This window comes from Mesorhizobium sp. RCAM 05104 (assembly GCF_059683645.1).
The window spans coordinates 1,738,981-1,795,328 of sequence record NZ_CM185033.1; the positions used below are offsets into that span (position 1 = coordinate 1,738,981).

General features: G+C 62.6%; 52 protein-coding genes and 2 pseudogenes (2 of these 54 only partly in view). 29 read left to right on the forward strand and 25 right to left on the reverse strand.

Going from position 1 to position 56,348, the window contains the following annotated elements:
* The 3 genes in view from AC56QP_RS08775 to AC56QP_RS08785 are tightly spaced (at most 32 nt apart) and all read left to right on the forward strand, a layout consistent with a single transcriptional unit that may run on beyond the window.
* On the forward strand, positions 1–629 hold the 3' portion of the coding sequence (locus AC56QP_RS08775) for a D-2-hydroxyacid dehydrogenase (RefSeq protein ID WP_489860063.1). 340 nt of this gene lie to the left of the window's left edge; only the last 629 of its 969 coding nucleotides appear in the window; its start codon lies off the left edge, out of view; its stop codon occupies positions 627–629.
* A 21-nt stretch (positions 630–650) separates the two neighbouring features.
* The gene (locus tag AC56QP_RS08780; protein ID WP_489860062.1) at positions 651–2,192 is read left to right on the forward strand and encodes a trimethylamine methyltransferase family protein; all 1,542 of its coding nucleotides are present in this window, start codon (positions 651–653) and stop codon (positions 2,190–2,192) included.
* A 32-nt stretch (positions 2,193–2,224) separates the two neighbouring features.
* Positions 2,225–3,715 carry an N-acyl-D-amino-acid deacylase family protein gene (locus tag AC56QP_RS08785; protein ID WP_489860061.1) on the forward strand — a complete coding sequence of 497 codons (1,491 nt, stop codon included), beginning with the start codon at positions 2,225–2,227 and terminating at the stop codon, positions 3,713–3,715.
* Here AC56QP_RS08785 and AC56QP_RS08790 read toward each other — a convergent pair.
* The 7 genes and pseudogenes from AC56QP_RS08790 to AC56QP_RS08820 all read right to left on the reverse strand — a co-directional run bounded on the left by AC56QP_RS08790 (position 3,700) and on the right by AC56QP_RS08820 (position 10,852).
* Positions 3,700–4,365 (reverse strand): cysteine hydrolase family protein, encoded by a 666-nt coding sequence (locus tag AC56QP_RS08790; RefSeq protein ID WP_489860060.1) that lies wholly within the window; start codon positions 4,363–4,365, stop codon positions 3,700–3,702. The two genes, AC56QP_RS08785 and AC56QP_RS08790, sit on opposite strands and share 16 nt — an antisense overlap.
* Positions 4,362–5,639: a Zn-dependent hydrolase gene (locus tag AC56QP_RS08795; protein WP_489860059.1), complete on the reverse strand. Its 1,278-nt coding sequence runs from the start codon at positions 5,637–5,639 to the stop codon at positions 4,362–4,364. Before AC56QP_RS08795 ends, AC56QP_RS08790 begins: the two co-directional genes overlap by 4 nt.
* Positions 5,636–6,799, reverse strand: a complete 1,164-nt coding sequence (locus tag AC56QP_RS08800; RefSeq protein ID WP_489860058.1) for an NAD(P)/FAD-dependent oxidoreductase — start codon at positions 6,797–6,799, stop codon at positions 5,636–5,638. The genes AC56QP_RS08795 and AC56QP_RS08800 overlap by 4 nt, the downstream gene beginning before the upstream one ends.
* The gene (locus AC56QP_RS08805) at positions 6,796–8,094 is read right to left on the reverse strand and encodes a Coenzyme F420 hydrogenase/dehydrogenase, beta subunit C-terminal domain (protein WP_489860057.1); all 1,299 of its coding nucleotides are present in this window, start codon (positions 8,092–8,094) and stop codon (positions 6,796–6,798) included. Before AC56QP_RS08805 ends, AC56QP_RS08800 begins: the two co-directional genes overlap by 4 nt.
* 46 nt (positions 8,095–8,140) lie before the next feature.
* Positions 8,141–9,054, reverse strand: a pseudogene (locus AC56QP_RS08810) (nitrilase-related carbon-nitrogen hydrolase).
* Positions 9,039–10,469 carry a dihydropyrimidinase gene (gene hydA / locus AC56QP_RS08815; RefSeq protein ID WP_489860056.1) on the reverse strand — a complete coding sequence of 477 codons (1,431 nt, stop codon included), beginning with the start codon at positions 10,467–10,469 and terminating at the stop codon, positions 9,039–9,041. Before hydA ends, AC56QP_RS08810 begins: the two are co-directional and overlap by 16 nt.
* Positions 10,470–10,501: 32 nt before the next feature.
* Positions 10,502–10,852, reverse strand: a complete 351-nt coding sequence (locus tag AC56QP_RS08820; protein ID WP_489860055.1) for a RidA family protein — start codon at positions 10,850–10,852, stop codon at positions 10,502–10,504.
* Positions 10,853–11,167: 315 nt separating this feature from the next.
* On the opposite strand from AC56QP_RS08820, the gene AC56QP_RS08825 reads away from it, so the two are divergent.
* From AC56QP_RS08825 to AC56QP_RS08935, 23 genes are all read left to right on the forward strand, one after another.
* Positions 11,168–12,418, forward strand: coding sequence for an MFS transporter (locus tag AC56QP_RS08825; RefSeq protein ID WP_489860054.1), 1,251 nt, complete (start codon positions 11,168–11,170; stop codon positions 12,416–12,418).
* Positions 12,418–13,185 carry an SDR family NAD(P)-dependent oxidoreductase gene (locus tag AC56QP_RS08830; protein WP_489860053.1) on the forward strand — a complete coding sequence of 256 codons (768 nt, stop codon included), beginning with the start codon at positions 12,418–12,420 and terminating at the stop codon, positions 13,183–13,185. Before AC56QP_RS08825 ends, AC56QP_RS08830 begins: the two co-directional genes overlap by 1 nt.
* A gap of 30 nt (positions 13,186–13,215) precedes the next feature.
* Positions 13,216–14,229, forward strand: a complete 1,014-nt coding sequence (locus AC56QP_RS08835) for an NAD-dependent epimerase/dehydratase family protein (protein ID WP_489860052.1) — start codon at positions 13,216–13,218, stop codon at positions 14,227–14,229.
* A gap of 11 nt (positions 14,230–14,240) precedes the next feature.
* Positions 14,241–15,173 (forward strand): allantoinase PuuE, encoded by a 933-nt coding sequence (locus AC56QP_RS08840; protein ID WP_489860051.1) that lies wholly within the window; start codon positions 14,241–14,243, stop codon positions 15,171–15,173.
* On the forward strand, positions 15,166–16,530 hold the full coding sequence (locus AC56QP_RS08845; protein ID WP_489860050.1) for a dihydroorotase: 1,365 nt from the start codon (positions 15,166–15,168) through the stop codon (positions 16,528–16,530). Before AC56QP_RS08840 ends, AC56QP_RS08845 begins: the two co-directional genes overlap by 8 nt.
* Before the next feature lie 8 nt (positions 16,531–16,538).
* Positions 16,539–17,312 (forward strand): SDR family NAD(P)-dependent oxidoreductase, encoded by a 774-nt coding sequence (locus tag AC56QP_RS08850; protein WP_489860049.1) that lies wholly within the window; start codon positions 16,539–16,541, stop codon positions 17,310–17,312.
* Between the two features lie 369 nt (positions 17,313–17,681).
* Entirely contained in the window at positions 17,682–18,719 is a 1,038-nt protein-coding gene (locus AC56QP_RS08855; protein WP_489860048.1) for an Acg family FMN-binding oxidoreductase, read from the forward strand.
* A 106-nt stretch (positions 18,720–18,825) separates the two neighbouring features.
* Positions 18,826–19,743 carry a DnaJ C-terminal domain-containing protein gene (locus AC56QP_RS08860; RefSeq protein ID WP_489860047.1) on the forward strand — a complete coding sequence of 306 codons (918 nt, stop codon included), beginning with the start codon at positions 18,826–18,828 and terminating at the stop codon, positions 19,741–19,743.
* Positions 19,743–20,093, forward strand: coding sequence for a chaperone modulator CbpM (locus AC56QP_RS08865; protein WP_489860046.1), 351 nt, complete (start codon positions 19,743–19,745; stop codon positions 20,091–20,093). The genes AC56QP_RS08860 and AC56QP_RS08865 overlap by 1 nt, the downstream gene beginning before the upstream one ends.
* Complete coding sequence (locus AC56QP_RS08870) at positions 20,090–21,382, forward strand: ATP-grasp domain-containing protein (RefSeq protein ID WP_489860045.1); 1,293 nt, start codon at positions 20,090–20,092, stop codon at positions 21,380–21,382. Before AC56QP_RS08865 ends, AC56QP_RS08870 begins: the two co-directional genes overlap by 4 nt.
* Before the next feature lie 572 nt (positions 21,383–21,954).
* Positions 21,955–23,352 (forward strand): TolC family outer membrane protein, encoded by a 1,398-nt coding sequence (locus AC56QP_RS08875; protein ID WP_497100606.1) that lies wholly within the window; start codon positions 21,955–21,957, stop codon positions 23,350–23,352.
* Positions 23,353–23,915: 563 nt separating this feature from the next.
* Entirely contained in the window at positions 23,916–24,380 is a 465-nt protein-coding gene (locus AC56QP_RS08880; protein WP_489860043.1) for a group III truncated hemoglobin, read from the forward strand.
* A 61-nt stretch (positions 24,381–24,441) separates the two neighbouring features.
* Entirely contained in the window at positions 24,442–24,903 is a 462-nt protein-coding gene (locus AC56QP_RS08885; protein ID WP_489860042.1) for an RrF2 family transcriptional regulator, read from the forward strand.
* A gap of 156 nt (positions 24,904–25,059) precedes the next feature.
* A complete protein-coding gene (locus AC56QP_RS08890) occupies positions 25,060–25,203 on the forward strand; it encodes a hypothetical protein (RefSeq protein WP_489860041.1) in 144 nt (47 codons plus the stop codon).
* A 164-nt stretch (positions 25,204–25,367) separates the two neighbouring features.
* Positions 25,368–27,014 (forward strand): ABC transporter ATP-binding protein, encoded by a 1,647-nt coding sequence (locus AC56QP_RS08895; RefSeq protein WP_489860040.1) that lies wholly within the window; start codon positions 25,368–25,370, stop codon positions 27,012–27,014.
* A gap of 264 nt (positions 27,015–27,278) precedes the next feature.
* Positions 27,279–27,767, forward strand: coding sequence for a MarR family winged helix-turn-helix transcriptional regulator (locus AC56QP_RS08900; protein WP_091581864.1), 489 nt, complete (start codon positions 27,279–27,281; stop codon positions 27,765–27,767).
* Positions 27,764–28,483, forward strand: a complete 720-nt coding sequence (locus AC56QP_RS08905) for an SDR family NAD(P)-dependent oxidoreductase (RefSeq protein ID WP_489860039.1) — start codon at positions 27,764–27,766, stop codon at positions 28,481–28,483. The genes AC56QP_RS08900 and AC56QP_RS08905 overlap by 4 nt, the downstream gene beginning before the upstream one ends.
* A 2-nt stretch (positions 28,484–28,485) precedes the next feature.
* On the forward strand, positions 28,486–29,817 hold the full coding sequence (locus AC56QP_RS08910) for an NAD(P)/FAD-dependent oxidoreductase (protein ID WP_497100605.1): 1,332 nt from the start codon (positions 28,486–28,488) through the stop codon (positions 29,815–29,817).
* A gap of 59 nt (positions 29,818–29,876) precedes the next feature.
* Positions 29,877–31,547 (forward strand): peptide ABC transporter substrate-binding protein, encoded by a 1,671-nt coding sequence (locus AC56QP_RS08915; RefSeq protein ID WP_489860038.1) that lies wholly within the window; start codon positions 29,877–29,879, stop codon positions 31,545–31,547.
* Between the two features lie 107 nt (positions 31,548–31,654).
* Entirely contained in the window at positions 31,655–32,605 is a 951-nt protein-coding gene (locus AC56QP_RS08920; protein ID WP_489860037.1) for an ABC transporter permease, read from the forward strand.
* Positions 32,606–32,616: 11 nt separating this feature from the next.
* Positions 32,617–33,504, forward strand: a complete 888-nt coding sequence (locus AC56QP_RS08925; RefSeq protein ID WP_489860036.1) for an ABC transporter permease — start codon at positions 32,617–32,619, stop codon at positions 33,502–33,504.
* An 11-nt stretch (positions 33,505–33,515) separates the two neighbouring features.
* Positions 33,516–34,838: an NAD(P)/FAD-dependent oxidoreductase gene (locus AC56QP_RS08930; RefSeq protein ID WP_489860035.1), complete on the forward strand. Its 1,323-nt coding sequence runs from the start codon at positions 33,516–33,518 to the stop codon at positions 34,836–34,838.
* Positions 34,839–35,677: 839 nt separating this feature from the next.
* Positions 35,678–36,268: a flavodoxin family protein gene (locus AC56QP_RS08935; RefSeq protein WP_489860034.1), complete on the forward strand. Its 591-nt coding sequence runs from the start codon at positions 35,678–35,680 to the stop codon at positions 36,266–36,268.
* A gap of 444 nt (positions 36,269–36,712) precedes the next feature.
* Here AC56QP_RS08935 and AC56QP_RS08940 read toward each other — a convergent pair whose 3' ends face one another.
* Positions 36,713–38,113 (reverse strand): phospholipase D family protein, encoded by a 1,401-nt coding sequence (locus tag AC56QP_RS08940; RefSeq protein ID WP_489860033.1) that lies wholly within the window; start codon positions 38,111–38,113, stop codon positions 36,713–36,715.
* A 283-nt stretch (positions 38,114–38,396) separates the two neighbouring features.
* On the opposite strand from AC56QP_RS08940, the gene AC56QP_RS08945 reads away from it, so the two are divergent.
* Positions 38,397–38,600, forward strand: a complete 204-nt coding sequence (locus tag AC56QP_RS08945) for a CsbD family protein (protein ID WP_489860032.1) — start codon at positions 38,397–38,399, stop codon at positions 38,598–38,600.
* 433 nt (positions 38,601–39,033) lie between these two features.
* On the opposite strand, the gene AC56QP_RS08950 is transcribed toward AC56QP_RS08945, so the two are convergent.
* The 10 genes from AC56QP_RS08950 to AC56QP_RS08995 all read right to left on the reverse strand — a co-directional run bounded on the left by AC56QP_RS08950 (position 39,034) and on the right by AC56QP_RS08995 (position 49,721).
* Positions 39,034–39,273: a hypothetical protein gene (locus tag AC56QP_RS08950; RefSeq protein ID WP_489860031.1), complete on the reverse strand. Its 240-nt coding sequence runs from the start codon at positions 39,271–39,273 to the stop codon at positions 39,034–39,036.
* Between the two features lie 673 nt (positions 39,274–39,946).
* The gene (locus tag AC56QP_RS08955; protein WP_489860030.1) at positions 39,947–40,144 is read right to left on the reverse strand and encodes a hypothetical protein; all 198 of its coding nucleotides are present in this window, start codon (positions 40,142–40,144) and stop codon (positions 39,947–39,949) included.
* A 213-nt stretch (positions 40,145–40,357) separates the two neighbouring features.
* Complete coding sequence (locus AC56QP_RS08960) at positions 40,358–40,738, reverse strand: low affinity iron permease family protein (RefSeq protein WP_489860029.1); 381 nt, start codon at positions 40,736–40,738, stop codon at positions 40,358–40,360.
* Between the two features lie 524 nt (positions 40,739–41,262).
* The gene (locus AC56QP_RS08965) at positions 41,263–42,348 is read right to left on the reverse strand and encodes a sensor histidine kinase (RefSeq protein ID WP_497100604.1); all 1,086 of its coding nucleotides are present in this window, start codon (positions 42,346–42,348) and stop codon (positions 41,263–41,265) included.
* A 177-nt stretch (positions 42,349–42,525) separates the two neighbouring features.
* Complete coding sequence (gene kce / locus AC56QP_RS08970; RefSeq protein ID WP_489860028.1) at positions 42,526–43,470, reverse strand: 3,5-dioxohexanoate:acetyl-CoA acetone transferase; 945 nt, start codon at positions 43,468–43,470, stop codon at positions 42,526–42,528.
* A complete protein-coding gene (locus AC56QP_RS08975) occupies positions 43,467–44,414 on the reverse strand; it encodes a 3-hydroxyacyl-CoA dehydrogenase NAD-binding domain-containing protein (RefSeq protein ID WP_489860027.1) in 948 nt (315 codons plus the stop codon). Before AC56QP_RS08975 ends, kce begins: the two co-directional genes overlap by 4 nt.
* A 15-nt stretch (positions 44,415–44,429) precedes the next feature.
* Positions 44,430–44,960, reverse strand: a complete 531-nt coding sequence (locus AC56QP_RS08980) for a cupin domain-containing protein (protein ID WP_489860026.1) — start codon at positions 44,958–44,960, stop codon at positions 44,430–44,432.
* A gap of 24 nt (positions 44,961–44,984) precedes the next feature.
* Positions 44,985–47,015, reverse strand: a complete 2,031-nt coding sequence (locus AC56QP_RS08985; protein ID WP_489860025.1) for an ABC transporter permease — start codon at positions 47,013–47,015, stop codon at positions 44,985–44,987.
* Positions 47,012–48,529, reverse strand: coding sequence for a sugar ABC transporter ATP-binding protein (locus tag AC56QP_RS08990; RefSeq protein WP_489860024.1), 1,518 nt, complete (start codon positions 48,527–48,529; stop codon positions 47,012–47,014). The genes AC56QP_RS08985 and AC56QP_RS08990 overlap by 4 nt, the downstream gene beginning before the upstream one ends.
* 70 nt (positions 48,530–48,599) lie before the next feature.
* Positions 48,600–49,721, reverse strand: a complete 1,122-nt coding sequence (locus AC56QP_RS08995) for a sugar ABC transporter substrate-binding protein (protein ID WP_489860023.1) — start codon at positions 49,719–49,721, stop codon at positions 48,600–48,602.
* A 260-nt stretch (positions 49,722–49,981) separates the two neighbouring features.
* Between AC56QP_RS08995 and AC56QP_RS09000 the strand changes: the two genes are divergently transcribed.
* Positions 49,982–50,935: an AraC family transcriptional regulator gene (locus tag AC56QP_RS09000; protein WP_489863648.1), complete on the forward strand. Its 954-nt coding sequence runs from the start codon at positions 49,982–49,984 to the stop codon at positions 50,933–50,935.
* Here AC56QP_RS09000 and AC56QP_RS09005 read toward each other — a convergent pair.
* The 3 genes and pseudogenes from AC56QP_RS09005 to AC56QP_RS09015 all read right to left on the reverse strand — a co-directional run.
* Positions 50,925–51,113: pseudogene (locus AC56QP_RS09005) on the reverse strand (tyrosine-type recombinase/integrase); the annotation flags it as partial. The gene AC56QP_RS09000 and the pseudogene AC56QP_RS09005 sit on opposite strands and share 11 nt — an antisense overlap.
* A 3-nt stretch (positions 51,114–51,116) precedes the next feature.
* Complete coding sequence (gene guaA, locus AC56QP_RS09010) at positions 51,117–52,679, reverse strand: glutamine-hydrolyzing GMP synthase (protein WP_489860022.1); 1,563 nt, start codon at positions 52,677–52,679, stop codon at positions 51,117–51,119.
* Positions 52,680–52,734: 55 nt separating this feature from the next.
* The gene (locus AC56QP_RS09015; RefSeq protein WP_489860021.1) at positions 52,735–53,238 is read right to left on the reverse strand and encodes a MarR family winged helix-turn-helix transcriptional regulator; all 504 of its coding nucleotides are present in this window, start codon (positions 53,236–53,238) and stop codon (positions 52,735–52,737) included.
* A gap of 84 nt (positions 53,239–53,322) precedes the next feature.
* Here AC56QP_RS09015 and AC56QP_RS09020 point away from each other — a divergent pair, with 84 nt between their 5' ends.
* Complete coding sequence (locus tag AC56QP_RS09020; protein WP_489860020.1) at positions 53,323–53,640, forward strand: hypothetical protein; 318 nt, start codon at positions 53,323–53,325, stop codon at positions 53,638–53,640.
* A gap of 12 nt (positions 53,641–53,652) precedes the next feature.
* Here the strand turns inward: AC56QP_RS09020 and AC56QP_RS09025 are convergent, their stop codons facing one another.
* The 4 genes from AC56QP_RS09025 to AC56QP_RS09040 form a co-directional block, all read right to left on the reverse strand.
* Positions 53,653–54,243, reverse strand: coding sequence for a 5'-methylthioadenosine/S-adenosylhomocysteine nucleosidase (locus tag AC56QP_RS09025; RefSeq protein ID WP_489863647.1), 591 nt, complete (start codon positions 54,241–54,243; stop codon positions 53,653–53,655).
* A 188-nt stretch (positions 54,244–54,431) separates the two neighbouring features.
* Positions 54,432–54,890: a PaaI family thioesterase gene (locus tag AC56QP_RS09030; RefSeq protein WP_091583902.1), complete on the reverse strand. Its 459-nt coding sequence runs from the start codon at positions 54,888–54,890 to the stop codon at positions 54,432–54,434.
* Between the two features lie 98 nt (positions 54,891–54,988).
* Positions 54,989–55,441, reverse strand: coding sequence for a TspO/MBR family protein (locus tag AC56QP_RS09035; RefSeq protein WP_489860019.1), 453 nt, complete (start codon positions 55,439–55,441; stop codon positions 54,989–54,991).
* Positions 55,442–55,515: 74 nt separating this feature from the next.
* Positions 55,516–56,348, reverse strand: the 3' portion of a protein-coding gene (locus AC56QP_RS09040; protein ID WP_489860018.1) for an RsmB/NOP family class I SAM-dependent RNA methyltransferase. 457 nt of this gene lie beyond the right edge of the window; 833 of the gene's 1,290 nt are visible here — the last part of the coding sequence; the start codon falls outside the window, past its right edge — the gene reads right to left on this strand; it ends in the stop codon at positions 55,516–55,518.

Consider the following 56,348-nt stretch of genomic DNA (forward strand, 5'->3'; position numbering starts at 1 on the left):
CCATGCTGTCCTTCTCGCTCGACCTGCGCGGTTTCGAACGCCGCCAGCAGGCACGCCTCTGGGGCGGCGGCCGCGTCGAGCCGATCGAAGGCAAGACGGTTCTGATCATTGGCCTTGGCAAGACGGGGACAGCCGTCGCCAGCCGCGCACAGGCGATGGGCATGCACACGCTCGGTATCCGCGCGCGGCCGAAACCCATGCCGTGCCTCCACGAGGTGCATGGGCCGGATGCTCTGCTGCCCTTGCTTGGGCGCGCCGATTTCATCGTCTGCTGCGTCCCGCTGCTGCCCAGCACGCGCGGTCTGCTCGGCACGGCCGCCTTCGCCGCGATGAAGCGCTCCGCCGTGCTCATCGACATCTCGCGCGGCGGCGTCGTCGACGAGGCGGCGCTGCTCGCGGCCCTTGACGGCAAGCAGATCAAGGGCGCGGCGCTGGATGTCTTTGCGACCGAGCCGCTGCCGGCGGACCATCGTCTATGGGCCTACGACAACGTCGCCATCACGCCGCATTGCGCGGCGGTCTACGACGGCTGGGACATCAAGTCGGTGCGCATGTTCGCCGACAATCTGAAGCGTTACCGCGGCGGCGAGCCGCTTGAGAATGTCGTCAGTCCGGAACGCGGTTACTGAAGCCGAGAGGAAAGCAATCTCATGACACAGGACAGGCGCGGCGGTGGCCGCAGGGCGAAGGTCGGACGCGGCGGCGGCGGCATCGCGCAACTGCCCTGGCAGCACGTGGAGAACCCCTATCCGCCCATGCAGCTCCTCGACGAGGAGCGGATGGAGCGGCTGCACGACACGTCGATGCGCATCCTGTCGGAACTCGGCATCCGCGTCATGAGCGAGCGGGTGATGGACCTGTTCGCCGCCGCGGGCGCCATTGTGGACCGCGAGAGCAAGACCATCCGGATCGACGAAAGCCTGGTGACCGAGGCGCTGCGGAAGGTTCCATCTTCCTTCACACTGACCAGCCGCAATCCCGACAAGCAGGTGCATCTTGGCGGCAACTCGCTGGTCTTCGGGCTGGTCGCCGGCCCGCCCAATGTCCATGACCGCATCAATGGCCGCCGCCAGGGTAATCTTGCCGACTACCAGAACTTCATCAGGCTGGCGCACCACTTCAACGCCATCCACATCATCGGCAACCAGGTGGTGGCGCCTATGGAGCTGCCGGCCAATTCGCGCCATCTCGACACCTATTACGCGAACCTGACGCTCAGCGATCTCAGCTTCCATTGCACCGCAATCGGCCGGCAAAGAGCCATGGACGGCATCAACATGATGGCGATCGCACGCGGCATCAGCGTCGAGGAAATGCGTGCCTCGCCTGGCGTGACGACCATCATATCCATCAACTCGCCGCGGCTGTTCGACGACGCGATGGCCGAGGGCCTGATCGCGATGGCCGAGCATGGCCAGCCGGTGACCGTCACCCCCTTCACGCTGATGGGCGCGATGACGCCGGTCACGCTGGCGGCGGCACTTTGCCAGCAGAATGCCGAAGCGCTGTTCGGCGTGGTGCTGACGCAACTCGTCAACCCCGGCACGCCGGTGATGTACGGCGCCTTCACCTCCAACGTCGACATGAAATCGGGCGCGCCGGCCTTCGGCACGCCGGAGAACGCCAAGGCCAACATCATCGCCGGCCAGCTGGCGCGGCGCTATCATCTGCCCTACCGCACTTCCAACGCCAATGCGTCGAACGTGGTCGACCTGCAGGCCGCCTACGAAACAGAGATGGCGACCTGGGGGGCGGTGCTCGGCGGCGCCAATCTGATCTACCATGCGGCGGGCTGGCTGGAGGGCGGCCTGACCGCTTCCTATGAGAAGCTCGTCCTCGATGTCGAGATCCTGCAAAACATGATGGAGTTCCTGCGGCCGCTGCCGTTCCAGGAGGACGATCTCGGTTTCGAGGCGATCAAGTCGGTGCCGGCCGGCGGCCATTTCTTCGGCGCCGAGCACACGATGTCGCGCTACACCACCGCTTTCTACCAGCCGATGCTGTCCAACTGGCAGAACCATGGTGCCTGGCAGGAAGCGGGCGGCAAGGATGCGCTCGAACGTGCCACCGAGCTTTGGCAGCAGGCGCTGCATGACTACGAGGAGCCGGTCATGGACGCCTCGGTCCGCGAGGAGCTCGACGCCTATGTCGCCCGCCGCCGCGAGGAGATCGCCGCCAATCCGGAAGGCTGACGGCCCGGACTTGCCGCAAAGAGGTTTGACTAATGCACTACGACCTCGTCATCCGCCATGCGACGTTGATTTCAGGCGACGGTTCGGCGCGTTTCGAGGCTGATCTTGCGGTTGCCGGCGACAGGATCGCCGCCATCGGCGGGCTGGATGATGTGTGCGGCGCGCAAGAAATCGACGCCTCGGGCAAGATCGTGGCGCCGGGCTTTATCGACGTGCACACGCACGACGACGGCGCGCTCCTGGCACCGCGCGGCATGGACCCGAAGATCAGTCAGGGCGTGACCACGGTGATCGCCGGCAATTGCGGCGTCAGCCTCGCCCCCTTGCTGCTCGACAGGACGCCACCGCCGCCCTTCACGCTGGTTGGCGGCCAGGAGAATTTCCGCTTCGACCGCTTTGCCGACTATGTCGCCGAACTCAGGCAGCGTGGCATCGCCACCAACGCGGCGCTGCTCGTCGGCCACACCACCTTGCGCCAGCGCGTCATGCCGGTCACCGACCGCCCTGCCAATGACGCGGAGACGGTCCTGATGCAGGAAGCGGTGGCGCAGGCGATGGCGGAGGGCGCGTTCGGGCTCAGCACCGGCCTCGACTATCCGCCGGCGGTCAACTCATCGACCGAGGAGGTCAAGGCGCTCGCGGCAACGGCGGCACGTCTTGGCGGGCCTTATGTCACCCATACGCGGAACTATTTCGAGACGATGGACGAGGCGATCGAGGAGGCCATTGACATTGCCGGCCATGCCGGCGGCAAGCTGGTCATCTCGCACCACCAATGCACGGGCCGCGCGAACTTCGGCAAGAGCCGGCCCTCGCTGCAGCGTATCGACCGCGCACGCGAGACGATGGACATAGGCATGGACGTCTATCCCTATGCCGCGAGTTCGACCGTGCTGCGGCTGGAGCGCTGCGATACGGGCTTGAAGATCCTCATCACCTGGTCCGACCCGCATCCGGAAATGGCAAGGCGCGAGCTGAGCGACATCGCGCGCGAGTGGAATTGCAGCGAGCGCGAGGCAGGCCAGCGATTGCTGCCGGCGGGTGCCGTCTATTTCCAGCTCGACGAGACGGATGTGCGGAACATCATCGCACATCCGCGCACCATGATCGGCTCCGATGGCCTGCCGCATGACATTCATCCACACCCGCGCCTGTGGGGCACTTTTCCGCGCGTGCTCGGCCACTATGCCCGCGACGTCGGGCTGTTCAGCCTGGAAGAGGCCGTGCATCGCATGACAGGCCTGCCGGCGCGGGAGTTCGGCATCGACCAGCGCGGCGTATTGGCCGAAGGCAATTTCGCCGATCTCGTCATCTTCGATCCCGCGACGATCATCGACACCGCTACCTTCGCGGAGCCGCGTCAGCCCGCCGCCGGTATCGAGCATGTTTTCGTCAACGGCATATCCGTCTGGCGCGATGGCAGGGCGACCGGCGCACTGCCGGGCACGGTTCTCAAGCCGTCCGCGTCACCCAAAATCATCAAGGGCGCGTGCAGCTGCGGTGGTGATCACAGCGCTTCGTAGAGCCGGTCGACGGTTTCCAGCGTGTAGGTGAACTCCACCGGCCTTGTGCAGCGCCAGCCGTCGAAGGGCTGTCCGGCCAGCGCCTTCAGCGCTTCGGGCACGCGCAGGATGCCGCCGCCGTAGAGGCGGTTCGCCATGTCGAGCATGCCGGTGCGGTGCATCGCCTCGGTCATGCTGCCGCAGGCATCCTTGACCAGCCAGACCCTGAACCCCTGATAGACCGCGTCGAAAACGCTCTCGGTGACGCAGCTGTCGGTCAGCACGCCGGTGACCATCAGGTTTTCGACCTTCAGTGAGGCAAGACGTTGCGCAAGATCGGTCCTGCGGAAGACGCTTGGCCAGTGCTTGTGGATGACGATATCGCCAGCCAGCGGCGCGACCTCGGCGCAGATATCGGCGCCGGTGCTGCCCGCCACGGCCGAGCGGAATTCCTCGGTCAGGATCTCCTCCTGCCTTGCATAGCCCTTGCGTTCCTCAGGCTTGACCCAGGCCTGGGCGTGGATAACGGGCATGCCTGCCGCGCGTGCCGCGGCAATCAAGCGAGCGGCGTTGGCGAGCACCGCGTCATAGCCGACAACCGGCCAGGCAGCGCCGGGGCGGTATTCGCTCTGCAGATCGATGGCGAGCAGAGCCGATTTGGCTGGGTTCATGGATGTCCCCGGTCGAAGTCTGTGACGAAACGGAAAAGCAGACGGATCGCCTGGTCGAGATCGGCGATGTCCATGCTTTCGTGCGGATTGTGGCTGCCGTTCTCATTGCGCACGAAGAGCATGGCGCTCGGGATATTCGCTGCAGCGAAGGTGGCTGCGTCGTGCCCGGCCCCGCTCGGCACATGGAGCACGCGCATCTGCATGTCCTGGGCGGCGCGGTCGAGCCCGGCGATCAGTGCCAGCGACATGGTTGCCGGTTCCCAGGTGAAGCGTGGCCCGGCAGCGAAAGTGACGCCACGCCTGGCGCCGACTTCGGCGAAGAGCGCGTGAAGCCGCGTTTCGATCCGGTCCAGCACGGCGGCATCGGCGCTGCGTACATCGAGCGTGAAGCGAAGTTCGCCGAGCACGCGGCTGCCGCCATGCTGGCTCGGATCGGATTCCACCCGCCCAAAGGTGATGGTGGCCTCGTGGCCCTCGCCCTCGATCGCGTCCCACTCCGCTTCGAGGCCGGCGACCAGATCGGCGAAGCCCAGCACGCTGTCGTGCCTGGCAAAGCGCGGCTCGGCGCCGGAATGGCCGTAGGCGCCGAGGCAGGCGGCATCGACATAGCGAAAGCCGCCGGCAATCCCGGTGACGATGCCGACCGGCACGTCCGCGGCCACCAGGCGCGGGCCTTGCTCGATATGGACTTCGACGAAGGCCGCGATGCGGCTGGCTTCGATGCCGGCAACGCCGCGCCCGACCGCGTCGGGATCGAACCCCTCCTCGCGCATATGCTCGGCCAGGGTCCGGCCGCTGTCGGATCGCCTGGCTTCGAGCGCCTGCGGTTCGAGCATGCCGAGAGCGGCCTGGCTGCCGGGATAGGACAGCGGAAACCACACCGCCTCCTCGGCGCGCGTCGCCAGCAAGATGAGATCGCGTGACGGGCGCGCCCCCTGATCGACAAACTCGGCGATCACCGCAAGCCCAGCCACGACACCGGCGGCGCCGTCGAAATTGCCGCCATGCGGTACGCTGTCGAGATGCGAGCCGATGATGATTGCTGGCAGATCGGGGTTGTGGCCGGCGAGCGTCAGATAGAGATTGCCGGCGGCATCGACACGCGCTGTGGCGCCGAGCTTTTCCGCTTCCTCGCGGATCAGTTGATGGGCAAAACGCTCGCCCGGACCGTAAGCGACGCGGGTTATGCCCGGTGCGTCGGTGGTGGCTTTCGCTAGTGTTTCCAGCACGCTACCGGCAAGCCTGCCGCCTGCCGTCAGGCTGGCAGTTGTCATGATGCGGAAGCCTTCTGGAAGCCAGCATCCCGCAGCCGTTGCGGGGTGAGATCCGACAGCTCAACGCTTTGCCTGGCGACATCGTCGGGAAGACCGCCGCCGGCGATCAGGCTGGCGCAGACGCGCGACAAAGCGGGCGAGGTTTTGATACCGTAGCCACCTTGCCCGACCAGCCAGACGAAATCCGGAACCGCGTCATCGGGCCCGACGACCGGCGATCCGTCGGCGACGAAGGTCCTGAGGCCCGCCCATGAACGCGACACGCGCTGCACCTCGATCGTCGTCGCCTTTTCGAGACGCTCGGCGCCGAGGGCGACATCCATATCCTCGGCATAGGCATCCATCGGCGCCGACGGCGTCGCATCCGCCGGCGAGACGAACAATTGGCCCGCATCCGGCTTGAAATAGAATTCAGCACCGACATCGTTGACCAGCGGCCAGTCGCTGATGTCGACACCAGCGGGTGCTGGAACGTTGAAGGCGGTGCGACGCTTGGGCTGCAGGCCGATCGGGCGCACGCCGGCCATGACAGCGATCTCATCGCCCCAGGCGCCGGCGGCATTGACGAGCTTTGGTGCAAGGAACGTTCCCGCCTGCGTCTCGACACGCCATTGGCCGGCTTGCCGGCCGATACCCTTGACGCCGGCATTGGTGAGGATGCGGGCGCCGCGCTTACGGGCACCGCGCAGATAGCCCTGGTGCAGCCCGTTCACGTCGATATCCATCGAATGCGGTTCGATGTATGCGCCGGCGAGATAGTCAGCGCGCAACACCGGCACGCGGGCGATCGCCTCGGCGGGCGTCATGGCGACGATCGAGGGAACCAGGGCCCGGGCAGCCTCCAGATCCTGTGCCAAGAGCTCGAGCTGATCGGCGCGCGCCACCGTGATCATGCCGCGCTTGCTGAGCAGCGGGTAGTCCGAGAAGCCGGTGGGCGGTTCCATCATGAACGCCCGGCTTGCCAGCACGATCCGGCGGATGACGCCGTTGCCGTAATTTTCGGTGAAACTCGCCGCCGAGCGACCGGTGGTGTGGTAGCCGCAATGGCTTTCGCGCTCGAGCAGGACCACCTTGGCCGAACGGGAGATCTCAAAGGCGGCACCGGCGCCGGCAATGCCGCCGCCAATGATGATTACGTCGGTTTCCTCGGCGGCACTCATAAAAACTTATCCTTCAACATGGCTGCACCGGCTTCGCTACGCGGCACCGGACGCGGTTCCCCCAGGCGTCCGCGTCGGGCGCGGTCGCGAGCGCCGCGACCCTCGGCGAGATTATCGGCCAGCGAATTCTGCAGCGCACAGTCCTTCAAGGCCAGATCGATCACCGCCGGGACCGGTTTGCCGGCCATCTCGATGCCCTTCAGCCGCGCCCACACGGCACGGCGCTTGCGCACCTGATGCGACTGCAGTTCGCCGAGCTCGGCAAAGCTGGTCTCGCGCTTGATCGCCAGTGCGCCGGCGGCAACGGCGGCATCGAGCAGCTCCAGCCCACGCCTTGTGCGCACGATGATGCCGTTGAGCGCTTCGTCGTCGACGGCCGGCCCGCCATTCAGCCAGGCATCCGAGGCGACGATGTCGGCCACCTGGCCGATCGCGTCGGGACAGATCTTGCAGCGCGGCTGGATCATCCACTTGTCCTCGTCTTCCCACAGCTGCCGGTAGGTGAGTTCGAAGGCGCGGCCGTCCCTGGTCTCGATCCGGTTGAGCCCAGGATTGCCGTGGCCACGATAGCGGAACAGTGAAAGCTCTTCCTCGCCGAGACCAAAGCGCTGCAGCACCTGCTGCGATTTCGACAGGTCCGAGGCGCCGCCGCAGACGAAGGCCAGGGCATAGCGCATCAAATCATCGACACGGGCATCAAGGCGCGCCAGGTTGCGCACGGCGGTAATGTCGCAAGGCTTGGCGATCAGCGCAAAGGGCTCGCCGCGGTCGAGGATCTCGCCGAAATCCGCCAGCGGCGACACCGGGCCATAGCGCGACCCGGCACCTTCGAGGACCGAAGCCGCGTCGAAGCTCAGGCGCTGCTCGCTGCGCATCGGCGCCGATCGCGATGCGGCGACGTGCAAGATGAACTTGACGCGACCGGAGCTCAGCAGGAACTGGCCAAGCGCCGTCAGCACGCCACCGCTCGACGCCTGAAACCGCACCGTGGGGTCCACCGCATGGCCGAGGACCAGCCGTTCGGCGGGTCCCCAGATGGTGTCCTGCACAGCCGCTTTGCCTGTCTGCGCCTGATCCGGACCGGCGATCCGCGTTCCCGGGCAGACGGCATTGATGCGCGTCAGGGTCGGCCGGTCGAGTGCCTGCCGGGCAAGCGGGCGCAGGCGACCTTCAGGAGTCATGACCATCTCGACCGCGCCGGGCCCGGCAAGCGACGGGCACAGCCCACAGCCGATGCACAGGCCGTTCTCGACGATCTCGCCCAGCGACAAAGGAGTGGCCGGATGCACCGTCATGCCTTGCATTCGACTGGCTGGGTCGCCGCCCATGTGAACCTCGACATCAGACCTGCTCGGCGATCAGGCGATACTGGTCCGGGCGACGATAGAGGCCGAAGTCGAAGTTCACCTTCCGGCAAGTCGCGATCAAGTCCAGATCGGCGCGATGGACGATGACCTCGTCACCGAGCGAAAGCGCCTGCGCGGCGATCTCGCCGGTCGGTGCGATGATGCAGGAGCCACCGATCAGCGCCTGGCCGTCCTCGAACCCAGCCTTGGCGGCGGCCGCCACCCACAGCGTGTTCTGATAGGCGCCGGCCTGCATCGGCAGATGGTTGTGGAACATGCGCAGATGCGCCAGCGCCGGCGCCTCGTCGAGCAGCAGCGGCGTGTTGTAGCCGATGAGCACGACTTCGGCCCTATTCAGGCACAGCATCCGGTAGGTTTCCGGCCAGCGGCGATCGTTGCAGATGGCTAGACCCACACGGACACCGCGATAGTCGAAGACCGGAAAGCCGAGATTGCCAGGTTCGAAATAGCGCCGCTCCAGATGCGTGGTCGTGCCCTCTTCCGGTTCGCTCGACCCCGGCACATGCATCTTTCGGTAGCGGCCGATGAAATCGCCATCCGGCCCGACGAGGTCCATGGTGTTGAAGCGGCGTGTGCGGCCGTCTTCGCGCACGAGTTCGCAGTAGCCAAGCGCGAAGCCGATCTTCAGGCGGGCGGCGGCGTCGTAGAGCCGCTGCGTTTCCGGCCCCGGCATGGCGCGTTCGAAGAAGGCCTCGATCTCGGCGATATCGTCGATGCGCCAGCGCGGAAAAAAGTGGTCAGCGCCATCTCGGGGAACACCGCGACCTCAGCCCCGGCGGCAGCCGCCTTCTCCAGCAGATGGACAAGACGCCCGACCGTCTCGGCGCGCGAGGCGCTACGCTGGATAGGCCCGGTCTGGCAGACCGCGATGGTCAGGCATCTAGCCATGGGGTCGTCTCCTCGACAGGTTTTCCCGATCGGGCCGGATCGGCGGCGGTGCGTGGCAGGAACTGTCCGAAACCCGGCTGCACCCGCAGCACGCCGTCGGCAATCACCGGCACGCCGCGCACCAGGACGGTGGCCGGCTTGCCGGTCACGCTCCGGCCCTCATAGGGCGTGAAGTCGACACGCGAATGCAGGGCGGCATGGCCGAGCGTCCAACGTGCCGTGGGATCCCACAGCGCCAGGTCGGCGTCGAGGCCAACGGCGATCCTGCCCTTGGCGTGCGCGAGCCCATAGACCGATGCGGCATTGCGCGAGGTGAGATCGAGATAGCGGCCAAGCGTCAGCCGGCCGGTCAGCAGCCCCTCCGAGAACAGCAGCGGCAGCCGCGTTTCGACGCCGGGGATGCCGCTCAGCGTGGTGTTGAAGCCAGGCGTTTCCGCCCTGCCGATCTTGTCGGCGAAAAAATAGGGAGAATGATCGGAGGACCACAGATCGATGCCGCCATCGATCAGCGCGTCCCACAGATGCTCTTGGCTGCGCGGTGAGCGCGGCGGCGGCGAAAACACGAAACGCGCGGCGTCCACAGCCGGGCGGTCGAGATCGGCCGCACTGAGAAACAGATATTGCGGACAGGTCTCGGCGACCACATCGACGCCACGGGTGCGTGCCCGTGCGATCTCCTCGGCCGATTGCCAGGAGGAAACATGGACGATGGTCATGCGCGCGCCGGTCATTTCCGCGAAGGCCAGAGCGCGATGCGTCGCCTCGCGCTCCATCGTCTCGCTGTGGGCGACGACATGGTAGCGGATGTCGGTGCGGCCCAGATCGATCAGGCGCTGGCGCGTACGGCGGATGGCGGCGTCGTTCTCGGCATGAACCATGACGATCCAGCCAAGGCCGCGCGCGGCGTCCAGTATGTCGAAGAAGAGATCGTCGTCGACCGCGAAACCCTGATAGGTCATGAACAGCTTGACCGAGGCGATGCCGCGCGTTGCCAGCAAGGAAAGCTGCGCCCTGACATCGGCGCCCGTGCCCATGGTCACCACGGCGTGCAGTCCATAGTCGATCACCGCGCGGCCCGCGGCGCGATCGAGCGCACGATCCACCGCATCGACGGTCGACATATCAGGGCCGGGCATGCCGAACGGAAAGATGCAGGTCGTGCCCCCGAACGCGGCCGAGATGGTGCCGGACTCGAAATCGTCGGCATTGCCCGCGCCACCCCAGACCGGCTGGTCGAGATGGCAATGGGCGTCGATACCGCCGGGCATGACCCAACGGCCGCCTGCGTCGAGCAGCGTCGCGCCCGTCAGCCCGCTGCCGATGGCTGCGATACGGCCTTCATCGATGCCGATGTCGCATTCGGTCCAGTCGTCGTCGAGGGCAACGCGTCCACCTCTGATCACCAGCTCATGCATTGGTTTTGCCGCCCCCTTCGCGGATCGGGCTCCTAGCCAACAGCCGCCGTCACCATGATCTCGACGCGATACTGGTCGCCGGCAAGGCGCGCCTCCACGGTCGCGCGAACGGGCATCGCACTCCTGTCGATCCACGCGTCCCACGCCGTGTTCATCATGTCGAAATCGGCGATGTCGCGCAGCCAGATCTGGGCGCTCAAAAGCTTGGTCTTGTCACTGCCGGCCTTGGCCAGACAGGCATCGATCTTGGCGAGGATTTGCTTCGTTTGCGCCGTGGTGTCGCCGGAAAGATCGTCGGCGGTCAGACCGGCCAGGTAGACGGTGCCGTTGTAGCGCAGCACGCGGCAGAAGCGTTGGCCGTTCTCGAGACGTTCGATCGTCATGCAGGTTCTCCCAATGGCGGATTTCGGTTTCGGCAGTTTGGCCATGGTATGGAGCAGACAAAACGACTGTAAAGCCCGACAGACGGCGAGGCGCTGCTTTCCGCAATCTGGATGGCCAAAAAAATTGACGCCATAGCCGTGTCAATCTTCGTTTGTGACACGCTTGGGTCGGTGTAGCTTCGGTCGGGGAGAGCAGCAGCCGCTGATCAACGGCACTGCCAAGGGGAGCCGTCGCAATGCATGAAAGTCCCGCGTCGGTCATCGGCCCCGCTTCCGATTCCCGATGCGTCTTGTAGCCGGCTGACGGCGGCATCGATGGGGCCGATCGCTCAATATCTGAGGGGCTTCTGGCGGAACGCGGAACGCTCGCGCGCCTTGCTGCCGATCATGGCCAGCATCTGTCTCGCCTGCATCGGCAGTGCCATGCTCACCACCGCCGTGTCGTTCTACCTTGGAAAACCCGGTATAGCCCCGGACGTGGTCCAGATCGTGCTGACAGCCTATCCAGTCGGCTTCCTGATCGGGTGCCTGATGACGCGTCCGCTGGTCGCCCGCTACGGCCATGAGCGAACGTTCGTCGTGATCCTGGCAACCGCGCTGTTGGCGGCCGCGGGCTTCGTCTTCACCGACTTCGTGCCGAGCTGGTTCTGCTTCCGGCTGCTCGGCGGCATGTCGATGGCCTCGATGTTCGTCGTCTGCGAAAGCTGGATCAATCTCTATGCCGAACAGCACAATCGCGGCGCGATGTTCTCGATCTACATGCTGACGACGGCGATAGCGGTGCTGCTCGGACAGATCCTGGTCGCGCTGGTGGGTCCGAAGTCGTCGCATCTGTTTTCCGTCGCCGCGGTCATGGTGCTGCTGGCGTTCGTACCCAAAGTCGCCGGACTGCGCTGGCCCGCGCTGCCTTCGGTGCCGGCCGATCCGACGCCGGCGACCGGAACAAAGGCCGCGCGGCTGGGGCCGCTGGCACTTTTCAAGCTGGCGCCAGTGACGGTCGTCGCCATCTTCCAGGCCGGCATCACCAACATGAACATCTTCGTGCTGACGCCGATCTATGGGACGCAGATCGGCTTGTCGGCATCGACCACGGTCTGGCTGGTCACCACGATAAGCATCGCCGGCATGCTGGCGCAGACGCCGGTCGGCTGGCTGTCGGACCGGCTTGACCGACGCGTGATGCTCTTGGTGCAAGGGCTCGTGGCGGTGACGGCCTGCGCTTCGATCGCCTGGCTCGGCACTCTCTCCGTGCCGCTGCTGTTCGTCTTGTTCTTCCTCTATGGCGCGACGGCGCTGACGATCTATCCGGTGGCGATGGCATTCGCCGCCTCGCAACTGCCCGTCCGGCACATGGTCGCCGCCTCCGGCACGCTTCTCCTGCTCTATTCGATCGGCAATGTGGCGACGCCGGGCGTCGCTGCCGGGCTGATGGCGCATCTCGGGCCGCCGGCCATGTTCCTTTTGCTCGGCGGTGGGGCGGTGCTGGTTACGCTCGCGGCCTGCTACAATCTTGTGCGCCGGCCGGCCTCCGCACCGATCGCGCAAACTGTCGAGGAACAGGTTTGATGACGGACAACCCAGCGACGAACCGCCTGAAAGGCCGCGTCATCTTGATCGCGGGTGCAGCAAGCGGCATTGGCGCGGCCATTGCCCGGCGCTGCGTCGCCGAGGGCGCCAGGATCGTCTGCGCCGACTACGACGGCGCGGCGGCGCAGACACTTGCCGACGGGCTCGGCAGCTCGGCGGTCGCTTGCCAATGCGACGTGACCGACGCCGGCTCCGCCAGGAGCGCGGTCGACATCGCCGAAAAAAACTTCGGCCGGCTGGATGGGCTGGTGCACAACGCTGCCGCACCGTCGACGAGCGCCACAGTCGTCAATCTCGACGAAAGCGCCTGGCGGCATGAGATCGACGTCAGCCTGACTGGCGCGTTCCTGATGAGCAAGTTCGCCGTGCCATTGATCGCGGCAGGCGGCGGCGGTTCGGTGGTGTTCATCGGCTCACAATTTGGACGCGTCGCAACCACCAGGGCCGTCGCCTATTGCGCCGCCAAGGCAGGGCTCATCCACCTCGCCAAGGCGATGGCCGTCGACCACGCGCCCGACAAGATCCGCGTCAACAGCCTGTCGCCGGGAGCGGTGGCGACCACGCGCCTGCTGCGCAGATTTCCAGACTTCGAGGCGGCCAATGCCGGCCTCGGACCGGCGCATCTGCTTGGCCGGATCGCCGAGCCGAACGAGATCGCGGCGGCGGCAGCGTTCCTGCTGTCGTCGGACGCATCCTTCGTCACCGGCTCGGACATGCTCGTGGACGGCGGCTATGCGACACGCTGATACAACTCACTCGTTTTCACAGGAGTTCACATGACGCTGCTCGTCACCGGAGGCACCGGCTTTGTCATGAGCGTGGTCGCGCGCGAATGGCTGGACCGTGATCCGCAAGCCCGCGCCGTCATTCTGGATCGCTCGGGGCTCGATGCGATCGCGGAAAAATTCTTCGCCCCGGTGCGCGACCGCCTCACCGTGCTGACGGCGGACATATTGGAGCCCTCCGCCTGGGCGGCAGCGCTCGATGCGCACGACATCACCGCGATCGTGCACGGCGCGACGGTGACGCCAAATTCGCGCCCGAGCGACCCGCAGATGCAGCCGGAGGCCCACAATCCGGCCGATATCGTCGACGTCAATCTGATGGGCACGGTGCGCATGCTGGAATGGGCGCGCGGCCGACCTGGTATCAAACGCTTCGTCTATGTCAGCTCCGGTTCGGTCTATCGCCATCACGGGCCGGACTGGAACGGCGAGCCGCTACCCGAGGACGGCTATGTGGCGCCGCTGACGCTTTACGGCATCTCGAAATTCGCGGCCGAAATGGTCACCAACCGCTATGCGGACCTGTTCGGCCTGTCCGCCATCTCGGTGCGGCTGTCGTCGGTCTACGGCCCGATGGACCGCGTCACCAGCAGCCGCAACGTCCGCCATCTGCCCAACCGCGTCGCGCATATGGCGCTGGCCGGCGAGACGATCCGGCCGAACAGCCTCGAACCCCTCGGCGATTATGTACTGTCGAGCGATGTCGCCAAGGCGATCATGGCGCTGCTCGACGCGAAACGCCTGCGCTATCGCCACTACAACATCGGCAGCGGCGGCACACAGACCGTCGGCGACTTCATCGGCTGGGCCAGCGAGCGCATCTCCGACCTGAAGGCCGAGGTCAGCCCGACCGAGACGGCGAACATCGTCATGAACGCGGCGCTGAAGACCGGCATGTGGGGCGAATACGACCTTGCCCGCATCGAGCGGGACACGGACTGGCGGCCGATGCCTGCCAAGCAGGCCTTCTACCACTACATGGACTGGATCGCCGCCAACGAGTGAGGAGAAAGCCGATGCCGACCGATCTGCCGCCAGCGCCGCAGCCGCGTGATTTCGTCGGCTACGGCCCGCGCCCGCCCTTCGTCACCTGGCCGGGCGGCGCCAAGCTCGCCATCAACCTGGTGCTGAACTACGAGGAAGGCTCTGAGTACTCCTGGCAGGAGGACGGCCGCAACGACAATTGGGGCGAATACAATCTCGCCAGCAGCCCACCGGTGCGCGACCTCGGCACCGAGACCCATTTCGAATATGGCAGCCGCGCCGGTGTGTGGCGCCTGGCGCGCCTGTTCGACCGATACAGTATTCCAGTCACCATCTCCGCCTGCGCCGTGGCGCTGGAACGCAATCCAGCGGTCGTCGAATGGATGAACGCGCGCGGGCATGACCTGCTCGGCCACGGGCTGCGCTGGGTCGACTACACGACGATGGAGCGGAGCGAGGAAGAGCGCCAGCTGCACGAGGCAATCGCACTTTACCAGAAGCTGACTGGCAGGCGCCCCGCCGGCTGGAACTGCCGCTCGTTTCCGAGCGTGAACACGCGCGACCTGCTGGTGCGGGAGGGTGGCTTTCTCTACCACTCCGATCCCTGCAACGACGACCTGCCCTATTTCATCGATCATCAGGGCACCGAAATTCTCGTCGTGCCCTATTCCAAGACCCTCAACGACAGCCGTTATCTGGTGGCGCCGGGCTACAGCAATCCGCGCGACTTCGCGGAGGATTGCCGTTCGGCGATCGACTACATGCTCGACGAGGCGGACGAGACCGGCGGCCGCATGCTGACGATCGGTATCCACGCCCGTTGGATGGGCCAGCCCAACCGGGCGTCCGGGTTGCGTGAAGTGATCGAGCACGTGAAGAAGAACCCGGCCGCCGCCTTCATGCGGCGCGAAGACATCGCGCGCTTCTGGCTTGCCAACCATGCCAGTTTCGAGCGGCATGGCTGACCAGAGCAACGGGAATGGCGGCATGTTCGAAACGCTGATCCGGGGAGCCACCATCGTCAACGCCGAAGGGCTCGACCGGCGCGACATCGGCATCACCGGCGGCCGGATCGTGTCGCTCGTTGCACCCGGTGAAACGGCTGACGCCTGGACCGTCGTCGATGCCAGGAGCTGTTTCCTGCTGCCCGGCCTGGTCGATGCGCATGCGCATCTGCGCGAGCCTGGACTGACGCACAAGGAAGACTTCTCCTCCGGCACGCATGCAGCCGCCCTTGGCGGCGTGACGACGGTGCTCGACATGCCAACCGACGAGCCTTGGACGGCCACGGCCGAACAGCTTGCCGACAAAATGGCGATGGCCGAGGGCCGCATCCATGTCGATGTCGGCTTCCAGGCCGTGGTCAGCCGCGACCTGTCGCTCACCCCTAGCCTGCTCGAGTTGGCGCCGGTGTCGTTCGAGCTGTTTACCGCCGATGTACCGGAAGCCTTCCTGTTTTCGACTTTCGATGAAATTGCCCGGGCCCTGCGGAATTTCGACCGGGCCGATACGCTGATCGGCATTTCTCCGGGCGATCAATCGATCCTGACCGGCAGCACGGAGCGCAACAAGGCCGGGACCATCGCAGCGTTTCTCGATAGCCGCCCGCCTCTGGCGGAGGCCGGCGGCATCGCGCGCGCCGTGCTGGCCGCCGCCGCGACGGGAGCCCGCATCCATGTCCGGCAGATCAATTCGGAACTCGGCACAAAGGTCTGGAGCAGGCTGCGCGACATGGCGGATGCCAGCGTCGAGACCACCCCGCAGAATCTGTTCTTCAGCGCCGACGACTATGAGAGGCAAGGCGCCCTGCTGAAGGGGTCGCCACCCTTGCGATCGCGGCGGGATGTCGACGCCTTGCGCGCGGCGCTCAGCGCTGGACTGATCGACATCGTCGCCACCGATCATGCGCCGCACGCGCCAGCCGAAAAGGCAGCCCCCTACCGGGCCTTCGCCGACATTCCCGGCGGCATGCCGGGGCTGCAGACGCTGCTTCAGGCGATGCTGAAACTGGTCGACGAGGGTCTGATCACGCTGCCCGATCTGGTGCGCCTATGCGCTCGCAATCCGGCCGAGCGCTTCGGCCTTGGCCGGCGCAAGGGACGGATCGCCGCCGGGTATGACGCCGACATGCTGATCGTCAATCCCAGGCAATCCAGCACCGTCACCAATGCCGACCAGGTATCGCGCGCGGCCTACACGCCGTTCGACGGCTGGACCGTCAAGGCGCGGCTGACCAACGTCTTCCTGCGCGGGAAAGAGATTGTTCGCGATCAGGTGTTGATCGATCCGGCGCAGGGCAAGCCTGTTTGTCGAGAAAGCTGAAAGACCATATGCCACTGCTCACCGACAAGGTCGCGATCGTCACCGGCGCTAGCTCCGGCATCGGCCGCGCCATCGCGCTGAAGCTCGCGGCGGAAGGCGCCAGCGTCGTCATCGCCGATACGGTCGAACCGCCGATCGAGGGTGGCGAGAGCACCGCCAGCCTGATCGGGCAAGCCGGCGGAACGGCCATCCACGTTGAGACCGACATCGCGGAGTGGAATGCGGTCGATGCCCTGGTCGCGTCGACCGTGGCGCGCTTCGGGCGGCTCGATGTGATGGTCAACAACGCGGCGATCTACACCAGCACCAACCTGCTCGAAACCTCGCCGGAGCAATGGAACCGCGTCATCGGCGTCAACCTGACCGGCTTCTTCCATTGCTGCAAACGGGCGGTGATGCAGATGCGGACCCAAGCGCCGGTCAACGATGTGCGCGGCCGCATCATCAACATTTCCTCGCAGCACGGCATGGTTGCTTGCCCTGGCGATTTTCCCTATTCGGTGAGCAAGGGCGGCATCGTGCAGATGACGCGGCAGATCGCCGTTGACCACGCCGACGACCTCATCGTGTGCAACGCCATCGCGCCCGGCAAGATCATCACCGGCAAGCCGGGCGTGGCCAACGATCCCGACGCGCTCGACTATTCACGCCGGCGCACGCCGTGGCCACGGCTTGGTGCCCCGAGCGACGTCGCGGGCGCTGCCCTGTTCCTCGCCAGCGACATGGCAAGCTATGTCACCGGCATCAACCTGATGGTGGATGGCGGGTGGATGGCAGGCTGATGGTGCAGGAATGAGGGTTTAGCCTCCCTGTCTCTTCACAACCCCTCCGGCAGCCAATGGTCGCGTGGGGTCGCCCTGACGAAGAAGCAAAGGAATTGCTCGCACGTCAATGGCGACATCAGCCCCGGTTCCCGGCTTCTAAACTTACGAGATCACGTTGCTTTGATCCGGCGCTAGCCGCGTTCGGTTCGCTGTCAAGCGTCGAGGCCGCACGCCACAGGAGGGCAATGATTCAGATCAAAGCCAGGCGGGCCCCGGTTGTAATATGCAGCCACCATGTCTGAGGTTCATCAAGGTCGTCGCCGGTTCCTGGCCGCGCTTACCGTCGGAGGAGGGCTTGCCGCGATTGGCGGCGGATCCGCGCTTGTCATGAACGCCCGGGGTCTTTCGGGCTATGAGGGCGCTATCAACGCCACGTGGCGCCATAGCGACAGCACCGATCTGCCACTGCCATCGGCCCAACGAGAACTTGTCCGTTACGCCACCCTGGCGGCAAACAGCCACAACACCCAGCCCTGGCAATTCCAGCTCTCGGACCGCTCCGTCCTCGTGCTGCCCGATCCCGGGCGTCGCTTGCCCGCCGTCGATCCCGATGACCATCACGTGTTCGCCAGCCTCGGCTGTGCCGTCGAGAATGTGGTTCAAGCGGCTCGCGCGTTCGGACTTCGGGCGGTTGCGAGCTACGACCCGGGTGCGCGCGGAATACGGGTCGACCTGGAGGCCGCGCCGCCCGAACGGACGGAACTGTTCGACGCCATCCCGCATCGTCAATCGACGCGCGCCCTCTATGATGGGCGGTCTGTCCCGCCCGAGCATCTGCGGCTTCTGGAAGCTGCCGGGAACGGCGACGGCGTGCGGATGCTGCTTTTCACCGAGCGGCAGCAACGTGAAGATATCCTCTCCTATCTCGTCGCAGGCAACAGTGCGCAGTTGGACGATGTCGCGTTCGTAAAGGAATTGGAATCGTGGATTCGATTCAGCTATGGCGAAGCCCTTTCGACGCGAGACGGCTTGTTTTCGAAATCCTCCGGCAGTCCAGTGCTGCCAGGTTGGATCGGCCGCTTGATATTCAGCCAAGTGTTCACCAAGGGCGCCGAAAACAGGAAATACGAGAACCAGCTCAGGAGTTCGGCCGGCGTTGCCGTGTTCGTCTCCGACAAGAATGAACCGGCCTCTTGGGCCGAAGCCGGCCGTTGCTGCCAGCGCTTCGCTCTCCAGGCGACGGCTCTCCAACTCCGGCATGCTTTCATCAATCAACCTGTCGAGGTTCCCGCCGTGCGAGGCCAATTCGCAACCTATCTGGGCATCGCTGGCCGTCGACCGGATCTCGTGATGAGGTTCGGCTATGGTCCCGAGTTGCCCAGATCGCTTCGCCGCCCGGTTGAGCACGTCATTCTTCGGACGTAGGTTCGGCATGCGCTTCACGAGCTGTCCGGCATCGCGTGAAGAAAAGCAGCGCGTGACGCCAGGGTCCTTTCATGGCTGAGCGGGAGATTGCGATGGGATCAGGTGAATGAAAGACCCTTACGAGACGCTCGGCGTAACCCGCACCGCCACCGACAAGGAGATCAAGGAGGCGTTCAAGAAACTGGCGCGCAAGTTCCACCCCGACCTGCATCCGGACGACAAGGCGGCGGAAGGGAAGTTCAAGGACATTTCCGCAGCCAACGATCTGCTCAAGGACAAGGAGAAGCGGCGCCGTTTCGACGCGGGAGAGATAGATGCCGCCGGAGCGGAACGGCCACCGGAGCGGTTCTATCGCGACTTCGCCGACGGCGGTGTCAACGCCTCGCACGCAACCAACGAAGGATTCGCCAGCAACGAGGATCTGGAAGAATTCCTCAGGCGGGCGTTTGCGGGCGGCGGTCCGCGGGGGCACGAGACTTTTCAGGCGCGCGGCCAGGATGTGAGCTATGTGCTGCCGGTGGCATTCATGGATGCGGTCAATGGCGCCCAGCGCACGATCACGCTGCCTGAAGGCAAGACGCTACAGGTGACGATCCCCGAAGGAGCCGAGGACCGGCAAATGCTGCGACTGAAGGGCCAGGGCATGGCCGGATTCGGCGGCGGAATGGCGGGAGACGCCTACGTTGAACTGCATGTCGAGCCGCATCCGTTCTTCCATCGCAAGGACGACAACATTCATGTCGAGGTTCCCGTTACCCTGAAGGAGGCGATGCTTGGCGCACGCATCGAGGTTCCGACCATAAGCGGTCCCGTTACGATGACCATCCCTAAGGGGTCGAATACCGGCCAGACGCTGCGACTGCGCGACAAGGGGGTTCGGAACCGCAAGACCGGACAACGCGGACACCAGTTGATCACCCTGAAGGCTATTCTGCCCTCGGCCGAAGAGCACGAACTGGTCGCGTTCCTCGAAAACTGGCAGCCGAAACATCCTGATCACCCCCGCAAGGAGATGCTGGCATGATGCGCATCGATGACCTTGTCGAGCGCATATCCGCGCTCCAGCGAAGCGATCTCGAGGCCTGGATCCGCGACGAACTTGTCGTACCGCGGCAGGACGACGGGACCATGGTCTTCAACGACATGGAATTCGCACGCGTCCGTCTGATCTGCACGCTTCGCTATGAATTGGAGATCGACGCCGACACGCTGCCGGTCATCTTGTCACTGATCGATCAGCTCCACGAAACACGGCAGCGCCTGCGAGCGCTGAGCGCGGCCGTGATGACGCAGGACAAGTCCGTTCAGGCCGCAATCATCGCTGCGATGGAGCGAGATAGCGGCAGCCCTGCGCCCGGCAGCGAGGAGACATGATCGTGCAAACAGTTCCCAACGTATCGGAAGCGAGCCGGGCCATATCGACCCGGCTCAACCGAAACTGCTTTTGCATCACCCTCGACCGGGCAGCACTTTACGCCGCGCTTGATCGGGAGGTCGGCGAGCCCGGCTTCTGCGAAGCGTTCATGAAGTCGCGGCCAAATCTGTTCTCGAATGTTCCCGTCTTCCTCGCCGCGTCCGTCCTTGGGGAGATGGGCGGAATCGTTGACGTCATCGAGTGTGCGACGAAATTGCCAGCCTATCGCGATGCCGTTCTCTCGTGGGCCCCTGCAATCGCGCAGCGAGATTTTGGTCCGGCCGGCGCGCTGATGGGCTACGACTTCCATCTCGACGATGATGGTCCCAAGCTCATCGAAGTGAACACCAACGCCGGCGGTGCTTTCCTCAATGCGTTCCTGGCGAAGGCCCAGAAAGCCTGCTGCGCCGAAGTCGAACAGGGGCTGATCAGCGCCAAGGAGGACAAATTCGAGACCGGTGTCGTCGCGATGTTCAGGAATGAATGGCGACGCCAGTTCGACACTGAATCGCCGCGGCGGGTCGCAATCATCGATGACCGGCCCGAGGAACAGTATCTCTATCCTGAATTCGTGCTGGCCAAGCAACTGCTGGTGAAACACGGTATCGATGCCGTGATCGGGGATGCGGGCGAACTGCAATATCGCGATGGCAGGCTCCGGCTCGGCGGACAGGAGATTGACCTCGTATACAATCGCCTGGTCGACTTCGCGCTCGATCTCCCAGAGCATGCAGCGCTCAAAGAAGCCTATCAAGACGGCGCGGTGGTGGTCACGCCCAATCCGCACAATCATGCGCTTTTCGCGAGCAAGCGCAACTTGACGCTGTTGTCCGACCCGGAGGTTCTCGGAACTTTTGGCCTATCGCCAGAGATGCGTTTGCGGCTCGCCGGCGGCGTTCCGCGGACGACGCTGGTCACACCCGAAAATGCTGACGCACTTTGGCAATCCCGCAAGGATCTATTTTTCAAGCCACTTTCCGGCCACGGCGGCAAGGCGGTCTATCGCGGCGACAAGGTCACAAGAGGGGTATGGGCAGAAATCGCCCGGGGCGGCTATGTGGCCCAGGCCTTTGCCGCGCCTGGTCAGCGCATGATCGAGATCGATGGTTCACTTGCACCGCGCAAAATGGACGTGCGGCTCTACGTTTATGATGGCCGGCTGCTGCTCGCGGCTGCACGCCTCTACCAAGGCCAGACCACTAACTTCAGGACACCAGGCGGCGGCTTTGCTCCCGTGCTGGTAATCTAAACACAGTATCTCCTGCGGCGAGTATGCCGTGCGCTGCGTCGCTGCCAACGCGTCCCTACCCATCAAAAAACGGGCGCTCCTAGCTGGTAAGGCTCTCCAGAGAGCCGAACGAAGCATGAACATCATGCGGCGCGCATGACAGCAAAAATCAGAAACGTCTAGAAACAATTCTTAACAAAAATTAGCTTCGGCGCTCGCCAGTCGAAGTTTATAGGTATGACCATCTCCTCTCTATACAGTGATATCACCACTGTTATCTTTTCTGTATAGGCGTAAATGACGCCAATTTTACAGGTGTATGTCAAAGTGGAAAAATTTGGAAAGATAGATTCAAATCGAAAACAAAAAGAATCTTCATCCATTGTACTACCTTTGAAGCGAAAGAAATCCTCAAAAAACAGGCTTGGCATTAAACGGCGCATTCCTGGCGAAAATGTAGTTCTTGAGACAACCTTATTTGGCAAACTTCAGAGGCTTGTCAAGTTTTTCAAACTTTGGTGATTTATCATTGTGACGAAACATCTATTTGTTTTCGGCCCAAGGCGGATGCTGCGATTGCGAAAGTCAGGTGAATGGTTAGTAAGCTTCAGTCCGCGGCGGTTTTTCTGACATGCATTTTCACGCCGGCACTTGGACGGGCCGAGACTGTCTTCGACGCAATGTCGAAGGCGTATGCGCTGAATTCGACGTTGAATTCATCCCGCGCCGGTGTGCGGATCACCGATGAAAATGTTGCGATAGCGAAGTCCGGCTTGAGGCCGACAGTCAATGGCTCCGCCAGCGTCGGATATCTTTCCCAATCCAAGACGAAGCTTTCAACAGGGGGATTTATTTCCCCGGGCAGTCGCTTGTCGACAGGTTCCTTCGGGATAACGTTGGATCAGACTCTGTTCGACGGATTCCAGACGCCTAACAACGTACACGTCGCCGAGGCGAAGGTGAAAGCCTCAAATGAAGATCTGCGTAGCGCTGAACAGGACACCCTGTATGCAGCCGTAAGTGCTTACACCGATGTATTTGCAAATCGCCAGATTGTCGCCTTGCGAAGAAAGAACTTAGCCTTTCTGAATGAACAATTGCGCGCGGCCGAGGACCGATTTCGAGTTGGAGATGGCGCGCGCACCGATGTCGCCCAGGCGCAGGCCAGCCAAGCCGAGGCACTATCCCAATTGGCCAGCGCCGAGGCGTCGGTCTTGTCCAGTGAAGCAACGTATCGCCAGGTAGTAGGTGAAGCGCCGGGGAAGCTACAGCCAACCAGGCCGGTTGCCAAATTGCTGCCTTCAACGCTCAAGGCCGCGTTCGCGATCGCGCAGGCCGATCATCCAGCCATTCTCGGTCCAGAGCATCTCGTCGATGCAGCAGAATTCTCGGTGAAGTCTTCCGAGGGGGCACTTCTTCCAAGCGCCTCGGCTGAAGCCAGCGTCACCCGTCTCTATCAGAACTACTCGCCTGAGATCTCGTACTCTCCCAACGGCTACTACAACTCGGCGGAGATCGGCGCGACCTTGAGCGTTCCTATATATCAAGGCGGCAAAGCCTCGGCCGAGATTAGGCAGGCCAAGGCGTCGCTGGCGAAAGCGCGGATAGAAGTTGATGTCAATCGGGATCAGGTTCGCAGCGCGTTAGCGTCACAGTGGAGCCAATATCAGGCTGCCGGGGTGGCGGTTCAGGCAAATCGACAAGCCATCTCTGCGGCACAGCTGGCTTTGCAGGGCGTTATCGAAGAACGCAACGTCGGGCAGCGCTCCACGCTCGATGTCCTCAATGCGCAGGCGTCGCTGATTACGACGCAGATAAATCGTGTCTCGAGCGAGCGCGACGAGGTTCTCGCAAGCTACGCAATCCTGTCCGCGATCGGCCATCTTTCCGCTTCCCGCCTTGGCCTGCGGGTCACGGAGCACAAGCCCGACGCGCATTATCGCGCGGTCAGGAACATGTGGTCCGGGCTTCGGCCGCCTGATGACAAATAGAGCCGGAACCTGGGCCAGGCCCTAGCACGAGGTGTCAGATTTCCGGCAGTTCGCAATAGGCGCGCGTTCTCCCGTTTGTGTGGCATCCCACGCAGGCACCTCCCACGCGGGCAGAGGAGGTGCCTTGGCAAGCTGGCGCGCTCGCAATTCCCGCCAGCCGCGATGTACGAGACAGGGCGCCGAACTCAGCACGCCCTGAGACCTGGAATTGTGAAATCGCGATCAGCGCAGCGAGGGGCCGGTGGTCCTTCACGAAACGACGTGACCGGCAGCGAGCTTCAGCAATGAAATACGGCTCAACGGCCGCGTCCCTGGCCCTGCAGGTCGTGCATGCATAACATACATTGACAATATATCTTTTAACTGAAATGCTGGCTCCATTCCACGCTAGGACATAGCGGGCAACGCAAACCCGTCGATCGTCATCGCGGGAATTGCAGCGCCTGCGCATTTTGACTCGATGGTCTAGGCGATGCTTCGTAGTTGCCGCTCGACCGGCAGAGCGCCGCATGTGCAAGCAAAGATGCCCAATGCCGCCTCGGCCTTGTGAACCAGGAGCGCATATGAGCGGAACCCGCCGCAGCAAGAGCACCATCGTCCTGGACGGCGTCCCGTTGCCGGATGTGCTTGACGAGACCATGATCCATGGTGTGGTTCACGGCTTCTATGATGAAATTCGCCGCGATGAGCTTCTCGGCCCCATCTTCCACCAGAAGATACAGCCCGACGAATGGCCGCGTCATCTGGGAAAGATGTGTGACTTCTGGTCCGCGACGCTCCTGCGAACGACCCGATATGAAGGGCGGCCCCTGCCGCCACATCTGGCGATAGCCGGCCTTGGTGAGGTGCATTTCCGGCGTTGGTTGAAATTGTTTCGCGCCACGGTGCGCCGCATCTGCCCGCCCGAGGTGGCGGCGCTTTTCATGGATCGCGCGTTGCGCATCGCTCACAGCTTTCGTCTTGCGGTCGCCTTCAACCGTGGCGAGACCACGATTGGCATCGAGCCGATTGCCGAGAAAGACCTGTGAGGCCGAATTGGTTTGCAAGAAGGTCCCATAGCAGCACGCCGATCCAAGAAAGGAAACGCCCGTGAGGCTGACCAACTTCTCGGACTATGCTTTGAGGATGCTGATGTACGCAGCCTCCGCCGGCGACCGCCTGATCACGATCGAGGAGACTGCGCGCACCTTCGGGGTGTCGAAAACACACCTCAACAAGGTCGCCAACACCCTGACGCGCAGCGGCTACCTGAAAGCAGTCCGGGGCCGCTCCGGCGGCCTTGCTCTGGGGCTCCGGCCCGAGATGATCCGGATCGGCGATGTCATACGGCTGACCGAGCCGGATTTCGCGGTTGTGGAGTGCTTTGCCACCGGAAACCAATGCGTGCTCACCCACTCCTGCAAGCTTTCGAGCATGTTTGGCGAAGCGATGGCCTCCTTCCAGAGCATCCTTGACCGTTACACGCTGGCCGACGTCACACTCATGCCTCAGGATTTCCTCGGCAGGCTGTCACCACCCCAGCCTTCCGGCCCGGCGCGAAGCGGCGCGTAGATCGATGACTCCTTACAAAATGTCGCGCAGCGAAGAATCAAGCGCGGCATCACATCCGCACCGATTCGGACAGAGCAGATAGCCGTCACAATCACCTGCGCAAGCGCGGCCCCTGTTGCCGCAAGCTGCGGATTTTTTCTCGTACGGAGACGAACCATGGTTGAAGCAAAGAAGAGCGACAAACCGATAGCAAGGCAGTTTGAGTCTGGTATCGACCCGGACAATAGCCTGTTGCCGATGCTGATCGGCGGCCTTGTCCTGATCATCATCGGCGCGATCATCGTCATGATGTTCGTCTAGGCTGAGGGAAACGGTCCCTAGTCCGAAACCGCATATTACGCGACCCCGGACGCCAATGGTTCGTCGGCTGGCCGACGAATGAAATAGTCGTCGGGGCTTGCGCTGAAGGTAGGATGTGCGGCTAGTATGCCCGGTCAGATCATTGGATTTCGAAAGGCCAAGCCATGGCGCCGAGCGAAACGACACCTGTCGAGCCCAGCGAGCAGACTGTTCTCTCTGTTCGAAATCTGACCATCTGTCTGCCAAAGAACATGGAGCGTGAGAACGCGGTCGAAAACATATCCTTCGACATGAGGAAGGGCGAGATGCTGTGCATCGTCGGCGAGTCCGGCTCCGGCAAGTCGGTCACCGCGAATGCCATCATGGGCCTGCTGCCGTCTTCGGTGCGGATTGCGCAGGGAAGCATACGGTTCAAGGGCCACGATCTCGCCAGCGCCGGGGAAGACGTGATGCGGAGCCTGCGTGGCCGTTCGGTCTCCATCATCTTCCAGGATCCGCTTTCGGCGCTCAATCCGCTGATGACTGTCGGCCAGCAGGTGGCGGAGGTCATGGAAGCACACCGGTCCGGCACTTCGGCGACCCGCACCAAGGCGGTTGTCGATCTGCTCGGCGAAGTCGGCCTGCCGGAGCCGGAGGTTCTGCGCCACCAGTATCCGTTCCAGCTCTCCGGCGGGCAACGCCAGCGCGTCATGATCGCCATGGCGCTCGCACTCGAGCCCGATCTTTTGATCGCCGACGAGCCGACGACAGCTCTCGATGTTACCACCCAGGCGCAGATCCTTGCCCTGATCCGGCGGCTGCAACGCGAAAAGAACATGAGCGTCATGTTCATCACGCACGATTTTGGCGTTGTCGCGGAAATCGCCGATCGCGTCATCGTCATGGAGAAAGGCGTGATGGTCGAACAAGGCGCCGTCGCCGACGTGCTGGGCAATCCAAGCCACCCCTACACCAGGCGGTTGATCGCCGCCGTCCCGCATATGATCGAGAGCGAAACGAAGGCGCGTGAGGATACTCCGATCGTGCTGGAGGTGCAGAAACTCGACAAGACATATCGGCCGGGCATCGGCTTCTTCTCGCGGTCCCGCATCGTGCATGCCGTCAAGCAGGTCAGCTTCGAGGTTCGCCAGGGCAGGACACTCGGCATCGTCGGCGAGTCCGGCTCGGGGAAATCGTCGCTGGGCCGCGTCCTGCTGAAACTCCTGGACAGCGACGGAGGCAGCATCCTGTTCGACGGCAAGGATATCGCCGCGCTTTCTGACTCCGAGTTCCGGCCGATGCGGCCGCACATCCAGATGATCTTCCAGGATCCGTTCGCTTCGCTCAATCCGCGCCATACGATCGCCAAGATCCTCACCGTCGGCCCGATGGCGCATGGCCTGTCCGCCCAGGAAGCGCGCGCCAAGGCGCTGCAACTGCTGCGTCTGGTCGGCCTCGACGAGGGTGCCTATGACCGCTTTCCGCACGAATTCTCTGGCGGCCAGCGTCAGCGGATCGGCATCGCACGGGCTCTGATGATGGATCCCAAGGTCCTGGTCGCCGACGAAGCGGTCTCAGCCCTCGATGTCTCCATCCAGGCGCAGATCCTCGATCTGCTGGCCGGCATCCAGAAGGAAATGAAGATCGCCATGATCTTCATCACTCACGACCTGAGGGTGGCAAGCCGCATCTGCGACGAGATCCTGGTGATGAACCGCGGCGAAGTCGTGGAGTGCGGCCCGCCTTCGCAGATATTCCGGTCGCCACATCACCCCTATACGAGGCAACTGATCTCCGCCATTCCCGGCAAGGAATGGGTGCCGGCCGCTTGAGCCGCCGGCGAGGCTGAGGATCCCTTCTCTGGACGATGAAGATCGCGCCCAAAGGCGCGGCCGCACGCCTGTTCCTTGATCAGGCCGCCGATGCGCGCCGCGCCGGGCTTGCCGCCGAGCAGAATAGTTGCGTTTGTCCACTAAAAGTAGTTGCATTTATCCACTACCCGCTCAATCATGTCCTAGAAAGACCCTCGACAACCCCGGATGGGGCTGCGGCGATCTCGATGAAGGCTGTCCACGACAGCCTCTGGAGAGTGTTCGATGCCGGTGAAGAAAAAAGGTCCGCCTTATCCCGTCGAGACAGTCGGGCTGGATGTCCTTGAAGACACGTTGAGCTTCTATATCCGCAGCATCAACATAGCGCTTTCGCGCGATCTCGATGACCGCCTGGAAGGTCTCGACGTTGCCCGGGGGACGGGCAAGATCACCACCCTGCTCCTGGTCGACAGCCATCCAGGAATACGGCCCTCGGTCATCGCGCAACTCATCATGCGCGATCGCTCCGCCATGGGCAGGCTAGTCGACCAGATGATCGATCACGAACTGATCACGCGTCAGGCCGCGCCGGACGACGGACGCGCACAGGAACTCCACATCACCCCGAAGGGGGCAGACCTCGCCCGCAAGGTGCGCAAGATCGCCACCAAGCAATCCAGTGATTTCTTCGCTGATGTGCCCGAGAAAGACCAGAAGCGTCTGCTGGACATATTGCGGCGCGTCTACCGCCGCACCGCGGGACTCGACCAATGACGAAACCCACAGGACGCCGAGCCGGCCAGCGTGTGGCACTCGTGTCCGGTGCCAGCCGCGGCATCGGTGCGGCTTGCGCCCGGCACCTGTTCGAAACGGGCTGGACATTGTCGCTGGGCATGCGCGAGCCGGTGCGGCCCGACTGGGCCGATAGCGAGCGCGTCCGCGTGTTTGCCTACGATGCCACGGAGGCCGGCAGCGAACAGACGTGGGTCGACGGCACCATCGAGGCCTTCAAGCGTATCGACGCGGTTATCGCCAGCGCGGGCATCATGGTTCCAAAGTCGGTCATCGACATCGACGACACTGATCTCGATCGCATGTTCGAGATCAACGTCAAGGCTCCGCGCCGCCTGGTCCGTGCGTCGTGGGCATCGCTTGCGGCCAGCCGCGCCGGACGGGTGATCATTCTCGCCTCGCTGTCGGGCAAGCGGGTCAAGTCCGTGGCAGCAGGTTCCTACTCGATCTCCAAGTTTGCCGCCGTCGCGCTCTCCCACGGCATCCGGCAGGCGGGGTGGGACCTCGGAATTCGGGCCACGGCAGTCTGTCCCGGTTTCGTCGCCACCGACATGGCTCGCGGCATCACCGATCGCGCCGATGCGCTGATGACCGATCCGGACGACCTCGCACGCATCATCGGCTTGCTTCTCGATCTGCCCGACCATGCGAGCGTCGCGGAATTTTCCATCAATTGCCAGCTTGAGGAGTCGTACTGAGCATGCCCGGACCGTTCGTCGTCCCCGTCCATGGAGATATCGAGCTGCCAAAGGAGGTGGACTGCGTCGTCATCGGTGGCGGCATCATCGGCACCTCGACGGCATTGGAACTGGCCGAGAGAGGCTTGCGGGTCGCCCTGTGCGAAAAGGGCGGGATCGGACAGGAACAGTCCAGCCGCAACTGGGGCTGGGTTCGCATTTCCCGGCGGGATCCACGCGAGGTCCCGCTGATGGCGGAAGCCTTGCGGATATGGGCGAGGCTCTCCGAACGGACGGGACGAGACACCGGCTATGCCCGGGCCGGAATCGTGTTCACCTGCGCGGACGACAAGGAATACGAACAGCACGAGCGCTGGGGACGACACCTCGAAGGCTATCAGCTCGAGTCGCGAATGATCAGCCCGGGCGAATTGCGTGACCTCCTCCCCGGCGCCAATCTCGATGTCAAAGGAGCGCTCTACACGCCCGCCGACGGTCGCGCCGAGCCGCAGAAGGCGGCGCCCGCGATTGCCGAAGCCGCACGCGACCGCGGCGCCGCCATACTCACGGAATGTGCCGTGCGCGGCGTGGAGACGACCAACGGCGCCGTCTCGGGCGTGGTGACCGAACGTGGCTTCATTGCCTGCAAGGCGGTTGTCCTTGCCGGAGGCGCCTGGTCGAACCTGTTTTGCGGAACGCTTGGCCTCGACCTGCCGCAGTTGAAGGTCATGAACACGGTTCTTCGCACGACCCCTGTCGAGAACGGGCCGGACCAAGCCGTGTGGGCAAACAACTTCGCCATCCGCAAGCGCCAGGACGGTGGCTACACCGTCGCCTCCAGCATGAGCAATCTCGTCGACATCGTACCCAACTCCTTTCGCTATGCGCGCGATTTTCTTCCGGCCTGGAAGACAGAGTGGCGATCGCTTCAATTCCGCCTGGGGGGTCGTTTTCTTGACGAGGCAAAGATGCCGACGCGCTGGGCGATGGATGAGGCGAGCCCCTTCGAATACTGCCGCGTGCTCGATCCCAAGCCTTCCAAGAAAGGCTCGGAACGCGTCCTTGCGAATGCCCGCAAGGCATTTCCGGTTCTGGAAAAGGCACAGGTGGCGCAGCGCTGGGCCGGCTACATCGATGTCACGCCCGACGCCGTTCCTGTCATTTCCGCCGTCGACGGCGTGCCCGGCTTTCATGTGGCAACGGGTTTCTCCGGCCATGGTTTCGGTATCGGCCCCGCGGCAGGCAGGCTGATGGCGGATATCGTCACCGGACGATCGCCGATCGTCGATCCCATGGATTTTCGATGGTCGCGGTTTTCGGACGGATCGAAGATCGCGCCGATCACTGGATTATAAGCGCTCCGACAAGAGAGCGTAACGCAGCGAAAGTGGAACACTATCAAGAGGAGCCTCCAATGTCAGACAAGAGCAGCAGCACTATCTTTCGACCGACGCGTCGTCAGGCGCTCGGAATGGCAATCGCCGGTGCCGCCGGCCTCACCATGCCTAACCTGGCGGGAGCAGGCAGGGCCCTTGCGGCAACCCCGCCGAGTGAACCCAAGGGACAGGTGATCGTTGGCTTTTCCCAGGAACCAACCGTCTTCAACCCGCATCTGCCCCACATCGAGGTCGACGAAGGCATTCATTTCAGCGTCTTCGATCCTCTGTTTGGTGTCGATCCCAAGGGTAATTTCTTCCCCGCGCTGGCCAAGGAGGTGCCGACCGTCGAAAATGGCGGCATCTCGGCCGACGGGCTCGAGTGGCACGTCAAGCTGCGCGACGACGTGAAGTGGCACGACGGTCAGCCGTTCACCGCCGAGGACGTCAAGTTCACGCTCGAACTGCTGGTCGACCCGAAGTTTCGCAGCTGGCGACGCGCCGGCCACGAACTTGTCCAAGACCTGAATATCGTCTCGCCAACCGAGATCAAATGGAAGATGAAGGAGCCCTACGCGCCCTACCCGTCGATCCTGGCCGCGACCTTCATCGTTCCCAAGCATGTGCTCGGCGCGGCCGAGGACAAGAACACCGCGCCGTTCAACAACGCCCCGATCGGGACCGGCCCGTTCAAATGGGTGGAACGCATGGCCGGCGATCATATCGAACTGGCCGCCAATACCGATTACTTCGGGGACGGCCCCTATCTGAAGAGCCTGATCTACAAGTACATTCCAGATTTGACCGTTCTTTACACCCAGTTCAAGACCGGTGACATCGACGTCATCGGACTGCAGTGGATCACGGCCGACCACTATGAGGAAGCCAAGGCATTGAGCGGAACGTCGGTCGCCGTCATTCCCGCCGCCACGGTCGAATCGCTCAGCTTCAACATGGAGCGCCCCCAGTTCAAGGAACTCGCCGTTCGCCAGGCGCTGTACCATGCGCTCGACAAGAAGACGATCATCGACGCCCTCTACTATGGGCTGCCGGCCCCGACCGAAACCTACATGCCGCAGCAGTCTTTCTACTACAATCCCGATTTGCCGAAGCAGGAATACGACCAGGACAAGGCAAAGAAACTGCTCGACGACGCGGGGTGGCTCCCCGGCGCGGACGGCATCCGCGTCAAGGACGGTGTCCGCCTCTCCTTCAAGAACTCGACCACGGCGGGCAATCACATCCGCGAACAGGCGCAGCAGTTCATCCAGCAATCGTATCGCGACATCGGCGTCGAGGTGGTGATCTCCAACCTGCCGCCGGCCGTGATGTGGGGCGACTACTGGATGAAGTCGGAATTCGATTCCGTCGTCGTCGGCATCAACTTCCTGACGGGTTCCGATCCCGACACTTCGGACTACCTCAGCTCGAAGTCGATTCCCGCCAAGGGTGGCGCCGGCCAGAACACCTGGCAGTATGCCAGCCCGGAGGTGGACAAGCTGCTTGAGGCCGGCGGTGTCGAATTCGTGCCGGAGAAACGCAAGCAGGCCTACCTGAAAATCCAGGAGACCGTCCGCAACGACCTGCCGTTCCTGCCGATGTTCCAATACGCGACGGTCCGCGGACACAAGTCCGGTGTCGAAGGCGTCGAGCCTAACATCAATGTGCGCATCGACTCCTGGGACGTGGCCGCCTGGTACTGGGTATAGCCGCGCAAACGAAGCCGGGCCGGCAATGACCGGCTCGGCCCGCATGGCCGACAAGGCGCCTCTGGCGCGACTGTATCCGACGGACACCCAAAACGGAGACAACCGGCATGCTTCGCTATCTGCTGGGACGCTTCTGGCAAAGTCTCGTCCTGCTCCTGCTGGTTTCGGTGATCGGCTTTGCCGTCCTGAACCTGGCACCGGGCGGACCGCTTTCGCAGTTCAGCTTGACGCCGGGGATGACGCAGGCGGATCTCGACCGCATCGCCTCGCAAATGGGGCTTGATCGACCTCTTCCCGTCCAGTACCTCGACTGGCTGGCACATCTGCTTCGCGGCGACTGGGGGCGCTCCTACCGGGACGGCAGCCCTGTGCTCGACATCATCTGGGAGCACCTTGTCGCGACATTGCTGCTGATGGGTGTATCGACCGCGATCGCCATCCTTGTCGGCACCTGGATCGGTGTCCTGGGCGCGCTCAGGCGATACTCGATCTTCGACTACGCGGCGACGGTCGGCGCGATGATAGCGCTGTCGATCCCAACCTTCTGGTTCGGGTTGATCGCGATCTACATCTTCTCGCTGCGGCTCAGATGGCTGCCGGCCGGCAACATGTACACCATCGGCAATGGCTCGTTCGGCGACTACGCGATCCATCTCATCATGCCGAGCATCGTTCTCGCGCTGGTCAACGTCGCCGTGTGGAGCCGCTACATGCGCACCGCGACGCTCGACGTCATCAGTCAGGATTTCGTGCGAACGGCCCGGGCCAAGGGGCTGAGTTCCCGACGCGTGTTGATCCGCCATATCCTTGGGAACGCCCTGCTGCCGATGATCACCCTGCTGGGGCTGCAACTGCCGACAATACTGGGTGGCGCTCTGGTGACGGAAACGGTCTTTACCTGGCCCGGCATGGGACGGCTGTTCCTCGATAGTCTTGGCTACAGCGACTACCCCGTCGTGATGGGTCTGCTGATGATGTCAGCGGTCCTCGTCCTGGCCGGCAATCTGGCCGCCGACCTCACCGTCGCATTCGTCGATCCGCGCATTCGATTGAGCTGAGGAACGAAGCGATGACCCAGTCGGATTTCCTTGTCCCCACCCACGCCCGGCAACGCTGGTGGCATAGCCGCGCCGTACGCCGATTTGCCCGTCATCGACTGGCGATGTTCGGCCTGGTGATGATCATCGTGCTGGTGCTGGCCTGCGTCTTCGGACCCTTGCTGCTGCCGTTTGACGATCTCTACATCGACCTGCGTGGCCGATTCTCGCCACCGTTCACGGGCTATCATTTCTTCGGCACCGATCCGCTTGGCCGCGACATCGCGGCGCGCCTCTTCATGGCCGGCCGCATTTCGCTCCTGGTCGGCTTCGCCGCAATGGTTATCAGCACGGTCTTCGGCACCGTGCTGGGGATCGCCGCCGGCTTCTTCGGCGGCCGCATCGGCACGGTGCTGATGCGTTTCGTCGACGCGACGCTGTCCTTCCCCAACATCTTCCTGCTGCTGGCGATGGCGGCGTTCATCAAACCCAGCCCGATCATGATCACGCTGATCATCGCGGCAACGAGCTGGATGGAAATCGCGCGCATCGTCGAGGCGGAAGTGCGTTCGCTGCGCGAACGCGACTTCATCGTCGCCGCCCGCATGCTCGGGCTCAGCAACAGCCACATCATGTTTCGCGAGCTGTTGCCCAATGCGATCGGCCCGATCATCGTCGCGGCCACGCTTACCGTTGCCCGCGCCATCCTTCTGGAAGCCTATGTCAGCTTCCTCGGCTACGGCATCCAGCCTCCGCTGCCGAGCTGGGGCAACATGCTGAACGGCGCCCAGCAATATCTCGACAGCGCGCCGTGGCTGGCAATCGTTCCTGGTGCCGCCATCACGCTGGCGGTCACCAGTTTCAACTTTATCGGCGATGGGTTGCGCGACGCGCTCGACGCACGAAGCGACATGCTGTGAGGCCGCCCGGAATGGCAAGGTTTTCACCGTTTGAAGTCTCGCTCTGGTATGCGACCGCGCCGCCGCCGCCAGAGAGCAGCCCGCTGCAAGGGCGCAGGCGGGCGGACGTCTGCATCGTCGGCGGCGGCTACACCGGGTTGACCACCGCGCTCGATCTCGCCGGTGACGGCATAGATGTGGTTCTGCTCGAAGCCCAGGAGATCGGCTTCGGCGGGTCGGGCCGTAATGCAGGCCACTGCACGCCAACCTTCACCCACTATAGCCTGCCCGAACTGCGTGCCATGCTGGGCGAACCGTGGGCCGAAAGGCTGATCGCCCGGCAGACAGGGGCAAACAGACAAGTCGCGGGGATGATAGAGCGCTACGGCATCGATTGCGAATGGCAACAGAACGGCTACGTCATGGGCGCGCTGACGCCAGGCGCAGTCGCCAAGCTGGAGGCAAAGGCGCAGCAGTACAATGCGGTCGGCGCCAAGACGCGGGTGCTCGACAAACAGGCGACCGAGGAAATCACCGGCAGCCCGCGATACCATGGCGGCTGGTTTCATTCCGAGGCCGGTCACCTCAATCCACTGGGATACGCAAGAGGTCTGGCCCGCGCCGTGATGCAGGAAGGTGGCACAGTCCACACGGGGTCTCCGGTCCGCGACGTCGTGCGGCAGGATGGTGCCTGGGCAGTGCACGCCGGCGAAGGAACCGTTGTCGCCGACAAGGTCATCTTTGCGACCGGCGCCTACACCGTCGACGGATGGCCCGGCCTCGACCAGACCTACAAGATCCAGAGGGTGTTCGTAGCCGCCACCCAACCGCTGGCCGCCAGCGAGCGCCAAACCATCCTGCCGCGCAATACGACGATGCATGACGGCCGCGGCGACATCTTCGTCTACAAGTACAATGCAAAGGGACGCATCGTCGCCTCGATGTTCCCGATGGGCCGCCGCGGACGGGACATGGCCTTCACACACCGCCTCATGTCCGATCGCCTGCGCTGGCTTCATCCGCAGCTCGGCAGCGACTTGAAATGGGAGTATTTCTGGTTCGGCGAGTTGGACATGCAGAAGCGTACCATCCCGCGATTCTATCAACTCGCGCCGGGCGTCGTCGCGCTGACAGGGTTATCCGGTCGCGGCGTGCCGACCGGAAGCATGCTCGGCGGCATACTCGGCGAATGGGCGAAGGGGGTCCCGGAAAAAGACCTATCGCTGAAGCTCGAACCACTTCGGCGGGCGCCCTTCTTCATGTCGTTCGCCCCAACCGCAATGTTGCGATACTATCGCGTCTCGGACTGGCTGCGGGCAAAGACGAGCGGGGCTCAACTCCCACCGCACGCCTAAGCCAAGAACGAATGGCTCGGGCTGAGTACCGCAGTGGTTGAAGGGCGTAGCGAACCTGTCCGGGGCCGCTGTCGGGTACTCTAGGAGTACGCTACTCAGCAGGCCACAATGCGGCCAGCTTGAGCAATTCCAGGAAAAGTGTGAAACGGTTTTCCCCGGGAAAAGCGCACAGCGCTTTCCCTTGGGAGTTTGCGTCAAAACAAAGAGTTAGACTAGAGTTAGATGCTTCTTTGATCATTGCTTGATGAACACACCCGCGTAGGTTTGGCCAGCAAGTGTAACGGGTCCGGCCAGGGTTCCGTCGGGCAGCATCACAAGACTGACGTCCGCGCCGTTCGGGGGCCCCAAGAATCAATATCTTCCGAGCGTTTGCTATCGCCTGCAGGCCTCCCTGCTCCCACTCGATTGTTTTAATGGCGTATAGCTCGTTGAAATTGTTGCCAAATAATTTCTTTGAGCTACGAAAAGTCCGAAGCCAGGATCGCCAAAAAATTACGCTTTTGATTTTAAAGAGAAAATCGCCGCGAAAAATATCTTGAGGTTTCGCCAACCATCAGGGTCAATCGGACGAAGCTGCAACCTACGACGTCTCGCGGTGCGCATGTGCCGCCTCGAAAAGTACATCCGGGGGTCAATATTGGACGCCGATAACCGAGGTGCGCAACCCCGAGCAGCCTCGACGGATCGGATCAGCTCACCGACCTTGGGGGGCAACATTGTGATCCGGAAAATTCACAGGTAAAGAGTATCGTCGACTTTGAAGCCATCGGTAGGGATACTCAAAACTTCGCCCCGTGCCATTCGGTATCGAGCTGTCACGCCTTACTAGGGATCCCCACATGGACAAAGCGACGACCATCATTGGAATAGACTGCAGCCCACGCGCGTCCAGTAACTCAGCGCGGATGCTCGGCGAGGTTTTTCGCTCGCTCGAGAGAGATCGGCGGGTCAAGGTCGTGGAACAGGTGCGTCTGGCCGATGAGCGTATCGACTGTCTCGGGTGCGAGCAGTGTTATCAAACGTTCGGATACCACGGCGACGGGATCGATCGTGTTCTGTCACTCATGAAAGAGTCGGACGTGATTCTGATGGCTACTCCCACCTGCTTCGGAATGCCGCCGGCCCTAGGCGTCGTCTTGCTCGACAGATCGGATCCCCTGTGGCGCGACGGACAACAGCTCAAAGGAAAACTCGGAGCGGTAATCGTCAACGGCGCCACCGATCCCGCGGACGATCCGAGTGTGCGCCTATGCGCGGACAACATGATCAAGTTTTTCGAACAGCACGAGATGCCCTCCGTCCAGCCGGTCCATCTGGGGGGAACGCTCGCGTATCCCGAGCAACGGTTTCCGGACCCGCTCCCCGCCGGGACGATGGGCGTTCTCGAGCAATTGGCTGACGAGATCCGGCAGTGGGTCGGAAGCAGGTGATACCGGCACATCTCTTCCCTCCTCGCGTGGTGAGAGACGAGGGGCCCAAACATGGCCAATCTTCCCACCCGACTTTCGGAACACCTGAGTCTCGGCCAGTTACCGCTTTGCGTCCTGAAATCGGGCCGTCGAAGGGCTTTATCTCCCGAGTCGTTTCGTCACCTGTCTCCGACCCCGAACAGCTCTTCCTTTCGGCAGACCTCACCGAGCGGCTTCGTGATTTCGTCGCGCCTGAACCCCAACCCGCTGAACCGCCCAGATGCGCAACCCCGAGCAGCATCGACGGATCGGATCGGATCAGCTCACCGACCTTAGGGGGTCAATATTGCACGCCGATAAGGGGTCAATCTTCAACGCCGTTTGACAGTGGGCCGGGAGGATGTTCTAGGAACCTTGATCTTTGCCCTCCCAACCAGCCCGCGCATCCGGGATTCGCGTTGCTGCCTAGAGTTGGGACTCGATTGGAAGATGGCGGACCAGAGCCGCCAGGATGCGGCGAAAAATCCCTGCTTCTGGTTCGTGCGTATAGTTTTGCAGCCTGCCTTCATCGCACCCATGCCAGTGCAGGACGTTGTTCTTCAGTTCGAGCCGATAGCTCGCTTCAGGCGATATCTCCGATTTGAATTGCTGGCGGAGTTCAGCGGCCAATGTCTCATCTTCAAAAAGCACGCCCATTTCCGCATTCAACGACACGGACCGCGGATCGAAATTGAAGGAGCCGACGAAACCCGTCCTGCCATCGACACTGAAGGCTTTGGTGTGCAGGCTGGCGCCCTTGGACCCAAACACCGAGATTGCCGGCTGCCGGCTGAAGGGCTGAAGCTCGAAAAGTTTGATGCCATTTCTGAGCAACCGCTTGCGATAATTCGCATAGGCGCCATGGACCGCGGCAACATCTGTAGCCGCCAACGAGTTGGTCAAAACCGCGACTTCCACCCCGTCGCCAACGAGGTCGGACAAAATCTTGGAGCCCCTCTTGCCAGGGATGAAATAGGGGGACACGATTTCCACGCAATGGCGCGCCGACTGAATGATGGGAAGCAACTCCTTCATCAGCCAACTGCGACGTCTCCAACCGCGCACCTTCTCTGGAGGGTCGGAAATCACCCGAACGCGTTCCATCCAGTGCACGTCGTTGCTCGCCGCGATAAACTCGGCGATGGACCCTCGATCACCGATCCCGTTCAAAAGCTTTGACTCGGTTTCCGCATCGTTTCCTTCGAAGGAATGGACATGCGTGGTTTCCGCCATCGCACCGAGCTCATCAATTGGCTTGGCTTCCTGGCACGCCCAAAAGGTCTCGAAAATTTTGGCGGTTTGCTGCACGGCGGGACCGAGAAGAAGCAAGTCGAGGTCGCGGAAATTGGTTTCCGCGGCATCAAAATAGGCATCGCCAACGTTACGCCCGCCAACGATGGCGATGTTGTCGTCGGCAATCCACGCCTTGTTGTGCATCCTTCGTGTCAATGCAAAAAGGCGCAAGAGAACTTCCACGCCGCGCATGATGCCGCGTGCCCTGATGCCGCTCGGGTTGAACAGCTTGAGCTCAATGTTTGGATGATTGCTCAAAGCCAAATACGCGGAATCGCTTTTGCGCGGATTGACGTCATCGAGGAGCATCCGTACGTGCACGCCGCGCTGGGCGGCCCGGAAAACTTCCTGAAGGAGCAAGCGCCCGGTATGGTCGTCGTGCCAAAGGTAATACATGAGGTCGAGAGAGCGGATTGCGCTTCTTGCCGCCAAAACACGCGCCGCGAAGGCATCACAATTGTCCGAGATGAGCAGGAGGCCACTCTTGCCCGTCTTGATTTTCTCGGCCGTCGTTTGCGCGATGGAGATATCCATGAAGTGGCCACTTTCGGAGGGCGATCGAGGCGCCGCTTGCTTAAAATCATATCAAGAACCAACCAGCGCTAATCTGGTTGCATCGGGAGCTGTTCGGCTCTTGTCCGCGATCACGTCATGGGCGTCGGTGGGCCGCTGTCAGGTTGCGGTCGCGGTGCTTCCGCGCGGACTAGCGCCAGCCTTCCTCGGCGCCGGAGCGCGTCAAGCGAACAGAAAACCCTCCCTGGAACCTCCATCGCCGGACGACGTTTCGCCTTGTGTGAAACCAAGGAGGCGATACGCCATGGACTGGAACCGCGTCGAAGGAAACTGGAAGCAGGTCAAGGGCAAGGTCAAGGAACAGTGGGGCAAACTCACTGACGACGACCTCGACCGCATCGCCGGCAAACGCGAACAGCTCGAAGGCAAGATCCAGGAACGCTACGGCATCGAAAAGGATCGAGTGCGTCGGGATATCGATGACTGGTATGGCCGGCAAGGTTGGTAAGGCCCACCCGGAACTCGGCAATGTGACTGCGCCATTCTGAGCCAAACGTCAGACGAAACTCGTGGCAGATCGTTTTGTCTGACGTTCTTGCGGCCAAGACCGCTGCAACTGTCCAGGTGAGAAATTCGAAATGGCGTTGGTTGTCGGGCTCGTATTCGCATTGGTCATTTTGGTTTTGGTGCTCTCGTCATTCGGGGGGCGCGCGACCTCCAAAGCTCGCCTTTGTTTCATCGATTATGTCGCCGGCTGAGTGGAGACTATTGACGGAATTTCGGCTTAATCGACCACGGTATGCAGCGAGTGAAGACCGCTGTTCCAACAATGGCACCATTGGCGGGAGGGGCTGGTTTAACCAGCTATGCCGGCACGCAATCCGCGCGGTGCCGACCTTCTGAACCCTTGCGAGACGCAACGCCCTTCGCAAGCCTCGTGGCTAGCTTTTCGACTCACCAGCAGCCGCAACCATGGCAGTAACCCGCTGGGCATGCTCCGTTGCGATCTTCAGCAGAGTTGCAGCAGTTTCCTGGGGCTTCCACCCCTGGGCTTCTGAAGCGGTCACCAATTCCGCGAACGCGGTTTCCAGGGCGACTTCACAGTTGACCTCTCGATCGGGGCTGCCCTCTGGCAATATCGGTGGTTCAACGGTTTGAGACATGCACACAAAGACGCTCATGGATCAAAGGTTCCAGGCCGGTGTTAATATGAGCCTTGCTTGACATCTCAAGGGAAACCTCCGCCTCTGGCGGAAGCGGCCGATCTGGTCTTGCGGCCCGACCGAGCTGGCTCGTGCCGCTCCGGCCAGGTCAGGCGACCCGCAGCGTTCCCTTGCCGCCACGTTTGAGAACCAATGTCGAGGCCTCGGTGGCAGGCATTGCCTTGCCGAAATGGTAGCCTTGCCCGATCTCGCAGCCGGCCTCGTTCAACTCGAATGGTTACGCAAATATCGCGCGCAAGGTATAAACTATGCGGGAATCGGAGATTGTACGGTCCAGGAAGCGATCGATGACGCATCGACAAAAACACCCGCCGCCCCATTCACGGCAGCGGCGGGTCGACCTAGGTTTTTGGACCCGATCTTCGCCAGGCGAAACGAGGGGGAATCGCCTGTCGCAAGCACCAACCCTTTCGTCTCACTAATGTTCCGAGAGATGGTGGATTGAGCGGCGAGCCATGCCGTCTTGCCGACAGGATTACGGCAGCACTGTGCGAGCGTGCGCGAAACCCATGTCTGCAACAGCCGCTGCTGCAGCGGTGCTGCATTTGCCTGCGCCGGGCCAAGCCCTGCCGCCGCATTGTTTCTGCCTTGCGCACTGCGGCGATGGCGACGGGCATGGAATGATCATGCATCAAACAGACCGGTGGGCACGCGGCCTATTGTCGGATTTATCAGTACGCGGGTTGCCAGCGGATGCTTCCGCCGAAAGCCGCTGCTCCCGCAGCCGCGCCGTTTTGGCGTTGCGAATTTCACGCTCTGCCTCGATCGCCAGTTTTGACTCGCGATCGGCTCGTTCCAACCGTTCTCTATCGACACGTCGTTGGGTCATGAAAACTCCATCGGCCAGAAGACCTCATGAATTCCGAACGGGCAAAAATGTTCCATACATCCATGCGTAGACGACGCGCTCCTGGTAATTTTTTCGGCCCAGCCATTGTCGGTACCGTGGAGTTGCAGGCTTAAGCCGCCGTTCTTTCCTCAACGCACCACGGCACGATACCTGGCGTCGTCCGCAGGCACCTGACGACGAAGCGATCGGGAATTATGACGCTGGGGTCGGAGGGGCGCCAAGTCGCGCGTCCGGCATCAAGGCGCTTGCCTCCGCCGCCTCTTTTTCCAGCCTGTCCAACTTTGCCCGAATCTCCTTTGGATCGGCGTGCTCCAGACCGACCACGTCGTTTCTGGCTTCGTTGAGAGCGACTATGAGCTCATCAAGCTTCGCATGGATGGCCGCGGTGTCTCGGTACCCCTGGATAAGGACCACGCCTGTAATCACGATGGCCGCTACCGACAGCGCATAGGTGATTACATTCGTTAACCCGAACGGCACCAGAGCGGTACACGCCGCCATCGCGACAATCATGACGTAGAAGCCTGGCGGACGAGACAGAAAATCGGCTGTCACGAAAAGAAACCGGTTCATTGTGGCCGGCCTCCTTCCCGATGTTGCCGAACCTCGCAATCGCGACGACGACCAATTGCAGACATCCGTCTATGCCCCCAGCGTGAAGAGGGCGAGCAAGGCGGTGATAGCGACACAGACAGGCACTGCCAGCAGCAAGCCTGCTTCTAGAAATCGGGTCTCTTTGTTCGTTAACATCAGAGATAACCTCATGCATTTCGATGACAGGAAATCTCTCAGCGCCGAATGAGTTCCATTGCCAGTCCTGCGATCCGGACAGCCCACGAATGGCAGGCCAGGACAAAGGTGTGACGGCGCACGGTCGTCCATTCGTGCCGGATCAGCCCCCAAAGCGCCGACGAGCCAAAGGGCGGAAACATTTCGGACGCACATTTATTCGAGAGGGTTCGATGCACATGGCAAGACATCGCCACTCGCCGGCATTTTCGGTTACCGTGTCGAATCCCTGGTCAAACCAAACGCGGCCGATCCTGGAGAACATTTCGGGCCGGCTGGCACCTAATTGCCGCCGTTACCGCCGACCGTCAGACAGTCGCGGCAGCGGAACGCCGGAACATGATCGTCACCTTGGTGCCTTCGCCTGCGCTTGAACTGACATCGAATTCGGCCTTGGCGTTCTCCGTCAGCGAATGCGCGATGAGCGCGCCCAGCTTCCCGCGCTTGGGCCATGTCTCGCCTTCCGGCAGGCCGATGCCGTCGTCGGCTACGATGATGCGGCAGCCGTCGCCAGCAACAGTGCTGTGCAGGGTGATGGTGCCGCCCTCGCGCCCGCGAAAGGCGTGCTTTAGCGCGTTGGTCAGCAATTCATTCACCACCAGCCCTGTCGGCATCGCGACATTGATCGAGACCGGATAGGTATCGACTTTCATGTCAAGGCGAATGCCTTCGACCGCATGCGAGTTCATCACGGCGGACGCGATCTGGCTGAGATACACGCCGAGATCGACCTCGTCCTTGTGATCGTCACCTGACAGTGTCTGGTAGAGGATCGCCAGCGCGTCCACGCGGCCCGCCAGCCGCTCGAAACGCTTTTGATCCGGCTCGGTCGCGTTGCGCGTTTCGAGGCGGATCAGGGCAGTGATCATTTGTAGATTGTTCTTCACCCGATGCTGCAACTCGCGCAGCAGCGTGTCCTTTTCTCGGACCCGCTCTTCCACGGACTGCGCATCCTCAGTCTCGCCATGCTGTGAGACATCGACCATCGCTACCAGCCGGAAGCAGACCTCACCGTTGTCGTTCTCGATGACATTCGAATAGACGTCGACGATCGCAGGTTTCCCCTTGGCCCGGTCTAGCCGGAACGTGCCGACGAAATCTGTTTCTTGGACCACGGCGTCGAACAGTGGACGATCTTGCTGCCGATGCAGGCCGGTTCCTGAAAGGGCCCCCCAATGTTCGCGAGCAAGCTTTGCCGCCTTCAAACCCGACAGTTTCTCGAATTCCGGATTGGCATAGACGACGCGCTCCTTGGCGCCCAGGTCCGAGACGGCAATGGCAATCGGCACCTGGTCAAGGAACTTCTTGAATTGTTCGCTTTCCAGCGCGCTGGCAAGGTCGGGGGTATCGAGCAATTGCTCGACCGCATCGGCCTTCTCGGAATCGGATGTCATCGGCGGAGGCCTGCGTTCTATTCGGTAGCTACCAGTATCAGCGATACCAGCAACCCGCCATGCCAAAGCTGGAAGCGGACATCGCAATATACCGCGATCACCTTGTCGATGCGTGGTCCCGTGACCGCGCCAGGCAGGCTCGATTGTGCGACCGTCCGTTGCGGAAATGGCTTTGTCTCAGGCACCGCCCTGGATCGCGACCCGGTCCCTGCCCTTGAGCTTGAGAAGGTCCCTGACTTCGCCCGGCGTCGCGACCGGCAAACCAAGGTTTTCGATGATCGTCCGGATCTTGGTCACCTGCTGTGCGTTGGAGAGGGCGAGTTGACCTCGCTCGATGTAGAGGCTGTCCTCAAGGCCGACACGGACATGGCCGCCCCGCATCGCCGCTTCGGTCGCGAAAGGAATCTGGCTTCGGCCCGCCGCCAGGACCGACCATTGGCAGGCTTCGCCGAAGAGGCGGTCTGCCGTCGCCTTCATGAACGCGAGATTCTCCCATTCCGCGCCGATTCCGCCCAGCACGCCAAAAATGGTCTGTAGGAGAAAAGGCGGCTCCACCAGCTTGCGATCGACGAAGTGGGCGAGGTTATAAAGGTGTCCCACGTCATAGCATTCGTGTTCGAAACGCGTGCCATGCTCCTTGCCGAGGAGTTCTATGATGCGTTCTATGTCCCTGAACGTGTTGCGAAAGATAAAGTCCTGCGTACCGCGCAGGTAGGGCTGCTCCCACTCATGCAGCCAGGGGTGCCGGCGTTCGGCGAGCGGGAAAATTCCGAAATTCATCGAACCCATGTTCAAGGAACACATTTCCGGCCTGAAACGCAGCGGGGCCTCGAGCCGTTGGTCGACGGTCATGGTCAGTCCGCCACCGGTGGTAAGGTTGATGACCGCGTCCGTCGTTTCGTGGATCCGGGGCAGGAACTTCGCGTAGACGTCCGGGTCCGGGGTGGGTCGACCCGTTTCAGGGTCGCGCGCATGAAGATGAAGGATAGCCGCCCCGGCCTCCGCCGCTTCGATGGCCGATGCGGCGATCTGGTCCGGCGTGATCGGCAGGTATGGCGACATGCTCGGTGTGTGGATGGCTCCGGTGATCGCGCAACTGATGATAACCTTCGGCGACGTCATGACCCGATTCCCTCCGCTTGTGGGGTCGACCGCGCGATCAGGAGCGCTTGCAATCGTCGATCGCGGTCCGCGGCAATTTCGGCGACGTTTCGTCCCGCCACCGCTTTGTCCACCGCTTCCACAACGAGGGCCTGCAGGGCGAGGTCGAGGATCGGCTCGCCAAGTTCCGCCCACAGGCGCTGCTGAAGGGGAGCGAACTGCTGCATGAAGCCGCGAATGCCGTTTCGCCCGCCGGCAAGGTGGTAGGTGAGGAACGGACCCATCAGCGCCCACCGCAAACCTGGCCCTTCCGTGACCGCCCTGTCGATGTCTTCGGCCGACGCCACGCCACTCTCAAGCAGATGGATCGCCTCGCGAAAAATCGCCGCCTGAAGCCGGTTGGCGACGTGACCGTAGATCTCCCTGTTGAGCCGTATCGTTGCCTTGCCCAGCCGGCTGTACAAACGCTCGGCAAGGTCGATGGCCCACTCCTCGGTCTGCTCGCCGCCGGCAAGTTCCACCAGGGGGATGAGGTGGGGTGGATTGAAGGGATGGCCTAGAACGACGCGCTGCGGCCGCGTGCAGGCGTTTTGTATGGCCGTGATGGATATCGCCGAGGTGCTGGATGCGATCACGACGTCAGGTCTGACGACCGCGTCGATCTGCGAGAGCAGAACGACCTTCTCAGGTTCGCGCTCGATGGCGTTTTCCTGCACGAAATCCGCATCACGACAACAGTCTTCCAAGCTTGCGGAAAAGCGGAGCACGCCCTTGCGAGACGCCTTGCCGCCACGATCGAGCGACGGCAGGGTCTGGTTTACTCCGGAGCGCAACGCGGCCTCCGCTTCCGGACGCACATCCGTTGCCGTCACGTCGAAACCGTTGGCCAGAAACAGGGCCGCCCAGCTGATGCCGATGGTCCCCGTACCAACAACGGCGATATGGCGGATCTCGTCAGCATTCACGGCTGTGTCCCCTTCTCAGCGTTCGTATTGGGCGTCGACGAGCACGGCCAGAAGAAGCGCGTCCTCGGTGCCGCGATTGACCCAGGCATGGTTGGTGCCGCGCTGGACGACCACGTCGAATGGCTTGAGGTCGCGCTCCTCCTTGTCCAGCACGAGCGTGATCTGGCCGGACAGCAGCACGATGTAGTCGGTGGTTGGTGAGCGATGCATGGTTTCATGCCGCGAGGTGTCCGGCTGGAGGTGTGCCGAGCCCATCGCCGCGAACCAGTCCCGAGCCGACTTTTCTCGTTCGGCCGGTGACAAATGGGCGGATTCGGATTCTGGCGCGATCTGGAAGTATCGGAAGACGGTACCGCCCGGCGGCGGCTCGATACCGCGCGATCGTCTTGCAAGATCCTCGGGGGTCTTGTGATCGTGCCGTCCGGGCTCGGTCCGCCAAAGTTCAGTGAGCACCGTGATCGTATGATCGGCGATCCCGTCGAAAAGAACCTCCGATTTGCCGCTCGCGTCGTCCGCCGTGACGATCCGCCTGACCTGCTTGAGCATACTGTCCTCCTCCTGTTGGATGGTTCACGCCTGGTTTTCGCGCAGGCCGATGACCGCACCCAGGATCACCAGCCCGAAGATCACATTCCGAATGGCGACTGGCAGGAGCATGCCCTGCAGGACGATCGTCAGGGCGGTCAGCAGCAACGCTCCGCCAAAAATGCCAAGGTAAGTCCCCCGCCCGCCGCTCATCGCGACACCGCCGATCACGATTACGGCGATCGAGGGCAGGAGATATGGCGTGCCCATGTCGATGAAGGCCTGTCCGCTGAAGCCGGCGAGCATGATGCCGACGACAGCCGAGCATAGGCCGCTCAAGCCATAGGCCGCAATCTGGACCCTGCCAACGCTCACCCCTGAAAACCTGGCGACAAGCGGGCTGCTGCCGACCAGATAGAGGCGCCTGGCATAGACGGTGCGCCCGAGCAGAAACGTGGCGCAAATGACAAACAGCATCAGTCCGTACACCACGGGCGTAAGCCCAAGGATCTTGCCGGTCATGAACCAGCTTACGACACCCGGCGGTACACCGCGCGGCGTGCCGTCGGTCATCACAAGCGTGGCGCCATCGATGATGCCGTTCATGGCAAGCGTCATGATGAGGGGATGAATCCCAAGGATTCCGACGCCGATGCCGCTGACGGACCCGATGAGGGCGCCGAGAAGCGCAACCCCGACCAATAGTGTGATCGAACTCGAGCCGGGCGCGTTCCACTCGCAAAGCAGAACCCCGCAGAAAGTGATCATGGCCGGGACCGAGAGATCGAGCCCGCCACTGATGACAACGGTGCCTTGGCCCAATCCAAGAACGGCCAGGAAAGAGCCCAACACGAGAAGCGTGTTCACATAGATTTCCACGCTCAGCCGACCGTGAAACATGGCCGCGGTGACCAGAAGCAGGACGGCCAGGCCAAGATAGGTCGGCACCGTGAATCGCAACGCCGAACGGTTCCATCGCAACCACCGCGCCACCGGGTTGGCGGGCAGTGTTTCATCGTTTCGCGTTTGCGTGGAAGAAGCGACGACGGGACGATCGAAGCGTGGCAGGCCGGCGCGTCGTTTCTGAACAAAAATCCAGGCTGTCGCGATGACCTCCCGGATCCGTGGCACCGAATTGGCGAGCACGGCCACGATAAGCAATCCTCCTTCCACGATCGTCGCGTAGAAGGTGGGTACGTTGAACACCAGCAGCAGATTGACGATCAGCATGACAGTGAAGGCGCCGAGGACCGTTCCGACGCAGCCGCCTCGCCCGCCGGCGAACGAGGTCCCGCCCAGCACGACGGCCACAAAGACCGGAAGCAGCATCGGAGGCCCGACAGTCGGATCCCCCGACCCTGTCTGGGCGGTGAGGAAAACGCCCGCCGCCCCATAAAACGTGCCCGCGATGACATAGACCAGCATCCGGGTCAGCGAAACCGGCACGCCCTTCGATCGTGCCGCGTCCGGATCGCTGCCAACCGCATAGATGTAGGTGCCCAGACGCGTGTTGCGAAGCAGCGCCCAGACGGCCAGCGCGAGCAGGATGACAACCGCCGGTGCCTGGACAAACCCCGGAATGGCGTCACCGATGAAGAAATTCGAGAAGGCTGTCGGAGCGGCACCGCCAGGCTGCTCGAGGACAAGCAGCGTCAGCCCTTCGACGATGAACATCGTGGCAAGCGTCACGATTATCGAAGGCAGCCGGAACAGGACGATGAAGACCGCATTGAACAGGCCAGTGGCTGTGCCGGCCAGAACCCCGGCCAGGCTCCAGCCGATCATCGACAGGGAGCTGTCGCCCATATTGGCGGCGGCAAGGCAGTTCGACAGGGAGATAACCGCGCCGACCGACAGGTCAAGGCCGCGAATGAGGACGACGATTGTCGCTCCCATAGCCGCCAGCGCCAAGGTGGCGGTGCTCGAGAAGGTGTTGCTCACGTCGTAGTAGCTGAACGTCTGCTGCAGGTTCAGATTGAGGACGCCGAAGACGCATGCCAGCGTCGCCAGGGCTATCAGCATCCCATCGTTGCGACGCACGAACCGCAGCAATTCGTTGGAGCCGCGCAAAGTCATGCGACTGCCCGCGCGTGTTCACCGGAGCCCAGCATCCAGGCGCCAACGGTCTCTTCGGTTGCCTCGCCATGTGCAAGATCGGCGGCAATCCGGCCGCGATACAGAACGGCTACGTGGTCGCACAGGCCGACTAGTTCCGGCACCTCCGTGGAGTGGAGCAGGACGCCGCCGCCGCCCTCCGCAAAGCGCCGCAGGATGCCGTAGATCTCATGCTTGGTGCCGACGTCGACGCCGCGCGTGGGATCGAATGCCAGCAGTAAGCGGCAATTTGTGAGCAGCCATTTGGCCAGCACCATCTTCTGCTGGTTGCCGCCGCTGAATTCCGCGGCGGTCTGGTGGAGCGCCCGGGGATGCAGGTTGACGGCGCAAAACGCGTCATCGACGCGAGCTCTTTCGGTGGCTGTATCGACGACGCCCAGCCGCGAAAATTCGGAGACGATCGGGATCGATGCGTTTTCGGTGCCGCTCCGATGGAGGGCGAGTCCCTGGATTTTCCGGTCTTCCGGGACGTAGCCGATGCCGACGTCGATTGCATCGGACGGACTGGCGAAATGCGCCTGTTGCCCGTTGATCAATATGGTTCCGCTCAGCACCCGCTCAGCGCCAAAAAGAGCGTTGAACAGTTCCAGCTGCCCCATCCCCTGTAGCGCCGCCACGCCTACGATTTCACCTGGCCGGACGTGAAGCGTGACGGACTCCAGCTGACGTCCCGCCCTGAGGCCTCTCGCGGAAAGCAGCGGTTGCGCGGGGGAGGGCGACGCATTTCGGGCTGGGAAGGTTACCTGAACGGACCGGCCCATAATGTGCTTGAACACCGCTTCGTCGCTGATCTCGCCGACCGCGAAGCCTCCCACATGGCGCCCATTGCGCAAAATGGCCATGCGGCTGCAGAACTCATGAACTTCCGGCATGCGATGCGTGACGAGAATGACCGGCGTGCCGGCCGTCTTGAGGGCCTGGATTCGGCGCCCAAGCCATTCCACATCGGCCTTCGAAAGCGCCGCCGTAGGCTCGTCGAGGATCAGCAGGCGGGGCTTGCGGGCAATCGCCCGCGTGATTTCGACCTTCTGGCGCAGGGAAAGGTCCAGTTCCCGCACCGGTGTGCGCGGATCGATATCTTCGATCTCAAACTCTCTTCCGATGGCGGCGACCTGGTCGCGAGCGGCCTTTCGGTCGAGCAGAAACCCGAAGTGCCGCGGCTGGTTGGGCAGCAGAAGATTGTCGGCAACACTCAGGTCGGGAACCAGCGGAATCTCCTGGAATGCCGTTTCGATGCCGAAAGCGCTGGAACTGGACCGATCGGCGAATACGACCTGCTGGTCGAACAGGGTTACTGTCCCGCGATCCGGGCGAGCAAGGCCGCTGAGAATCTTGACAAGCGTCGACTTGCCGGCGCCGTTTTCGCCCAGCAGCGCATGAACGGCTCCGGCTTCGAACGCGAGGCTGACGTCGGCCAGGGCCGTCGTCGATCCATAAGTTTTCGTAACCCCGTCGAGACGGACAGCGTCGGACATCGCAGCGGCACCCGGAATTGAGACTGAGCGGGAGCGGGTGGCGCCGTGAGGCGCCACCCGTGTCGGCCTGTCAGTTGGTTTCGGGCTGTCCCACCAATGCCGCCTGGAACCCGACTTCGGGTGTGGCCGGGTTCAGGATGTTCGCGAACCATCCCGAAGGAACCAGGCCGGGATCGAAGACATTGCAGCCTTTCGACAGTTCGTCGAAACTGCCTGTCTGACAGAGCTTCGCATTGTCCGCGGTGATGGCCTCCAGGGGCATCATCGTGAGTTTGTCGACTTTCTTGCCCTCGAGAACGTCCATCGCGAGCTTCAGGGCCATGGCGCCGGCGCCTGGGTGGCTCTCGAGCGAAATGCCCGGCGCTCCCTGAGGCGAATAGGCTCCTGTCGCGTCCGCAATGCTGCCTTTCGGAAGCATCATGACACGCATGCCGTTGCTGCCTTCGGTGCCACACGGGATGAGGGTCTTGCTGTTCGCTTCCATCTGCAGCGTCCAGATCTGGATGCAGGCCGCCGCCCCCCACGCTCCCTGGATATCGTCCCAGCTCATGGTCGCCATGGCCTCGCTGACGGCCTTGCGCGCGACCGCCTGGGACCACATGCCGTTCGGTTCGGCGACGATCTTGATATCTGGATATTTCGCGAACACCGCGCGGGCGGCCTTGTTGCGGTCGGTGTCCACCGACGTACCGGGCACACCGGTCACGAAGATCAGATTGCCCTTGTGATCCATCTTGTCGGCGACCCACTGCGCGCTCTTGGTGGCGAGCTCGGTCTGGTCGGTGACGACATTGTATGCGCATGGCTCAGTGACGGAGCTGTCGTAGGCGAACACCACGACGCCCTTGTCGCATGCGTTCTTGATCGCCGGATTTAGCGCGGTCGGCGAGATCGGATACACGATGATGGCGTTGGCGCCCGCCTGCACCATCGCGTTGATCTGCTGGATCTGCTTCTGGGCCACCGGCCCGGCGACCTGGATCCGCAGATCGACCTTGTCGGCGTGGGCCTTGGCCATGGCGGTGACCATGTTCTGAGCTTCGGCCTGCCAGTCGTTGCCGACATAACTCATGCTCAGAAACACCTTGTATTGTTTCGAATCCTGAGCTGTTGCCTGTGTCGCGATGAATCCCATCGCAATAGAAGCGACGCCGCACAACGCGACGCGCCATGCGTTAAGCAAACTGCGCATTTGGGTTCTCCTCCCCTGTTTTAGCGCTCCTAGTCTGCGTCGGAGTTGATCCAGCAGGGAGGCGCCGAGAGGACACGGACAGGGTGTTTAGGGGACAAATAGCTGTTAAAAGACTCGTCTGTTGGCTATCGTCGCCGAGGAGGACTCCAGTGGCCAATCCGGTCTTTGCGCCTTACAAGCTGTTTGCCCTCGTCCAGGGAGCGAAGGAGTTTGGGCTGACCGCAACGGAAGTCCTGAAGGGGACTGACTTGCGGGAGGACATGCTCGACGACGGCAAGGTCCATAGCTCCGTTCGGCAGTATCTCATCGCCTGCGAGAACGTCATCCGGCGCTGCGACGACCTGCTTCTGCCGCTGCGCGTCGGCAAATCCATCCACCTGTCCGCCTATGGCCTTTACGGATTTGCATTGCTTTCGAGCGCAACGGTTCGCGCGGGCTTCGATTTTGCTGTCCGTTACCATTTGCTTGCGACGCCAATGTTCTCGATCGCCTGGCACATCGACGCAGGGCATTTCGTCTGGACCTTTCCCGACGAAGGACGGCTGGGTTACTCACTGCCTGTGCGCCGTTTCCTGCTGGCTCAGCAGCTGGGCCAGCACGTGACCCATGTCCACGACATCGCGCATGTCGAGCGCGAGCCCATCTGGATCGACGTGGCGTTCGAAAAACCGGTCAGGCCCGAAATCTTCGAGCAGGAACTGGGCTGCGAGGTTCGCTTCGGCAAATCCTCGACCGCTATCGTTTACGACATGTCGATCCTGGACGACCGGCCGCCGATGACCAATCCTGTCACGCACGCCATGCTGCGGGAAACCTGCGAGGGTCTGATCGGCGCTGTCGAATATGGCGGCGGACTCGCCGGACAGGTTGCTCGGCTGATCATGGAAAGCCCCGCTCCCGTCACCACTATGGAGTGGGTCGCCGACCGGCTGGCGATAACGTCCCGAACCCTGCGGCGGCGCCTGGCCGAGCAGGGTACGACGTTCTCCGCCATCTCCGACCAGGTCCGCAGCGAACTCGCCAAGAAGTACCTCGAGGCCGGCGGCTTTTCGGTTGCAGACATCGGCGATCTGCTCGGATTTTCCGATACCAAGAATTTTCGGATGTTCTTCCGGCGCTGGAACAACATTTCACCCAAGGGCTATCGTGAACGCATAAGCATGCATAAGAACTCCGCCAGGGAAAACCCTACAATTCCCGCAAATCACTTGTGACATCCTGAAGTTCACTCTTTCGCACCATCGTGAACAGTATGAGACGAAGGTTCAGGCGAATGGTAGGCAAAGTAGCGACCTTCTCCCTGATCATCACGCGGATTTCAGATGGAGAGAGCGAACGATCTCGCGGAACGAAGCTGGCGATCGATGCCGGGCCGACATCATCGGCCGGATTGAATCACTCCCACTCGATGGTGCCGGGCGGCTTCGAGGTGACGTCGTAGACGACGCGGTTGATGCCACGCACTTCGTTGATGATGCGGGTGGCAGCCGCGCCCAGGAAGGCCATGTCGTAGTGGTAGAAATCCGCCGTCATGCCGTCGACCGAGGTGACGGCACGCAGCGCGCAAACGAATTCGTAGGTGCGGCCGTCGCCCATGACGCCGACGGTCTGCACCGGCAGCAGCACGGCGAAGGCCTGCCAGATGGCGTCATAGAGACCGGCCTTGCGGATTTCGTCGAGGTAGATGGCGTCGGCCTCGCGCAGGATTTCCAGCTTTTCGCGGGTGATGCCGCCCGGGCAGCGGATGGCGAGACCAGGACCGGGGAAGGGATGGCGGCCGATGAAGCTCTCGGGCAGGCCAAGCTCCTTGCCGAGCGCCCTCACCTCGTCCTTGAACAGTTCGCGCAGTGGCTCGACAAGCTGCATGTTCATGCGCGCGGGCAGGCCCCCGACATTATGGTGCGACTTGATCGTGACCGACGGACCACCGGTGAAGGAGACGCTTTCGATGACGTCGGGATAGAGCGTCCCTTGTGCCAGGAAGTCCGCGCCGCCAAGTTTCTTCGCCTCTTCCTCGAACACCTCGATGAACAGCCGGCCGATGGTCTTGCGCTTCTTCTCCGGGTCGGCCTCGCCTTCCAGCGCCGAGATGAATTTGTCGGCGGCATCGACCAGGATCAGCGGCAGATTGTAGTGCTGGCGGAACATCGCCACCACACCCGCGGCCTCATCCTTGCGCATCAGCCCGTGGTCGACGAGGATGCAGGTGAGCTGGTCTCCCACCGCTTCATGGATCAGAAGCGCGGCGACCGACGAGTCCACCCCACCCGACAGCGCGCAGATGACCTTGCCCTTGCCGACCTGCTTGCGGATCGCCTCGACCGCGTGCTCGCGGTAGGCGCGCATCGTCCAGTCGCCCTCGATGCCAGCGATGTTGTGGACGAAGTTGCGCAGCAGCCGGGCACCATCGGGCGTGTGCACCACCTCGGGGTGGAACATGATGCCGTACATCTTGCGCTCGATGTTGCCGAAGATGGCGAAGGGCGAGCCTTCCGACTTGCCGAACACTTCGAATCCCTTGGGCAGGGAGATGACGCGATCGCCGTGGCTCATCCACACCTGGTGGCGCTGGCCGGTCGCCCACAGGCCCTCGAACAGCGGACTGTCCTTCTCGATCTCGACGAAGGCGCGGCCGAACTCGCGATGGTCCGAGCTTTCGGCGACACCACCCATCTGCACGCACATGGCCATCTGGCCATAGCAGATGCCGAGCACTGGCACGCCGGCGTCGAAGACGATCTGCGGCGCGCGCGGGCTGCCGATATCCGACGTCGAGGCGGGACCGCCGGACAGGATGACGGCCTTGGGATTGATGCGTTTGAACGCCGCTTCGGCCGACTGGAACGGCACGATCTCGGAAAACACACCCGCTTCGCGAATGCGGCGGGCGATGAGCTGGGTAAACTGGCTGCCGAAATCGACAATCAGGACGGTGTCGGGATGATTGGCTGTTTTCATGGCGAGCGTTTAGAGAAAGAAATGAGTCGGCGCAATGGGTTGCAAGGCCTTGCTGTCACTTCGATTCCACGACTTCACCTGCAACGCCAGCGTCTTCATCCATTGCCGCAACCTTTCCGGCCGCGAGCGCCCGCAAAGCGCCCATCAGCGCCGTGAACCGCTCCTCGCCAATGCGATCAACATAGCGCCGTTCAATCTCCATCTTGACCCGATCGCCATCGCGCAGGGCGGCCAGCCCCTTGCGCGTATAGCGCACCAGCTTGCCGCGGCCATCTTGCGGATCGGGCAGGCGCTCGACGATGCCTTCCGCCTCGAGGCCGTCGAGCAGTTGCTGGATCGCCTGCTTGGATATTGCCGAACGTTCGATCAAGGCCGACTGGCGCATGCCGCTCCTTTCGATATGCCCGAGCAGTCCGGCGCGCGCTTCGGTGAACCAGCCATGACCGGCGGCCCGCATCGCGGCGACGAATTCGGCCTGCCAGGCACGGCTTGCCTGCCATAGCCGCCAGCCGACGTGATCCGGCAGTGCTTCGGTTTTTTCGTCAAGCTTCTTGACCATTTTATCCGGACTCCATATAGTCAAGATACTTGACGATATTAGACCCGTCGAGGCCTTTCCAACTCAAGCACGCGGACAGAGACCATGACAATTCTCGACAAGAATACGCTGGCCATTATCATGATCGGCACCACGCATGTCATCGACATGGGCGGCAAGGATGCCTTCATCCACTACGAAAACGAGAACCGGGCGCATATGCTGCTGCCGGACGGTACCCTTTTCCATGGACTTTGGACGCTGCTCGACGACGGCTACAAGGTCGAGTGGAAGGACGGCCCCACCGGCTCGTGGAAACTCGATCATTCGCCGGGAGCAATCGACTATGTCGATGCGAACGGCGCCGTGCGCGGGCGCATTTCGCGCATCGATTTCGGCGATCCCGCGCGCTTGGCCGCTTGATCCGATTTTCGGTCAGGCGTCCAGCAGGCCATCGCCGATCGCCTGTTCCAGCAGCCCGACCGCTCCGGCCAGTTTCTCGTCGATGACGTGCAGATATTCTGTCCAGTCATTGACATGCCGCAGGTCGGCGGCGCCATCGGAAATGCCGCGCAGCCCGATCAGCGGGATGTCGAACCGCTGGCAGGCGCGCAAGCAGGCGAAGGTCTCCATGTCCACCATGTCAGCCGCGATTGCGTCATAGGCGGCGCCGGTGATGATCGCGCCTCCGGTCGACAGCGTAGCCTCCCTTATGCCTGGAATGCGTAACGGCAGCGGCACCGTCACCGGCAGGTCGAGGAAGGGCGTCGCGCCCTTCTCGAAACCGAGCGGCGAGGCGTCGATGTCGCGATAGCCGACCGAGATGGCCTGATAGATTTCCGTCTGCTCCAGCGTCCGGCTGCCGGCCGAGCCGAGCGATACGACGAGGTCCGGCAGAGTCTCCCGCGATTTCAGCCAGGAGAGCTCGGCACCGAGCCTGACGCCGGCCTCGACCGGCCCGACGCCCGTCATCAGCGGCATGAACAGCCGCCTGAGGTGCGGTCCGTATTCCGCCTGCGCGGCCATGACGAAGAGGACATCCTTGCCCGATAGTCTAGTCAGCTTGCCGGTCACGGTGATCTGCTCCTGCTGGCGCTCCGCTGGGCTCGTTGCGTTCCGGCCCGGCCGGGGCCCGCTGCCTGCGGCAGCTCCCCGGTTCGAGCCCTTTGAAAGGTCCACCAGACCTTCCAATTCGCCTTCGGCGAACCGCGCTCTCACCCTTCGATGCCATCACGCCCGACCACGGTCATCATCGTGCCGGTCATGGTGGCGATCAGCTTCGCCTCGCCATCGGTGGCGAAGGCATAGGCCTGGCCATCGGCGACGATGATGGTACGACCGGGCTTGGTCACCGAGCCGCGAAACAGAAAGCGCTCGCCCCTGCCCGGCGCCAGGAGATTGACCTTGAACTCGATGGTCAGCACGCTGGAGCTTTCCGGCATCAGCGAGAAGGCGGCATAGCCGCAGGCAGAGTCCAGCGCCGTCGAGATGACGCCGGCGTGAAGGAAGCCGTGCTGCTGTGTCAGTGCCGCCGAATAGGGCATCTCGATCTCGATGATGCCGGGCGTCACCAGGGTCAGCTCGGCGCCGATTGTCGCCATTGCCTTCTGGCGCGCGAAGGATGTCCTGACGCGGTCTTCATAGTCCGGGGCGGGTACGATCTTTGCTGCCATGGCCGTTGCCTTCCTTTATGCGGATAAGCTTATTGCAGAGGCACGGGCGGCAGGCAAATGCTTTTGCTGCACTGCAACAAAACGATCGCGGAGATATGCTAGTTCAACCAGAGAAGCGATGCGTTGAGCAAAGTGGCGAATGCCACCCATGCCGCATATGGCGCGAAAAGCCAGCCGGAAAGCCGGTCGCGGTTCCAGACCCTGGCAATGAAAAGTACAATGCTGGCGAGAAGAAGCACAATGACGACCAGGGCAGGACCAATCATCCTGGCGCCGAAGAAGGTCGGCGACCATAGAAAATTCAGCGCCAGCTGGACGCCCCAGATCTTCATCGCGGTTCCTGTCGGCTCCCGCAGCCATGTCCGCCAGCCGGCCACGGCGATCAGTGCATAGAGCAGCGTCCAGGCAGGCCCGAAGATCCAGTTGGGCGGATTGAAGGGCGGCTTGGCCAGCGATGCATACCAGGCGCCCGGCAACGTTGCGTAGCCGATCAGCAGGCCTCCACCCAGCACCAGGATGAGGAAGAGCAGAAGCGTCAGGTATCTTTGCAAGGATTTCCCCCCGATGGCGGCATGAGGCGCGCATCTGCAAACTGGGGCGTTGTCGCCACCCGTCAACGGCAGCGTCAGTTCGCCCGGCGCATGGCGCAGAAGTAAAATCCGTCCGTGCCGCTCAGGGCCGGCGACAGCGAGATATCGCCGGCGGCGCCAATGCGCGCTGCCGCCTCATGGCCTGGAAAACGGCTGTCCCAGAGCTTGCGGTGATCGACCGGCACGAAGCCGCTGTTGCGATCCCGGAACGCCGCGATCTGGCCGCCATTCTCCTCGTCGAACACCGAGCAGGTGATGTAGACCAGCCGGCCGCCGGGTTTGACATAGGCTTTGGCGGCATCGAGGATCGCCGACTGCTCGCCCTTGCGGGCGTCGAGCTGCCTTTGCGTCAGCCGCCATTTGGCGTCGGGACGGCGCCGCCAGGTGCCACTGCCGGTGCAAGGCGCGTCGACGAGAACGATGTCCATGTGGTTGGAGAGCGGCGCGAGCTCCGAAGGCTTGGTGACCACCTGCACATTGCGGTTTTCCGAACGGCGGATGCGGTCGAAGATCGGCGCCAGCCGCGCCTTTTCGGCATCGTGGGCAAAGACCTGGCCGCGATTTTCCATCGCCGCCGACAACGCCAGCGTCTTGCCGCCGGCGCCAGCGCAGAAATCGAGCACCTGCATGCCGGCTTCGGCGCCGGCAAGGGCGGCCGCCACCTGCGAGCCTTCGTCCTGGACCTCGAACCAGCCTTTCTGGAAGGCCGGCTCGGCCTGCACGTTCGGGTGCCTGCCGTCACCATCGATCGGCGGGATGCGGATGCCGTGCGGCGCGATGGCGGCAGGTTTCGCGCCGGTTCCCGACAGTTCCGCCAGCACCTTGTCGCGATTGGCCTGCAAGGTGTTGACCCTGAGGTCGAGCGGCG

What these genes read in the sequence shown, in the direction of transcription:
- AC56QP_RS08830 (WP_489860053.1), top strand. Translation starts at nt 12,418, where the DNA reads ATGACGGACAACCCAGCGACGAACCGCCTGAAAGGCCGCGTCATCTTG.
- AC56QP_RS08980 (WP_489860026.1), bottom strand. Translation starts at nt 44,960, where the DNA reads ATGCTCAAGCAGGTCAGGCGGATCGTCACGGCGGACGACGCGAGCGGC.
- AC56QP_RS08890 (WP_489860041.1), top strand. Translation starts at nt 25,060, where the DNA reads ATGGTTGAAGCAAAGAAGAGCGACAAACCGATAGCAAGGCAGTTTGAG.
- AC56QP_RS09000 (WP_489863648.1), top strand. Translation starts at nt 49,982, where the DNA reads ATGCTCGACGACGGCAAGGTCCATAGCTCCGTTCGGCAGTATCTCATC.
- AC56QP_RS09020 (WP_489860020.1), top strand. Translation starts at nt 53,323, where the DNA reads ATGACAATTCTCGACAAGAATACGCTGGCCATTATCATGATCGGCACC.
- AC56QP_RS08920 (WP_489860037.1), top strand. Translation starts at nt 31,655, where the DNA reads ATGCTTCGCTATCTGCTGGGACGCTTCTGGCAAAGTCTCGTCCTGCTC.
- AC56QP_RS08840 (WP_489860051.1), top strand. Translation starts at nt 14,241, where the DNA reads ATGCCGACCGATCTGCCGCCAGCGCCGCAGCCGCGTGATTTCGTCGGC.
- AC56QP_RS08995 (WP_489860023.1), bottom strand. Translation starts at nt 49,721, where the DNA reads ATGCGCAGTTTGCTTAACGCATGGCGCGTCGCGTTGTGCGGCGTCGCT.
- AC56QP_RS08855 (WP_489860048.1), top strand. Translation starts at nt 17,682, where the DNA reads ATGAACGCCCGGGGTCTTTCGGGCTATGAGGGCGCTATCAACGCCACG.
- AC56QP_RS08785 (WP_489860061.1), top strand. Translation starts at nt 2,225, where the DNA reads ATGCACTACGACCTCGTCATCCGCCATGCGACGTTGATTTCAGGCGAC.
- guaA (WP_489860022.1), bottom strand. Translation starts at nt 52,679, where the DNA reads ATGAAAACAGCCAATCATCCCGACACCGTCCTGATTGTCGATTTCGGC.
- kce (WP_489860028.1), bottom strand. Translation starts at nt 43,470, where the DNA reads ATGACGTCGCCGAAGGTTATCATCAGTTGCGCGATCACCGGAGCCATC.
- AC56QP_RS08800 (WP_489860058.1), bottom strand. Translation starts at nt 6,799, where the DNA reads ATGAGTGCCGCCGAGGAAACCGACGTAATCATCATTGGCGGCGGCATT.
- AC56QP_RS08915 (WP_489860038.1), top strand. Translation starts at nt 29,877, where the DNA reads ATGTCAGACAAGAGCAGCAGCACTATCTTTCGACCGACGCGTCGTCAG.
- AC56QP_RS08950 (WP_489860031.1), bottom strand. Translation starts at nt 39,273, where the DNA reads ATGAGCGTCTTTGTGTGCATGTCTCAAACCGTTGAACCACCGATATTG.
- AC56QP_RS08820 (WP_489860055.1), bottom strand. Translation starts at nt 10,852, where the DNA reads ATGACGATCGAACGTCTCGAGAACGGCCAACGCTTCTGCCGCGTGCTG.
- AC56QP_RS08900 (WP_091581864.1), top strand. Translation starts at nt 27,279, where the DNA reads ATGCCGGTGAAGAAAAAAGGTCCGCCTTATCCCGTCGAGACAGTCGGG.
- AC56QP_RS08805 (WP_489860057.1), bottom strand. Translation starts at nt 8,094, where the DNA reads ATGACGGTGCATCCGGCCACTCCTTTGTCGCTGGGCGAGATCGTCGAG.
- AC56QP_RS09030 (WP_091583902.1), bottom strand. Translation starts at nt 54,890, where the DNA reads ATGGCAGCAAAGATCGTACCCGCCCCGGACTATGAAGACCGCGTCAGG.
- AC56QP_RS08895 (WP_489860040.1), top strand. Translation starts at nt 25,368, where the DNA reads ATGGCGCCGAGCGAAACGACACCTGTCGAGCCCAGCGAGCAGACTGTT.
- AC56QP_RS08960 (WP_489860029.1), bottom strand. Translation starts at nt 40,738, where the DNA reads ATGAACCGGTTTCTTTTCGTGACAGCCGATTTTCTGTCTCGTCCGCCA.
- AC56QP_RS08865 (WP_489860046.1), top strand. Translation starts at nt 19,743, where the DNA reads ATGCGCATCGATGACCTTGTCGAGCGCATATCCGCGCTCCAGCGAAGC.
- AC56QP_RS08850 (WP_489860049.1), top strand. Translation starts at nt 16,539, where the DNA reads ATGCCACTGCTCACCGACAAGGTCGCGATCGTCACCGGCGCTAGCTCC.
- AC56QP_RS08795 (WP_489860059.1), bottom strand. Translation starts at nt 5,639, where the DNA reads ATGACAACTGCCAGCCTGACGGCAGGCGGCAGGCTTGCCGGTAGCGTG.
- AC56QP_RS08825 (WP_489860054.1), top strand. Translation starts at nt 11,168, where the DNA reads ATGGGGCCGATCGCTCAATATCTGAGGGGCTTCTGGCGGAACGCGGAA.
- AC56QP_RS08965 (WP_497100604.1), bottom strand. Translation starts at nt 42,348, where the DNA reads ATGACATCCGATTCCGAGAAGGCCGATGCGGTCGAGCAATTGCTCGAT.
- AC56QP_RS08845 (WP_489860050.1), top strand. Translation starts at nt 15,166, where the DNA reads ATGGCTGACCAGAGCAACGGGAATGGCGGCATGTTCGAAACGCTGATC.
- AC56QP_RS08875 (WP_497100606.1), top strand. Translation starts at nt 21,955, where the DNA reads ATGGTTAGTAAGCTTCAGTCCGCGGCGGTTTTTCTGACATGCATTTTC.
- AC56QP_RS09015 (WP_489860021.1), bottom strand. Translation starts at nt 53,238, where the DNA reads ATGGTCAAGAAGCTTGACGAAAAAACCGAAGCACTGCCGGATCACGTC.
- AC56QP_RS08780 (WP_489860062.1), top strand. Translation starts at nt 651, where the DNA reads ATGACACAGGACAGGCGCGGCGGTGGCCGCAGGGCGAAGGTCGGACGC.
- AC56QP_RS08985 (WP_489860025.1), bottom strand. Translation starts at nt 47,015, where the DNA reads ATGACTTTGCGCGGCTCCAACGAATTGCTGCGGTTCGTGCGTCGCAAC.
- AC56QP_RS08935 (WP_489860034.1), top strand. Translation starts at nt 35,678, where the DNA reads ATGGACAAAGCGACGACCATCATTGGAATAGACTGCAGCCCACGCGCG.
- AC56QP_RS08955 (WP_489860030.1), bottom strand. Translation starts at nt 40,144, where the DNA reads ATGACCCAACGACGTGTCGATAGAGAACGGTTGGAACGAGCCGATCGC.
- hydA (WP_489860056.1), bottom strand. Translation starts at nt 10,469, where the DNA reads ATGCATGAGCTGGTGATCAGAGGTGGACGCGTTGCCCTCGACGACGAC.
- AC56QP_RS08930 (WP_489860035.1), top strand. Translation starts at nt 33,516, where the DNA reads ATGGCAAGGTTTTCACCGTTTGAAGTCTCGCTCTGGTATGCGACCGCG.
- AC56QP_RS08910 (WP_497100605.1), top strand. Translation starts at nt 28,486, where the DNA reads ATGCCCGGACCGTTCGTCGTCCCCGTCCATGGAGATATCGAGCTGCCA.
- AC56QP_RS08925 (WP_489860036.1), top strand. Translation starts at nt 32,617, where the DNA reads ATGACCCAGTCGGATTTCCTTGTCCCCACCCACGCCCGGCAACGCTGG.
- AC56QP_RS08880 (WP_489860043.1), top strand. Translation starts at nt 23,916, where the DNA reads ATGAGCGGAACCCGCCGCAGCAAGAGCACCATCGTCCTGGACGGCGTC.
- AC56QP_RS08990 (WP_489860024.1), bottom strand. Translation starts at nt 48,529, where the DNA reads ATGTCCGACGCTGTCCGTCTCGACGGGGTTACGAAAACTTATGGATCG.
- AC56QP_RS08905 (WP_489860039.1), top strand. Translation starts at nt 27,764, where the DNA reads ATGACGAAACCCACAGGACGCCGAGCCGGCCAGCGTGTGGCACTCGTG.
- AC56QP_RS08870 (WP_489860045.1), top strand. Translation starts at nt 20,090, where the DNA reads ATGATCGTGCAAACAGTTCCCAACGTATCGGAAGCGAGCCGGGCCATA.
- AC56QP_RS09025 (WP_489863647.1), bottom strand. Translation starts at nt 54,243, where the DNA reads ATGGCCGCGCAGGCGGAATACGGACCGCACCTCAGGCGGCTGTTCATG.
- AC56QP_RS08860 (WP_489860047.1), top strand. Translation starts at nt 18,826, where the DNA reads ATGAAAGACCCTTACGAGACGCTCGGCGTAACCCGCACCGCCACCGAC.
- AC56QP_RS08835 (WP_489860052.1), top strand. Translation starts at nt 13,216, where the DNA reads ATGACGCTGCTCGTCACCGGAGGCACCGGCTTTGTCATGAGCGTGGTC.
- AC56QP_RS08790 (WP_489860060.1), bottom strand. Translation starts at nt 4,365, where the DNA reads ATGAACCCAGCCAAATCGGCTCTGCTCGCCATCGATCTGCAGAGCGAA.
- AC56QP_RS08945 (WP_489860032.1), top strand. Translation starts at nt 38,397, where the DNA reads ATGGACTGGAACCGCGTCGAAGGAAACTGGAAGCAGGTCAAGGGCAAG.
- AC56QP_RS08940 (WP_489860033.1), bottom strand. Translation starts at nt 38,113, where the DNA reads ATGGATATCTCCATCGCGCAAACGACGGCCGAGAAAATCAAGACGGGC.